This window comes from Stenotrophomonas sp. NY11291 (assembly GCF_023277365.1).
In the GTDB taxonomy this organism is placed as follows: Bacteria; Pseudomonadota; Gammaproteobacteria; order Xanthomonadales; family Xanthomonadaceae; genus Stenotrophomonas; species Stenotrophomonas geniculata.
Map to the genome: position 1 here is coordinate 4,739,676 of NZ_CP096975.1, position 56,174 is coordinate 4,795,849.

Consider the following 56,174-nt stretch of genomic DNA (forward strand, 5'->3'; position numbering starts at 1 on the left):
GCAAGCATCAGGCTGGCCAACGCTGCGGCCAACGCGAGGTGGTGTCTTTGCATCGTGCTCGTTTCCCCTGGAGGACGTTCCTGGCAACCACGACGGGCTGCCGCGGAAGATGTGACTCAACTTACACGGGCACGGCGTCGTCGGCGATGGGCAGACGCGAAATCTCCGCCGGCGTGGCGCAGGCCAGGCGATCGCGGCCGGCGGCCTTGGCCCGGTACAGCGCCGCGTCTGCCGCTGCCAGCAGCGTGGACAGGTCGCCGTGGCCGTCGTCCATGGCCAGGCCGATGCTGGCGGTGACCGTCACCGGCCCGGTGGTCAGCCGCGCCGGCTTCTGCTGCAGAGCGGTACGCATCGCCGCAGCCCCCGCCATCGCTTCACCCTGCGTGCTGCCGGCCAGCACCAGCACGAACTCCTCGCCACCGTAGCGGCCCAGCAGCGTGTCGTGGCCCTGCAAACCGTGCTGCAGCAGCGCAGCGAAGTGGCGCAGTACCTGGTCTCCGGCCAGATGACCCCAGCGGTCGTTGATCTGCTTGAAGTGATCGACGTCGACCAGCAACAGGGCCAGTGGCCGGCCCTGCCGACGCATCCGCTGCAACTGTGCCTGTCCATCGGCCAGCACCGCGCTGCGGTTGAGCAGCCCGGTCAGCCCATCGGTGCGCGCCGCACGCCGCAGATCGACCAGCATGCGCTCGACCAGCAGCAGCACCATCGCAAAGCACCGCGCCAGTTCCAGCATCACGCCGGCAAGGTAGGTGACGAACATCGGTGTACCGGTGCGCATGATGTCCTCGCCGGCATCGGGTGCCACCGGCAGGAACAGGCGCACCGCGTACAGGGCCGCCTCGGCCAGGAACACCGCCGCCCCCGTGCAGCAGCTGGTGCGCTGCTGCACGGGGGCATGCCGCAGCAGCAGCCACGCGATCCAGCCATCGACCAGCAGCGTGAACACACTGAACACCTGCAGGCGCACGCCCAGGTCCGGCCACAGCACCAGGAAGGCGAAGATGCAGGCCATGAAGGCGGCCGCCATCAACAATGGACGCCACAGCGGCAGCGGCTGTTCCAGATGCAGCGCCACGCCGCGCAGCATCAGCACCGCGCAGCCGGCCATCGCCGCATTCCCGGCCAGTATGGCCGGCGCCAACGGCAGGTAGGGTCGCAGCGCCAGCAGGGTCACACCCAGGGTCAGCAGCCACAGGCTGGCGGTCCACAGGCGCAGCACCGGTTGCCCGCGCAGCACCACCAGCAGCAATGAGAACCCCACGGCAATGCCGATGCAGAGCAGGAAGCCAAGCACGGTAATGGTCGGGAAATCCAGGGACATGCGGCGCTCATCGGCCGGGGGGCGCGCGCATCTTAGCGCCTTGTGGTGCGATCCCTCCGGCGCTTCCCGCCCCGATGGCGATGCGGGGTCTGAAAACGGCGAGCATGGCGGCCGGCGCATGCGCAGAATCCGCGGAAAACCAAGGAGACGCCCATGCATGCGTGGTACCTCGGTGGCATCGACCACCGCCCGTTCCTGCACCTGTTCGAGAAGAGCGACACCGCGTTGGCTGCGCTGGGCATCCAGCGTCGCTGGGCCGGTGAAACAGGAGGACACCCCTGCCGGATCAGCCTGAGCGATCCACCCGGTGGCAGCGAGCTGCTGCTGTTGTCCCATGTGCACCTGCCCCTGCATTCGCCCTATCACGCCTCGGGCCCGATCTTCGTGCAGCGTGGCGTGACCCGATGCGTGCTGCCGCCAGGTGAAGTACCGCCGTACGTACAGCGCCGGATGATCTCGTTGCGCGCCTATGACCAGGCTGCATGGATGCTGGCCGCAGAGATCAGCGCGGGCACGGACGTCTCCGCTCGGCTGGACGCGCTGTTTGCCGATCCTGCCGTGGCCTTCGTGCAGCTGCACAACGCGGCGCACGGCTGCTTCTCATGCCAGGCGGATCGCGTGGGTATGGCGCCGACGTAGCAGGATCTCCACGACGTGATCGTTGCCACGCCGAAGACGTGATCGTCAGCGCATCCGTTCAGTCCCGCGTGAAGCCTGCGGGAAGGGCTTCACACCCACAGTCACGGATCGGCATTTCCATGGTTCCGCACCCTGCGCTGCGACTCGATACTCGCCGTGGTGCCGCCGAAAGTCCGCCGTGCAGCGCAGCTCCTGCGGTCACCGCTCTCTTTCGACGACCACAAGGAAGCGCCATGTCATTCCGATCCATACCGTTGCTGATGGCCACCTCGTTCGCGGCTGCGGGCCTATGCCTGGCCGGGAATGCATCCGCCCACGGCACCATGACCACGCCGATCAGCCGCGTCTATGCCTGTTTCCAGGGCAATCCCGAGAATCCGACCAACCCCGCCTGTGCCGCCGCCAAGGCGGTCGGTGGATCGCAGGCGTTCTACGACTGGAACGGCATCAACCAGGCCAACGCCAACGGCAACCACCAGGCCGTGGTGCCCGACGGCAAGCTGTGCAGCGGCAACAATCCCACCTTCCGCGGCCTGGACGTGAACCGCAGCGACTGGCAGACCACGCCCATCCACGCCGATGCCAATGGCAAGTTCACCTTCGTGTTCAAGGCGACCGCGCCACATGCCACGCGTGACTGGCGCTTCTACGTCACCCGCGAAGGCTGGCAGCCGGGCAGCCCGCTGGGCTGGGCCGATCTGCAGGAGTTCTGCACCCTGGGCAATACGCCGCTGTCGGCCGATGGCACCTACAAGCTGCAGTGCACGCTGCCGCAGCGCACCGGCCAGCATGTGATCTACAACACCTGGCAGCGCTCGGATTCGACCGAAGCGTTCTACACCTGCATGGACGTGCGCTTTGAAGGCGGCGGCGGAGGTACGACGCCGGCACCGCAATGGCAGGATGCTGGCCCGGTGACCGCACGCGGTGAGTTGCCGGTGGGTACCACACTGGCACTGCGGGTGTTCAACGCCAGCGGCAACGATGTCGAACGTGTGGAAACGACCTTGGCCAGCGGCCAGACGTCTGCCTCGCAGTGGCCCTTGGCGCTGGCGCGCAAGGTCAATGGCAGTGCACAACATGCGCGCGTGGGCGTGCTTGCCAATGGCGTGATCACGCCGTCGGCGTCGGCCACCGACAATCGCGTGTACCTGAAGGACGGCAACCGCTTCCAGCTCGATACCAGGGTGCCGGACCCGGGTACGCCGTCGCCGGGCGGTGATTTCGACCACGTGTACCCGGCGGGCATCGGCAGCTATGTACCGGGCCAGACCGTGGTGAAGAGCAGCGACGGCAAGCTGTATGCCTGCCGCCCGTTCCCGGAAGGTGCGTGGTGCAACGTCAATGCCGAGGCGTACCGGCCGGGTGTGGGTGCGGCCTGGCGCGATGCCTGGATCGCGTACTGAGACCGTGTACAGGGAACGGTGGCAGAGCGCCGTTCCCTGCATAGCGTGAGACGCGCCAGCGCGTGAGTGTGAAGCCGTTCCCATACGGAACCACGCGATGCTTTTTTCAAAGTAGTCCTATGGATGCGGGCGGGTGGGATGCCGAGACTTCGCGGGGTTTCACCACCCACAGGAGATCTCCATGCATCTGTCATATCGGACTGTCATCGCGCTGTCTGTGATCGCAGGCATTGCCACCTCTGGCAGCGCTTTCGCCCACGGCACCATGTCCAAACCCTCCAGCCGCGTCTACTCCTGTTACCAGGGCAATCCCGAAAATCCGACCAACCCGGCCTGCGCTGCTGCCAAGACCATCGGTGGCGCCCAGCCGTTCTACGACTGGGCAGGCGTCAATCAGGCCAACGCCAATGGCAATCATCAAGCGGTGGTTCCAGATGGCGAGTTGTGCAGCGGCGGCAACAGCAAGTACCGCGGCCTCGATCTGAACCGCAGTGACTGGCCGACCTCACCGATCCACGCCGATTCGCGCGGGCGTTACACCTTCGAGTTCAAGGCCCCGGCCCCGCATGCCACCCGCGAGTGGAAGTTCTACGTCACCCGCGACGGCTGGCAGCCGGACAGCCCATTGCGCTGGGCCGACCTGCAGGAATTCTGCACGGTGGGCAACGTGCCGGTCTCCGGCGACGTCTACAAGCTGGATTGCCCGCTGCCCAAGCGCAGCGGCCAGCACATCATCTACAATACCTGGCAGCGCTCGGATTCCGGTGAAGCGTTCTATACCTGCGCGGACGTGCGCTTTGAGGGGGGCGGTGGTGTGACCCCGCCGCCGCAGTGGCAGGATGCCGGCCCGGTCACCGCCCGCGGTGCGCTGGACGTGGGCACCACCGTGACCCTGCGCGTGTTCAACGCTCAGGGCAACGATCTGGAGCGCCCGGAGATCACCCTGGCCGCAGGTCAGACCGCTGCGAACCAGTGGCCGCTGGCGCTGGCCCGCAAGGTCAACGCCAGTGCGCAGCAGGCGCGCGTAGGCGTGATGAAGAACGGGGTGATCACACCGGTCGCCTCGGCCACCGAGAACCGCGTCTACCTGAAGCCGGGCAACCTGTTCCAGATCGATACCCGTGTGCCGGGCCCGATCGATCCGCCGCCGGGCGACGACTACGACTTCGTGTATCCGGCCGGTATCGGCAGCTACAAGCCGGGCGAAACCGTGGTCAAGGGCACCGACGGCAGGCTCTACGCCTGCCGCCCGTTCCCGGAAGGCGCGTGGTGCAACATCAATGCCGATGCCTATCGCCCGGGCACGGGCTTTGCCTGGCGCGATGCCTGGATCGCGTACTGACGCAGGCGACCGGGGCGGCGTGATGCCGCCTCCGGTTCAGGGAATGCCGGCCAGCGGCCGGCACGCCCCGCCTACTTGCTGCTGACGTACTTCTCGCGGCGGATCTGCGGGTTGCCCAGGCCGGCGGCCTTCAGCAGCTCGGCGCAGGCATCGACCATGTCCGGGTTGCCGCACAGGTAGGCGATGTCGGTGGCCGGGTCCGGCGTGAAGCCGGCCAGCGCCTGCTGCACGTAGCCGTGCTGCACGTCCGGGTGAGGATCAGCCGGCAGTTCGCGCGACAGGCACGGAACATAACGGAAGTTCGGGTGCTTTTCGGCGAAGCTGTAGAAATCTTCGCTGTACAGCAGCTCACCCGGGCTGCGCGCGCCCTGCAGCAGCACGATCTGCACGCCCCGTTCGGCCATCGCCGTTTCCAGCAGCGGCAGCATCGAGCGGTACGGGGTGACGCCGGTGCCGGTGGCGATCAGCAGGTAACGGGCATTGTGGTCGCCAGGATTCAGGCAGAACCGGCCATAGGGGCCGGACGCACTGATCTGGCCGCCCGGCTCCAGCGCCTCGAACAGGGCCGTGGCGGCGCCACCGGGCACGAAACTGACCGCGATATCCACCGCCTCGCCCGGGCCCAGCGCATGGTCGTGGATGGTCGCCAGCGAGTAGCTGCGCTTGGTTTCAGTGCCGTCGGCGTAGCTGAAATGGACCTGGATGAACTGGCCGGGCTGGAAATCCAGCGGCTGTCCATCGTCACGCACGAACTGGTAGTGGCCGACGGTCGGGGCCAGCATGCGGCAGCCGACCAGCTTGAGGGGGAATTGAACAGGCACGACTTTTCGGGACAGTGTGTAGCCGGGGCAAGCCCTCGGGGTCTTCTATAATAGCCCCTCCCCGCCCCTCTCCAGCGCCAGCCCATGGGCGCGAAGGCTTCGAGCTTGGCATCCCAGAACGATACGGCGCCCGCCCTGCGCGTGCGCGACCTGCGCAAGACCTACGACAACGGCACCCAGGCCCTGAAAGGGGTTTCCCTGGAAGTGGCCCCGGGCGACTTCTTCGCCCTGCTCGGCCCCAACGGTGCCGGCAAGTCGACCCTGATCGGCATCATCAGTTCCCTGGTCAACCTCAGCGAGGGCCAGGTGGAAGTGTTCGGCAGCGACCTGGTGCGCAACCGCAGCGCCACCATGCGCCTGATCGGGCTGGTGCCGCAGGAAATCAACTTCAACCTGTTCGAGAAGCCCTTCGACATCCTGGTGAACTACGCCGGCTTCTATGGCGTGCCGCGCGAGGAAGCGGAACAGCGCGCCGAAGAGGAGCTGAAGCGCGCGCACCTGTGGGAAAAGGCCCAGGTGATGAGCCGCACGCTGTCCGGCGGCATGAAGCGCCGGCTGATGATCGCCCGCGCGATGATGACCCGCCCGCGCCTGCTGATCCTGGACGAGCCAACCGCCGGCGTGGACATCGAGATCCGTCGCGACATGTGGCGGGTGCTGAAGGAGATCAATGCGGCCGGCACCACGATCATCCTCACCACCCATTACCTGGAAGAAGCCGAGTACCTGTGCCGCCACCTGGCGATCATCAACCATGGGCAGATCGTCGAGCAGGGGCCGATGCGCGCCCTGCTGGCCAAGCTGGACGTGGAAGGCTTCCTGCTGGACATCGACGGTGAGCTGCCGGCGCAGCTGCCGGTGATCGAAGGCGCGACGCTGACCGCGCCGGACCCGCACACGCTGGACATCGACATGCCACGCGCAATGGACCTCAACCGCGTGTTCGCCACGCTCAACGAGGCCGGCATCCGCGTGCGTTCGATGCGTACCAAGAGCAACCGCCTGGAGGAGCTGTTCGTGCGCCTCACTGGCAACCTGGAGACTTCCGCATGAGCACCACCGAGCTGACCGACGGCCAGCGCAACCGCGTCGCGCTGCTGACCATCGTGCGCCGCGAAGTCGCCCGCATCATGCGCATCTGGGGCCAGACCCTGGTGCCGCCGGCGATCACCATGACCCTGTACTTCCTGATCTTCGGCAACCTGATCGGGTCGCGCGTGGGTGACATGGGTGGCTACACCTATATGCAGTTCATCGTGCCGGGCCTGGTGATGATGAGCGTGATCCAGAACAGCTACGGCAACATCAGCTCCTCGTTCTTCGGCGCCAAGTTCGGTCGCCACGTGGAAGAACTGCTGGTCAGCCCGATGCCGAACTGGGTGATCCTGTGGGGCTACGTGGCCGGCGCCGTGCTGCGCGGCCTGATGGTGGGCGTGATCGTGCTGATCATCGCGATGTTCTTCACCCCGGTGCGCATCCCGCACCCGCTGGTGATGCTGACCACAGTGATTCTGGGCGCGACGATCTTCTCGCTGGCCGGTTTCATCAATGCGGTGTATGCGAAGAAGTTCGACGACGTGGCGATCGTGCCGACCTTCATCTTGACCCCGCTGACCTACCTGGGTGGCGTGTTCTATTCGGTGAAGCTGCTGCCGGGCTGGGCCGAAGCAGCCACGCATGCGAACCCGATCTTCTACATGGTCAATGCGTTCCGCTATGGCCTGCTGGGCAGCAGCGATGTGCCGCTGCCGGTGGCCTACGGCCTGATGATCGGTTTCGTGGTGGTGCTGACGGCGCTGGCGCTGTGGCTGCTGCGCCGTGGCGTGGGCATGCGCAGCTGAGTTTTGCGTGCAGGGCCTGCGGCCCTGCACCCGCCGAATCAACGTCAACTTCTACGGCAACATCAAAAGCTGGCATTCCGTGGGTTGGCGGGGTGGGTCCGGTTGCGGGGGACACCGTAAACCCATCCCTGGGGGCTTGGCCGCGGCATCCATGCCGCGGACACCCCCGCAATCGGACCCACCCCGCCTTCGACAGATTGCCGCTGCTGTGGGTGGGTGTCGACCTTGGTCGACACGATGGATCCACGCCATGCGTGAATGAAGCGTTCCAAGCCGATGCTCGGCGCTTTTCGTCTGGGATTGCGGCTAGGCTGTGGCGATGAAGATCACTTCCATTCCGTTGGACAAGGCCGTGTCGGACGGCCCCATCGATGCCTTCAGCCATGTGCTGCTGGGCGATTCGCCCACATTGGATGAGGTGCTGGATTGCCTGGCGTCGCTGCACATGGCCAATCCCCGCCATCGCTATCTGTGCACGCTCGACGATGTCGGTCAGTGCCGTTACACCAGCATGCACGCGTCCGACGACGCGCGCATCGCACTGTACGAGGACGAAGACCCGGCGACCCCCGAAGATGCGTTGGCGGCACGCGAGCGGTTGCTGGCGCATGTCATCGCGCAGCTGGAGCACTCCTTACATCGGCTGGAATGGACCACCCTGCCGGGTACCTTGCTGTGCAATGACGCAGACATCGAGACGCTGGTCACGGCCAATGCCGCACCCGACCTCATCGTCGACGAAGTGGTCTGCGTACAGCAGGTGCCGGTGGACCGCGATGACCTGCTGATCGCCGCCCTGCCCAACGGCTACTTCAGCGCGGACTGGGACATCTTCCAGAACCACGCCCTGATACGGCACCTGCAGGAGCGCTACGACTACCGCCTGTTCGGACTCGGCGCATCGTGGCTGGGCTTCCAGCGCGACAGCGCGCCATCGCCAGCAGAGGCAAACGCGTTGGTTGCTGACCTGCAGCGTGTCTACGCAGCCGGAACGCACGACATCTGGTCACAACTGGCTGCAACGCTGGCCACCCGAACCACGCTTCTATTGGGATACACCGAGGACTTCAGCGAACAGCTGCCCTGAGCACCGCTCTACACGAGCGAGCGCAGCGAACGACCCGCTTCCGCTCTTGATCTGCTTCCCGTGGTGGCCGCGCCCGGCCACCCCCGATGAACAGTGCTTTCCGCGAACCACCACGGGGGCACCGCCGTTGGCCGCATTCTCCGGCACAATCGGACTCATGATTCCCCCAGAACACGGTGAACCTGCAATGCGCATCCTGATCCTTGGCGCCGGCGGTACCGGCGGATACTTCGGTGGTCGCCTGGCCCAGGCCGGCGTGGACGTGACCTTCCTCGTACGCCCCGCGCGCGCCGCACAGCTGGACCGCGATGGCCTGGTCATCCGCAGCCCGATCGGCGATGCCCGCTTCCCGGTGCAGCACGTGACCGCCGATGCGCTGCCCACATTGGCCGCGCAGAAGCCTTTCGATCTGGTCATTCTCAGCTGCAAGGCCTACGACCTGGACAGCTCGATCGACGCCATTGCTCCAGCCGTGGGCGCGAACACCACCGTGCTGCCCATCCTCAATGGCCTGCATCACTACAATGCGCTGGACCTGCGCTTCGGCCGCGAGGCGGTGCTGGGCGGCCTGTGCTTCATCAGCGCCACCAAGGCACCCGATGGCGCCGTGCTGCATCTGGGCAAGCCGGCCAAGCTCACCTTCGGCGAGCGCGATGGCGGCGCGGCGTCCGCACGCGTACGTGCCTTCGCCGCCGCCTGCGCGCAGGCCAATCTTGATCACCTGGCCAGCGAACACATCGGCCAGGAACAGTGGATCAAGTACACCTTCCTGACCGCGCTGGCCGCCGCGACCTGCCTGCTGCGTGCGGATATCGGCACCATCGTCGCCACCGATGATGGCGAGGCGATCGTGCGTGGCCTGTACGACGAGTGCCTGGCCGTGGCCGAAGCTGCCGGTGAGCCGATTCCCGATGCCGCGCAGGACACCGCGCGCGGCACCCTCACCCAGGCCGGCTCTGCATTGAAGGCATCGATGCTGCGGGACCTGGAGGCTGGCCAGCAGGTCGAGGCCGAACAGATCGTCGGCGACATGCTGGCGCGTGCACGCAAGGCCGATCAGGAAGCCCTGTTGCTGCAGGTCGCCTACAGCAGCCTGCAGGCCTACCAGGCACTGCGCGGCGCGTGAGCATCCCGTTGCCGGCCAGTGCGCTGCCTACGCGGGTGCTGATCCTCGGTATGGGCTGGAGCGGATGCGTGCTGGCCACGCAGCTGCAGGCACGGGGAGTGCACGTCGTCGGCACGGTGCGTGACCCCTCGTCGGTGCCGGACGATGGCCTGCTGCGGCATCAGCTGCGCGCCGACGCGCCACCTTCGTCAGCCCTGCTCGATGAGATTGCACAGGCGGAGTTCGTGCTGTGCAGCGTACCGCCAGATGCCGAGGGCGACCCGGCACTGCGTCTGCTGCTGCCGGCACTGCAGGACAGCCCGGCACTGCGCTGGGTGGGCTATCTGTCATCCACGTCGGTGTATGCCGACCGGGCCGGCGGCTGGGTTGACGAGCGCAGCGCAGCCGATGCCACTGAAGCAGCCGGCGTGCAGCGCCTGCGTGCCGAAGCGCAATGGCGTGCGCTTGCAGAAGAACGTGGCATTGCCTCTGCGGTGTTCCGCCTGCCTGGCCTGTACGGTCCCGGACGCAACGCACTGCTGCAATTGGCCGAAGGCCGTGCCCGCCATGTGATTCGGCCGGGCCTGGTGTTCAATCGCCTGCACGTAGAGGATCTTGCGGCAGTGATCATCGCGGCGATGCAGCGACCGACCCACCAGGGCCTGTACCTGCCCAGCGACGACGAACCGGCACCACCACAGGATGTGCTGGCCTTCGCCGCGCAGCTGGCCGGGCTTGCGATGCCGCCGGCCGTGGCCTGGGACGATCCAGCGCTGAGCCCGACGCTGCAGCGCTTCTACCAGAGCAACAAGCGCATCGACAGTCGTGGCACGCGTGTGGCGCTGGGGTGGGCACCGCGGTTTCCGACGTATCGGGAAGGACTGCAGGCGCTGGCCGCTTCGCTCGCCGGGCATGGCCCGGCGCTACCGGACAGCGCTTTGTAGAGCCGAGCCCATGCTCGGCTGCTCTTTGCGTCTTTCGCGCTGCGCGCGATAAGCCGAGCATGGGCTCGGCTCTACGGATCAACCCGCGTCGGGCAGCCGGAAGAAAGTGCGCGTGGCCGCCGTGGCATTGGCCGCCGTCACCGCAACGTCCTCGCCACGGTCGCGCGCCAGCTCTTCCACGATGTGCGAGAGGAACATCGGCTCGTTGCGGCGATCCTTCGGCATCGGCTTCAGGGTGCGCGGCAGCAGGTACGGCGCGTCGGTCTCGATCATCAGGCGGTTGGCCGGGATGTTCTTCACCAGTTCGCGCAGGTGCGCACCACGGCGCTCGTCACACAGCCAGCCGGTGATGCCGATGTACCAGTCCTGGTCCAGGTAGTCGAACAGTTCGTCGCGTTCGCCGGTGAAGCAATGCACCACCGCCGGGCCGATGCGGCCTTCGAAGTTCTTCATCTGTGCCATGAAATCGGCATGCGCATCGCGCTGGTGCAGGAACAGCGGCTTTCCATTCTCAGCGGCCAGCTGCAGCTGGCGCTCGAACGCGCGGTGCTGGGCCGGGCGCGGCGAGAAATCGCGGAAGTAGTCCAGCCCGCACTCCCCCACCGCCACTACTTCCGCGTGGGCATGCAGCGCGCGCATTTCGGCATCGCATTCCTCGGTGTATTCCACCGCGTGGTGCGGGTGCACGCCGGCGGTGGCGTACAGGAAGCCGGAATGCTGCTGGGCCAACTGCAGGGCCAACGGCGAGTGCTCGCGGCTGGCGCCGGTGATGACCATCTGCACCACGCCGGCCTGGCGCGCGCGGTCCAGCACGGCGTCACGGTCGCGGTCGAAGGAATCGTGGGTCAGGTTGGCGCCGATATCGATCAGGTGCATGGTCATCGCGGGGGAAAAGTGCCCGCGCATTGTACCTGCGCCCGCCGTGGCCCCTTATCCTTTGCCCATGAACGCCCCGCTCTTCCCCATTTCCCCGCTGCTGCCACAGATCCAGCAGCACCTGGCCGCGCAGCCGCGACTGGTGCTGGAAGCCCCGCCCGGCGCCGGCAAGACCACCCAGGTACCGCTGGCACTGCTGGATGCACCGTGGCTGCAGGGCCGGAAGATCATCCTGCTGGAACCGCGCCGGGTGGCCGCGCGCAGCGCGGCGCTGTTCATGGCGCGGCAGCTCGGTGAAGAGGTGGGCGGCACCGTCGGCTATCGCATCCGCTTCGAGAACAAGGTCTCGGCGCGCACACGCATTGAAGTCGTCACCGAAGGCATCCTCACCCGCATGCTGCAGGACGACCCGATGCTGGAAGAGGTCGGTGCGATCCTGTTCGACGAATTCCATGAGCGCCATCTCAGCGGTGATCTCGGCCTGGCACTGGCGCTGGACGTGCAGGCACAGCTGCGCGACGACCTGCGTCTGGTGGTGATGTCGGCAACACTGGATGGCGAGCGCCTGGCACGCTTCCTCGACGCGCCGCGACTGAGCAGCGAGGGCCGCAGCTACCCGGTCGCGATCAGCCATTTCCCGGCGCGCCGCGATGAGGCGCTGGAACTGCAGGTGCGCCGCGCGGTGCAGCAGGCCTTGGCCGAACACCCCGGTGACCTGCTGGTGTTCCTGCCCGGCCAGCGCGAAATCGCGCGCGTGCAGGCCGGGCTGCAGGAATCGCTGGACGGCAACGTCGAAGTGCTGGCCCTGCACGGTGAACTGCCGGTGGAGCAGCAGGCGCGCGTGCTGCAGGTGGCCAGCGATGGTCGCCGCCGAGTGGTGCTGGCCACCAATGTCGCCGAATCCTCGGTGACCCTGCCCGGCGTGCGCGTGGTGATCGACAGTGGCCAGGCACGCGAACCGCGCTACGACCCCAACAGCGGCTTCACCCGGCTGGACGTGGTGGCCATCGCGCAGGCGTCGGCCGACCAGCGCGCCGGCCGCGCCGGACGCGTGGCCGAGGGCGTGGCCTGGCGGTTGTGGCCGCAGTCGCAGCGGTTGGAGCCACAGCGTCGCGCCGAGATCGACCAGGTAGAACTGGCAGGACTGGCACTGGAACTGGCGGCCTGGGGCAGCAGCGACCTGCGCTTCCTCGACCCGCCGCCGGCCGGCCCGATGGGCGCGGCACGCGAACTGCTGCAACGGCTCGGCGCCCTGGCCAGCAGCGGTGCGATCACCGCACTTGGCCGGCGCGTGCTGGCGTTGGGCACGCATCCGCGGATGGCGGCGATGCTGCTGGCGGCGCCCGATGCACGTGCGCAGGCGCTGGCCGCTGATCTGGCCGCCCTGCTGGAGGCGCGCGACCCATTGCACCAGGGCGGTGACGCGCTGGCGGCACGCTGGCGCGCACTGGCCGCGTTCCGCAATGGCCGCGCACCGGGTGACGCCAACCGCAGCGGTCTGGCCGCCATCGATGCGGCCGCCAAGCAGTGGCGACGTCGCCTACGCTGTGATGCCGCGCCGCCCGCCAGCATCGAGGCCCACGAACTGGGTGACCTGCTCGCACATGCCTTCCCCGACCGGATCGGTTTCCAGCATCCCAGCGATCCATTGCGCTACCTGCTGGCCAATGGTCGCAGCGCGCGCCTGCACGAACTGAGCGACCTGCGTGGCGAACCGTGGCTGGTGGCCAGCGAGCTTCGCTTCGAGGCACGCGATGCGCTGCTGCTGCGTGCCGCACCGGTGGACGAAGGCCAGCTGCGCAAGGCGTGGCCGGAGCGCTTCGTCACCGAAGACGTGGTCCGCTGGGACAGCGAGCGCCGCGCCCTGGTGGCCCTGCGCGAGACCCGTTTCGACCGCATCGTGCTGGACAGCCGCTCGGCCGGCCGGGTCGATCCGCAGCACGCCGCGCAGGCGCTGACTGACGCGGTGGCCGAGCTCGGCCTGCAGGCGCTGCCATGGACCGAAGGCCTGCGCCAGTGGCAGGCACGGGTGGAATCACTGCGGCGCTGGATGCCGGAGCTGGATCTACCCGACTGCAGCGACGCGGCCCTGCTGGCCAACCGTGCGCAGTGGCTGCAGCCCGCGTTCGCCGGCAAGAGCCGTCTGGATGCGCTGGACGAGTCCAGCTTCGGCGAGGCGCTGAAGTCGCCGCTGGAGTGGTCGCAGCGGCAGCTGGTCGAGCGCCATGCGCCGACCCGCATCACCGTACCTTCAGGCTTGGAACGGCCGATCACCTACGCGTTGGACAGCGAAAGTGGCGAGCCGTTGCCGCCGGTGCTGGCGGTGAAGCTGCAGGAACTGTTCGGCCTGGCTGATACGCCGCGCATCGCCGATGGGCGCGTGCCGCTGACCCTGCACCTGCTGTCGCCCGGTGGCCGGCCGCTGCAGGTCACCCAGGACCTGCGCAACTTCTGGGAAAACACCTACGCCGAAGTGAAAAAGGAGATGAAGGGCCGCTACCCGCGCCATCCGTGGCCGGATGACCCGTGGACGGCCACGGCCACGCACCGGGCCAAGCCACGCGGGACCTGACCGGCCCTGCCGGCACCACCGGTTGCGGACCCTGCCTGATCCTGAATGGCTGCGGTAAAGTCACGCCACGTGCGGCCTCGACTGACATACCGTTTACGGGCAACACGCGACACTGGACTTCGACCCGAGGCAAAGGACCCCCGCATGAGCAAGCTGACCGTAATCACCGACCGCGCTCTGGAGCGCGCCCTGGAGCTGGCCCACACCGCCGGCGATGGCCTGAAGAGCGCCGGTGGCAGCCTGCGCAATGCGGACTGGATCAAGACCGGCGCCGCCATCGGCGCAGTGAAGACCGGCGGCAAGGCTGCGACCAAGTTCGTGCGCCGCAATCCGGCAGTGGCCGTGGCCGCAGCTGCGGTCGGTGTGGGCCTGCTCGGCTATGCGCTGTACCGCAAGCAGCAGAAGAAGAAGGCCGCCAATGGCCACGTGGTGAATGGGCAGGCGCAGCGCATCAATGCACGTGACCGCCGCAATGACACCGTGGTGGATGAGCACAGCGACATCGGCAGCGACGCCTGAGATCGTCGGCCGCTGCCAGGGCCGGGGTCCTTCCGCAGGAAGGGCTCCGGCCTTTTCATTTCAACCGATCTGGCGCCACTGGCCCGGCTGCAGGTCGTCCAGCCGGTAGGGTCCCATCGACACGCGGACCAGCCGCAGCGTCGGCAGGTTCACCGCCGCGGTCATCCGCCGCACCTGGCGGTTGCGGCCCTCGCGGATCGTGATCGCCAGCCAGGCATCGGGCACGGTCTTGCGGAAGCGTACCGGCGGATCCCGCGTCCACAGCGACGGCGCCGGATCGAGGTGCTCGATCTTCGCCGGCAGGGTCGGCCCGTCGTTCAGCTCAACGCCGTCGCGCAGCCGCTGCAGCTGCTCGTCGCTGGGGGTGCCTTCCACCTGCACCCAGTACGTCTTGTCGGCCTTGTGCTTCGGGTCGGTCAGCTTGTGCGCCAGCGCACCGTTGTCGGTCAGCAGCAGCAGGCCCTCGCTGTCATGGTCCAGGCGGCCGGCGGCATACACGCGCGGCGGCAGGCCAAACCCGGCCAGGGTCGGCCGCGGCGGCACGCTGCGGTCGGTGAACTGGCAGAGCACGTTGAAGGGCTTGTTGAAGGCAATCAGCATTGCGGGCACGGCGGGCGGCAGAAAGCGCATTGTCCCACGCCGCGCTGCTCGCTCGCCGGGCACCGCTTTGGCCGAGGCTGCGGCGGGATCAGCCGAAGACCTTCCACTCCAGCAGGAACGAACCCAACACCAGTGCGATGCCGCACGCCGCGATGACATTGGCCCGGCGCCGCAGGCGTACCGGTGGCGGATTCATGGCACGCGCACGTTCCTCCAGCAGCGCACCGGCGAACAGCACGGCAAACCCCACCGTCGCCACCAGGTCGTAGGCATGGCCACCGTAGAACACGAAATCAATCAGCCGCGCCAGCACCAGCACGGCCACGGCGATGTAGAACACTTTCTTCAACAGTCCACTCCATGGATGGTAGCGCCGGGCCATGCCCGGCGGATGCACATTGCGTCGATTGCCACGCCGCTGCGCTCGCCGGGCGTGGCCCGGCCCTGCCGATTTACGGCTTGATGAAGCGCAGGGTCATGCGATCGCTCTCGCCGATCGCCTGGTACTTCGCCTCGTCGGCCTTGTCGTGCTGGTTGGTCGGCGGCAGCGTCCACACGCCGTTCGGGTGGTCCTTGGTGTCGCGCGGGTTGGCGTTGACCTCGCTGCGCGCATCCAGCTTGAAACCAGCCGCCTCGGCCATCGCGATCACCTGCTGCTGGCCGACATAGCCGGTGTCATCGTCGTCGGCCACATCGGTCTTGGCGCGATGCTCGACCACGCCGAGCACGCCGCCCGGCTTGAGCACGTTGAAGAAGCCCTGGAACATGCCCTGCGCCTGGCCGGCCTTGCGCCAGTTGTGCACGTTGCGGAAGGTCAGCACCACGTCGGCTGAATTGGCCGGGCCGAACACCGGCTTGGCCGGATCGTAGGCGACCACGGCAGTCTTGCCGAACTGCGCCGGTGCGCCGGCGTACTTCTTTTCCAGGCTGTCGCGGCTGCGCTGCTGGTAGTCACGGCCGCGGCCTTCGGGCACGGCCATCGGGTCGACCACGGCGGCGACGTATCGGCCCTTGTCATGCAGCAGCGGCGCCAGGATCTCCGAGTACCAGCCGTTGCCGGGGGTGATCTCGATGACGGTCTTTTCCGGAGCCACCCTGAAGAACGACAGCGTCTGCGCCGGATGACGGAAGCCATCGCGCTTGACGTTGTTGGCATCGCGGGTGGGCGCCTTCACCGCCGCGTCGATGGCCGGCGAGACCTCGATCTTCGCCGGCGCTACCGTGGCCGGTGCGGCGAACGCAGGAACAGCAGCAAGCAGGGCCGAAGCAAGCAGCAGTCGGCAACCACGCAGGGACGAAGCAGGCATCATCGGGACGACTCCAGCGGAAGATGCGGCGAGACTAGCAGCCGTAGCGTCCCAGGTGTTCACAAAACGTTAGTTGCGTGCGCGCCGCGGAACACTGTTTTGTGGTCGTCGCCGCAGCACGGTCACACATCGCGTTCTATTCTGGAACACTTCCCCCAAGGAGTCCGTGCCCATGACGGCAACCCGCGAACTGGGCCGTTCCGGCCTGCATGTACGTCCGCTCGCCTTCGGTGGCAACGTGTTCGGCTGGAGCGCCGATGAAAAGGCCAGCTTCGCCCTGCTCGATGCCTTCGTCGACGCCGGTTTCAATCTGGTCGACACCGCCGATGTGTACTCGGCCTGGGTGCCCGGCAATGCCGGCGGCGAATCGGAGACGCTGATCGGCAAATGGTTCGCGCGCAGCGGCAAGCGCGACAAGGTGGTGCTGGCGACCAAGGTGGCCAAGTGGGCCGAACGCCCCGGCCTGACCCCGGACAACATCAATGTGGCGGTCGAGGATTCGTTGCGCCGCCTGCAGACCGACGTGATCGACCTGTACCAGGCGCACGAGGACGATGAGTCGACGCCACTGGAGGCGACGCTTGCGGCATTCGGCCGCCTGATCGAGGCCGGCAAGGTGCGTGCGATCGGCGCCTCCAACTACAGCGCCACGCGCCTGGCCGACGCGCTGAAGGTCTCCACCGACTACAAGCTGCCGCGTTACGAAACCCTGCAGCCGGAGTACAACCTGTACGACCGCGCCGGCTACGAGAAGGAACTGGAACCGCTGGTGCAACGCGAACAGATCGGCGTGATCGGTTACTACGCCCTGGCCAGTGGCTTCCTCAGCGGCAAGTACCGCACGCCGGCCGATGCAGCCAAGAGCCCAGCGCGTGGCGAGACGGTGGTGAAGCGCTATCTGAACCCGCGCGGCCTGCGCATCCTGCAGGCGCTGGATGACGTGGCCAGCAAGCACGGCGCCAGCGCCGCACAGATCGCACTGGCATGGCAGATCGCGCGGCCGTCGATCACCGCACCGATCGTCAGCGCCACCAGCGTCGAACAGCTGCACGATCTGCTGGCAGCGGCCAACCTGTCGTTGAGCGTGCAGGACGTCGCGCAGCTGGATGCCGCCAGCGCGGAAGCCTGAGTTGTAGTGCCGGCCGCTGGCCGGCATTGCACAACAGCGAAGAAAATAATTTAACAAAATAGTTGCACGCGACTAAATCGTGGTTTATCGTGCGCACCTCGTTTCAACAACCACTGGAAAACTCCCTTGAACGCGCATTCCGTCGCCACCGCCAAACTGCTGCCATGCCTGCGCATGGACGTGCTGGCGCGCGCGTTCGGCAAGGAAGACCAGCTGACAACGGCCTGATACCCGCCCTGCGGAGATCGGCCACCCCGATCTCCGAGGCCTGACGACGCCCTCGGAACGCACGTCCCGGGGGCGTTTTCGTTTGCGTCGGCACAAGGACCCGCGATGCCAGAACTGCACCCCGCGCGGCAACCCGCCGCTCACTGACCCAGGTTTCTTCGCCGCACCGGAGGATTTTCTCCGCGTGCATGGCAACGCCTGGACATTATCTGCATCGCACCCAAACATTATCGCTCGCGATAATGTCGGTGGCCTGCACCCTCGACTACCAACGGTCCCGTTTCAACCACGGGCTGGTGCGCGCGGCATTGCCGTGGCGTATGCCGGAGGTCGCGGACATGCCATCGCCTGGATCGCCTGCTGGAGGCAGGCGCCGGTTCGCCGGCACGCGGTTCGATTCCGCGCGGTCCCCAACTGGATAGCTCAGCTTGGTCAGAGCAACGGATCCGTAATCCGTCTGTCGTGGGTTCGATTCCCACTCCAAACCACATGACCTGTCACGTCATGACTTGAAGCAACACCCGGGGCGCAAGCCCCAGCGGCCATCGTCGCCGTCCACCGTCATTGCTTTCGGGCAGGAACGTGGAAGGCAACGGACCGCACGCCGGGCCTCGGCCTGTCACCACTACCTGCCCCACTCTGCTCCGGTGCTGTCTGCCGGCAGCGATGGCCGCAAGGGTGATGACGCACCGAAGGCTCCGCGCGCGGACCGTCGGCCGATGGCCGCCCTCTTCCGCTGCCTGCACGTGGTGTGCAGGCGGCCTCGCCACGACCTGATCGACCCGGGTCATGGTGATTCATCCGCATCGGGTCGAACCACCAGAGCCATACAAGGAGAGACTCCCATGTTCTGGACCATCAAGGTCGTGATCGGCGACGGCGAGCGCGGCCTGGTGTATCGCAACCGTCGTTTCCAGCAGATCCTGCTGCCGGGCGTGCACCGCCTGTCGCCGTTCGGCGGCCGGCCGCACGTGGACATCCACAACGCATCGAAGGGCGCGGCCTACACCGGCAGCGACCAGGACTGCCTGATCGAAGCGCTGGGCGCACAGCTGGACACGCACTTCGTACTGGCCAACGTCGGCGCCGGCGAGGTCGGCCTGTTGCTGCGCAACGGCCGCATCGACGAGGTGCTGCCGCCGGGCAGCCGCCGTCTGTACTGGCGCGGTTCGGTCGACACCCAGGTACGGGTGATGGCGCTGGGTGACGAGCCGCGCATCCCGCTGGAGGTGCAGCAGCGCCTGGGCCAGCTGGGCGTGCTGCCGCGTGTCGCGGTGATCAGCACCGTGCCGAGCGAGTCGGTCGGCCTGCTGTTCATCGATGGCACGCTGCGCCAGACGCTGGACGCCGGCCTGCACGCGTTCTGGAACTTCAACGGCAACGTGTCGGTGGAGCGCGTGGAGCTGCGTGCGCGTTCGCTGGACGTGTCCGGCCAGGAACTGCTCAGCCGCGACAAGGTGACCCTGCGGGTGAACCTGGCCGCGACCGTGCAGGTGGTCGACCCGGTGCGTGCACACCGCACGCTGAGCAATGCCGATGAGTTCATCTATCGGCAGCTGCAGTTCGGCCTGCGCCAGGCGATCGCCGCACGCAGCCTGGACGAGCTGCTGGGCGACAAGTCCGCGCTGGACGGCGAGATTGCCGCCCACGTGCAGGGCGCGATCGAGGGCCACGGTGTACGCCTGCTCGGCGTCGGCATCAAGGACGTGATCCTGCCGGGCGAGATGAAGGAGATCCTCAACGGCGTGGTGCTTGCCGAGAAGCAGGCCCAGGCCAGCGTGATCCGCCGCCGCGAGGAGGCCAACGCCACGCGTTCGCAGCTCAACACCGCAAAGCTGATCGAGGACAACCCGGTGCTGATGCGCTTGAAGGAGCTGGAGGCGCTGGAGAAGGTCACCGAGAAGATCGACAAGCTCACCGTGTTCGGCGGCCTGGAGGGCGTGCTGAAGCAGCTGGTGACGATCAGGTAGGGGGTCGCGGCGGCGCAGGGACGCGCCGCCGGCCCATCAAGGACATTCAATAAGACAATGGACACGCAACAGAACTATCAATGGCTGCACGCCGAGGGCACCACGCCGATCAAGGGCTGGGTCAACGGTGTTCCGCTGGAAGCGCAGGCCCACGAGCAGCTGCGCAACATCGCCGCGATCCCGTTCGTCGGGCCGTGGGTGGCGGTGATGCCGGACGTGCACCTGGGAAAGGGCGCGACCGTGGGCTCGGTGATCCCGACCCGTGGCGCGATCATTCCGGCCGCGGTCGGCGTCGACATCGGCTGCGGCATGGCGGCGGTGCGTACCACGCTGCGCGCCAACGACCTGCCCGATGACCTGCGGCAGCTGCGCAACAGCATCGAGCGCAGCATCCCGGTCGGCAATGGGCGCGGCGGCGAGCACCACCGCATGCCCGACAGCATCCACACCCGGCTGGTGCAGTCCGGGCTGGCCGACGGCCTGGAGAAGATCAAGGACAAGCACCGCAGGATCCGCACCGATAAGCTGGACCGCCAGCTGGGTACGCTGGGCGGCGGCAACCACTTCATCGAACTGTGCCTGGACGAGACGGATACGGTGTGGGTGATGCTGCACAGCGGCTCGCGCGGCACCGGCAACCTGATCGGCACCTACTTCATCGAGAAGGCGCGCGAGGAGCTGGCACGGCGCGTGCTGGGCTTCCACCTGCCGGACAAGGACCTGGCGTTCTTCATGGAAGGCGAGCCGCTGTTCGATGACTACGTTGAAGCGGTGTCGTGGGCGCAGGACTACGCGCGGCAGAACCGCGAGGCGATGATGTCGCGCGTGCTGGCCGAGATGCGCCACCGCTTGCCGAAGTTCCAGCTGGCGGCGATGGCGGTGAACTGCCACCACAACTACGTGCAGAAGGAAACGCATCACGGCCAGGAGCTGCTGGTGACACGCAAGGGCGCCGTCAGCGCGCGCGAGGGCGAACTGGGCATCATTCCCGGCAGCATGGGCACGCGCAGCTACATCGTGCGCGGCAAGGGCAACGCGGACAGCTTCCACAGCTGCAGCCACGGTGCCGGCCGGGTGATGAGCCGTGGCGCCGCGCGCCAGCAGATCACGCTGGCCCAGCACCGCGACGCCACCGCGCACGTGGAATGCCGCAAGGACAGCGGCGTGCTGGATGAGTCACCGGCCGCGTACAAGTCGATCGACGATGTGATGGCCGCGCAGCTGGACCTGGTCGAGGTGGTGCACACCCTGCGCCAGGTGCTGTGCGTGAAGGGGTAACCGAGCGGTGCCGGCCTAGGCCGGCACCCACCGGAACACGTTCAGCGCGCCACGCTGTCTTCAGTCACCAGCGCGTGGTGCACGCCGATGCCCGCACGCACGCCCTCGGCAGCAGCCAGGGTGATGTTGCCAACTGTGGTTGCATCGCCGGCGGCGTACACGTTCGGCAGCGAGGTCTGCTTCATCGCATCGACCTCGATCAGCACGCCCAGCGGGCTTTCCACCAGGGTGCAGCCCAGCTGCTGCACCAGCGGCGTCGCCATCGTCTGCGTGGCCGGCACGAACAGCGCGCGTTGCGCGATGCGGCGGCCATCAGCCAACTCCACTTCCAGCCAGGTCGGCTGGTCGCCCTGCACGCCCACCACCGGCGCGGTCTCGATCTGCACGCCGCGCTGCTGCATGGCGGCCCGCTCCTCCTCGGTGATCGGCAGGCCCTGGCTGAAGAAGGTGACATTTCCCCAATCGGCGAACAGCGGCGCCTTGCTGGCGGACATCGGGTGCCCACCAAGCAGACCGATTGCGCCACCACCCACTTCATAGCCATGGCAGTACGGGCAATGCAGCACGGTGCTGCCCCAGCGCTCGGCCAGGCCCGGCAACGCCGGCAACTGGTCGGCAATACCGCTGGCCAGCAGCAGCTTGCGCGCGGCCAGGACCTGGCCATCGGCGGTACGCACTTCCACGCCTTCGGCGCGGGCGGTGGCCTGCACGGCTTCGGCATGCACCCAACGCACTGTGGGGTAGTCCAGCAGCTGCTGTCGCGCGGTCTTCAGCAGCTCGGCGCCACTGGTGCCATCCAGCCCCAGCACGCCATGCGAATGGCTGGCGAAGCGGTTGCGCGGCAATCCGGCGTCGATGACCGTGACCGGGCGGCGGGCGCGGGCGAGGATCAGGCCGGCGGCAATGCCGGCATAGCTGCCGCCAACGATGAGCACATCAGGATTCATGATGACCTTCCAGGGAACGGTGATGGGCGAGATGGCGGGCGAAGTCGGCGCCGAGCTGGTCCAGCGTGGTGGCCTGCAGCCGCTGTTCGAGAAGGCGCTGTGCTTCGCGCGCCCCTTCGAGCAGGGCGCTGTTGACCAGCCGCTGGATAGGGCAGCCGCCGCCGGAATCGCGGGCGCCGACCTGCACCAGCGGTGGTGCGCCCACGGCCAGATAGATGTCATGCAGGGTGATCGTTGCGGGATCGCGTGCCAGCAGGCTGCCACCGCCGTGGCCACGGGTGCTGCGCACCAGGCCGGCCTTGTGCAGCTGTGCCAGCAGGCGACGGATCACCACCGGATGCGTCGGCAGGCACGACGCCAGCTGCTCGGACGTACGCGGGGCAGCGTGGCCCACCAGATGTGCCATCACGTGCAGGGCGTCGGAAAGCGGGCTTGCTGATTTCATGTAACAACAATAGTTACATTTAAACCATCTGTCGAGAGTCCGTATTCGTTCCATATGGACACATTTGTCCTATGAAACATCTCCTTCACATCGCTAAACGGAACGCGAATGTGATCGTTGTCGCACTTCAGACGTGCAGGGCACGGGTCGATACCGCATTGCCCCTTCCCGAGAGTCCCTTCCATGAAAGCGTCTGTCCGTGCTCCGCGCCTGCAGTCCAAGCTGCTCGGCGCGGTTTCTGTTGGTCTGGCCGTGGTCCTGCTGTGCGCACTGGCGGGCCTGGCCTCCGCTTGGTTGAAGCTGTCCACCGAAGTTCCATCCGAAGTCGCGCACAGCCGCGATGCAGAACGCCTGCAACGCGAGTTCCGCGGCCAGGTGCAGGAATGGAAGAACGTATTGCTGCGCGGCCGCGACGATGCGCTGCGCCAGCGCCATCTGGATGCCTTCGACAGCGAGGGCCGCCTGGTCGAGCAGCTGGCCAAGGGCCTGCTGGCCAGCCCGGACGCGCGCACGCGTGAACTGGCGCAGGCCTTCATCGGCCTGCACGCGCAGCTGCAGAAGGACTATCACGCCGCCCTGCAGGCATTTGCGGAGGCCGGCTACGATCCCGCTGCCGGCGACAACCTCGTGCGCGGCAAGGATCGCCCGGTGGCGAGCGCACTGGATACGTTGAGCGCGCACGCCACACAGGTGGCAGAAGCGGCGGTGGCCGCGCGTTCCCAGCAGGCGCGGCAGACGTTGTTGGTGTGCGCGGCGTTGACCGTGCTGGCCGCCGTGCTGTTGCTGATGGGCCTGGCGTGGTGGCTGCGGCGTGCCGTGGTGCAGCCGGTACTGGCGGTGGAAGCCGCTGCACGTGCAGTGGCTGCCGGCGACCTGCAACACGTGGTGCAGGTGCGCAGCCGCGACGAGATCGGCCGCCTCGCGCAGGCCATGCAGGCGGTGCAGTCCACGCTGCGCGGCGTGCTGGATGCACAGGCCACGATGGCGCAGGCGCATGAGGCCGGCACCATCAGCCACCGCATGGACGCCAGCGCCTTCCCCGGCGCGTTCGGCACCATGGTGGCCGACAGCAACACGCTGGTGGATGCGCACATCCAGGTGAAGATGCGCGCGATCGCGATCATGGGGCGTTACGCCGTCGGCGACCTCAGCCAGGACATGGAACGACTGCCTGGCGAAAAGGCCGTGATCACCAACGCGTTGGATACCGCCAAGGCCAATCTCGGCATGATCAACGGCGAGATCCGCCGCCTGGCCGAAGCCGCCGCCGCCGGCGACTTCAGCCAGCGTGGCGACAGCGCGCGCTTCGAGCATGACTTCCGCGTGATGGTCGACGGCCTGAACCGCCTGATGCAGGCCACCGAGCTGAACCTGGGCGAGGTTTCCAGCATGCTGCGCGCGATTGCCGACGGCCGCCTCGGCGCGCGCATGCACGGTGATTTCCAGGGTGTATTCGCGCGCATCGCCGGTGACGCCAACACCACCGCCGCGCAGCTGGCGACCATCGTCACCGACATCAAGCACGCCTCCGGCAACATCCACACCGCCGCCGCGGAGATCGCCGCCGGCAACAATGACCTGTCGCGCCGCACCGAGCAGCAGGCCGCCAACCTGGAGGAGACGGCGGCATCGATGGAGGAGCTGACCTCCACCGTGCGCCAGAACGCCGAACATGCGCGCCAGGCCAACCAGCTCGCGATCGGCGCGCACGCGGTCGCCTCGCAGGGTGGCAGCGTGGTCGGCCAGGTGGTGACGACGATGGGCGCGATCGAAACCTCGTCACGGCAGATCGCCGAGATCATCAGCGTGATCGATGGCATCGCCTTCCAGACCAACATCCTGGCATTGAACGCTGCGGTGGAAGCCGCGCGTGCCGGCGAGCAGGGCCGTGGCTTCGCGGTGGTTGCCAGCGAGGTCCGCACGCTGGCGCAGCGTTCGGCGGCGGCGGCGAAGGAGATCAAGTCGCTGATCGAAGCCTCGGTGGAACAGGTGGGGCACGGTGCACAGCGCGTGCGTGAGGCCGGTGACACCATGGCCGAGATCGTGGCCTCGGTGCAGCGCGTGACCGACATCATGGCCGAGATTTCCGCCGCCTCGCAGGAACAGAGCGCGGGCATCGAGCAGGTCAGCCAGACCGTGATCCAGATGGACGGCACCACCCAGCAGAACGCTGCGCTGGTGGAGGAAGCCAGCGCAGCGGCACGCAGCCTGGAACAACAGGCGAACCGGTTGATCGAGGCGGTGGATGTGTTCGATCTGTCGACCACGGCGGATGCGAAGGGCGGGTTGGCGCGCGCGGCCTGATTGGTCCGGTTGCCGGCCAGCGTCAGATGGGTAGCGCCCGACCGTTGGTCGGGCGATGGCAGGTGCAGTGCGGACCAACGGTCCGCACCCACCCGAATCCGATCAGCGCAGGTAACCGCTCTGCGCCATTGCTTCACCCAGGTAATCCAGGAACGAGCTGATCCGCGCCGACACCGCCGTGTTGCGGTAATACACCGCGTGGATCGGCTGGTACACATCCAGCGTCTGCGCCGCCAGCACCGGCACCAGGGTGCCAGCAGCGCGGTCGCTATCGGTGACGAAGTCGGACAGGCAGGTGATGCCGACACCTTCCACCGCCAGACGGCGCAGTGTCTCGCCACTGGACACGGCGATGTCCGGCCGCACCAGCAGCAGCCCATCCGACTCTCCGGGCAACGGCCAGCGGTTGAGTGACTCCGGCTCGTTGAAGCTGAGCAGCGTGTGCTGGCCCAGTGCGGCGACGCTGGCCGGTTCGCCGTGTGCAGCCAGGTAGGCCGGGCTTGCCACCAGCCGCAGCTGGCACCGCCCCAGCGGCCGCGCATGCAACGTGGAGTCGGCCAGTGGCCCGATCCGGATCGCCAGATCGGTGCGCCGCTCCAGCAGGTCGATGTAGCGGTCGGAGCTGTTCAACTCCAGCTGCACTTCCGGGTAGCGCGCACGATAGCCGCTCACCAGCGGCGCGATCACGTGCAGCACGAACGGCATCGCCGCATCCACGCGCAGGCGCCCTGCCGGGCGCTCGCGGCGTGCCGCCATCTGTTCCTCGGCCGATTCCACCGCATCGATGATCGCCCGGGCATGGCGCAGGAACGCCTCGCCCTCGGCAGTCAGGTGCAGGCGGCGGGTGGTGCGGGTCAGCAGGGTGATCCCCAGCTTGTCCTCCAGCCGCCCCAGCGCACGGCTCACGCCCGAGGGCGTCTGCCCCAGCTGCTCGGCAGCGGCACTGATCGACCCGCTGTCGATCACCGCGAGGAAGGCCTGCATTTCATCGAGAGTGGTCTTCATCCCGCCATTATTGACTGAGCGGCAATAGTGATTGGCGTGAAGACTGGTTTTTCGGCAAAGGTGCACCGCGCACACTGCGCGCCTTCCTTCCCTCCGGAGCCGGCCATGATCCGTGGCATTCCCCTCGCCCTGCTGGCGTTGACCCTCGGTGCCTTCGCCATCGGCACCACCGAGTTCGTCATCGTCGGCCTGATTCCCACCATTGCCGCCGATCTGCAGGTCAGCCTGCCCTCCGCAGGCCTGCTGGTCTCGCTGTATGCCCTCGGGGTGGCCATCGGTGCGCCGGTGCTGACCGCGCTGACCGGCCGCGTGCCGCGCAAGACCCTGCTGGTGGCGCTGATGGTGCTGTTCACGCTTGGCAACGTCATCGCCTTCCTGGCGCCGGGCTACACGTCGCTGATCGCCGCGCGCATCCTCACCGGCCTGGCCCACGGCGTGTTCTTCTCGATCGGTTCGATCATCGCCACCGCGGTGGTGCCGAAGGAGAAGGCCGCCAGTGCCATCGCCATCATGTTCACCGGCCTGACCGTGGCACTGGTGACCGGCGTGCCGCTGGGCACCTTCATCGGCCAGCACCTGGGCTGGCGCGCCACCTTCCTGGCGGTGGCCGGGCTCGGCGTGATCGCACTGCTGGGCGCGCTGCTGTTCGTGCCGCGCAGCGTACCGCAGAGCGCCCCGTCCAGCTTCCGCCAGCAGATGGCGGTGCTGGCCCAGCCGCGCCTGCTGCTCGTCTATGCGATGACCACGCTGGGTTATGGCGGCACCTTCCTGGCCTTCACCTACCTGGCGCCGATCCTGCAGGACGTCACCGGTTTCTCGGCCAACGCGGTCAGCCTGGTGCTGCTGGTGTACGGCGTGTCGGTGGCGATCGGCAACCTGTGGGGCGGCCGCATGGCCGACCGCATGGGCCCGGTGCCCGCGCTGAAGCGCATCTTCGCGCTGCTGGCCATCGTGCTGTTCGCGCTCACCTTCACCGCCTGGAACGCCTGGCTGATGCTGCTGACGGTGCTGGCGCTGGGCGCGGTGGCATTCGGCAACGTACCGGGCCTGCAGGTGTACGTGGTGAAGCAGGCGCAGCGCTATGCGCCGCAGGCCACTGACGTGGCCTCGGGGCTGAACATCGCCGCCTTCAACATCGGCATCGCGCTGGGCGCCTCGCTCGGCGGCCTGGTGGTGGAGAACATCGGCCTGATGCACACGCCGTGGCTGGGCGCGCTGGTGGTGGTGGGCGCGTATGCGCTGACCGTGCTCAGCGGCCGCCTGGACCGTCGTGATGGCATCGATGATCGCGCCGATGGCATCGCCATGGCCGCGCATTGATTCATGCAATGCAGCGTTGCCGGCATGCATACGGCACCTGTCCTACCCTCTTTCCTTTGCGACTCCCTCCCCCTTGGAGCTTCCCATGACCGTTCCCGCTTTTGGCCTTGGTACCTTCCGCCTGAAGGACCAGACCGTGATCGACTCGGTGCGCAATGCACTGGACGTCGGCTACCGCGCCGTTGATACCGCGCAGATCTATGGCAACGAAGCCGAAGTCGGCCAGGCCATCGCCGAGTCCGGCGTGCCGCGTGATGACCTGTACCTCACCACCAAGGTGTGGATCTCCGAGTTCAAGCATGATGCGCTGCTGGCCAGCCTGCGTACCAGCCTGGAAAAGCTGCGCACCGACCGCGTCGATCTGGCGCTGATCCATTGGCCCTCGCCGAACGACAAGGTCGACGTGCCGATGGAGGAGTACCTGACCGCACTGGCCGAGGCCAAGGCACAGGGCCTGACGAAGGAGATCGGCATCTCCAACTTCACCATCGCACAGACCCGCAAGGCGATCGAGATCCTCGGCGCCGATGCGATCGCCACCAACCAGATCGAGATCCATCCGTACCTGCAGAACCGCCTGCTGGTGAAGTTCCTGCAGGACAACGGCATCCACATCACCGCCTACATGAGCCTGGCCTATGGCGAGGTGATCAAGGACCCGGTGATCCAGGCCATTGCCGGCCGCCACCAGGCCACACCCGCGCAGATCGCGCTGGCCTGGGCACTGCAGCAGGGTTACTCGGTCATTCCGTCTTCGACCAAGCGCGAGAACCTGTCGGGCAACCTGGAAGCGGCAGCAATCCGCCTCACCGACGAAGACATGGCGCAGATCGCCAAGCTGGATCGTGGGCACCGCCTGGCCAACCCGGAAGGCATTGCGCCGGCCTGGGATTGAGGCCCCGTTGTTGTAGAGCCGAGCCCACGCTCGGCTGCCGTCTCCCTGGAGCCGAGCATGGCTCGGCTCTACAGACTGGATCCCCGGGGCGCCACCTCGTGCAGCATCCGCAGCACCTCGTGCACATCCAACGGTTTGCACAGGAAGCCGGCGGCGCCCATTGAACGCGCCCTCTCGATGACCTGCAGACGCGTGTCCGCGCTCATCACCAGGATGGGCGGACCGTCCGTTCTGGAGCCGACCGCTTCAAGTACGTCCCAACCGCTGCAACCCGGCATATGAAGGTCCAGCAGCACCACGTCTGGCGCAAGCGACGCCACCGCAGCCTGCGCATCGCGCCCGTCGTGCCGGCAACTCAGTCGATGACCTGCACATTCCATCAGCCGCTCGACCACCTGCCGGTTGGTTTCCACATCCTCGAACAGCAGGCAATGCAGGGATCGTACCGACGCCGCATGTGCCTTGAACACCGCCTCAAGCGAAGGTGATGCTGCCTCGCCGATCACGGCAGGAGCGGTGAAGCACCACTGGAACGAGGCGCCACCCCACGTGCTGCGGCCCACCTCGATCGTCGCGCCCATGGCATCGGAAATCAGTCGCACGATGTAGAGCCCAAGCCCAACCCCCTGCTCGCAACGGGCATCGCCCTCGCTCACCTGGACGAAGGGGGAGAAGATCGCCTCCTGGTCGCTCTCGTCGATACCGCACCCGGAGTCGGAAACGGTCACCCGCACCTGCCATTGCTCACCGATGCGGGAGGCGTGAATGGACACGCGGGTCTCGCCCCCCACCGGGCTGAACTTGATCCCGTTGCAGACAAGATTGCTGATCACCTGTTCGACCCGGCCTGCGTCAACCAGCATCCACACTGCGGGATCGCAGTCCTCCACCGTCAGCAGTACACCTTTCTCCGCAGCAGCCGGTGCGCAGCTTTCCTGCATCGCATCGAGCGCGGACGCCAATGAACAGGGTTGAGGACGAAGCCGCAGCGTTCCACCCTCGATGCTGGCCACATCGAGGACATCATCAATGCGATGCCGCAGCGCTCTTGCCTGCCGGGCCACCATCGCAAACGAACTGCGCTGCGCCGGCGTCGCGGCGTCCATGTCCAGCAACTGGATGCCATTGATGATGGCGTTCAACGGCGTCCTCAGCTCATGGCTCATCGTTCCGATGAACCGCCCCTGGGCCTCGCGCGACGCGACGGCACGGAGCGCAATATCGCGCATGGCCGCAACCATGGAGGCAACCACGGCCGGCAGCAGGATCGTCAGCGCCAGGGCATAGGCCAGGTAGGCAGGTCGCGAGATCCAATAGCCCTCCGGCGCGGCCCACAGCAGGCCCAGCGCCGTTGCGGCGATGGTCGGTGCGATCGCCCTCCGCCCGTAGGCGGCCGTCGCGGCGATCACCAGGAAGGGCAGCGTTGCATTGAGCGTCATCAGAAGAATGAAGGCTGCATCGACCTGCACCGTCACCATCACCAGGCTGAGGAGCAGGCCCACCGCGTCGCGCCATGCCACACCGCGATCCTTATGGAGGTTCACCCATGCGGCCCATGCCACGGACGCAACAAGCAGCGCAATCGACGCAGGCAGCACCTTCGCCGCCTCGTTGGCCAGCACGGGTTGTGGTCCATCCATCCAGAGCCAGCACCACAGCACGGTCAGTGCCTGCAATACCACCCTGGACAGGCTGGCACGTGGTTCCTGCAGCCAGGACAGCAACAGCGCAAGTCGTTTCATTTCCAGTGAGCGGGCCGCCTGAAGCAGTGCATCGGGGCCAGCATCGAGCAGACCAGAGGGTGCATGGGGCATGGCCGGATTCCTTCACCTGTGAGAAACGATGGAACGTTGCAGGAGGCGCTGCGCAGCTACCGCCACGGCTTGGGAGCGGCTTCGTATGTGGTCTGTCGCCGCGCCCGATCGAAGGCACTCACCCAGGTCGTCGCACGCGCTGGCGATCAGCCTGCTGCCCAGCGCCGACGTGATGCTCTTGAGCGCGTGCAGGCGCGCCAGTTCTGCATCCAGATCGCTGCTGGGCGTACTCGCAGACTCCGCCCTCCACCGTGCTATCGCTTCGTCCAACGCAGCAACAAAGGACGGCAGCTCGCATGGTGACACCGCGGCAATCACCTTCAGCATTGAATGCTCGCCAAGCTCAGGGCGATCGGCGCCTGCCGCCTGCGTTCCCGCCATGCCACGTCGATCGATTGCGTGCATCCGTCTCCGCCATATGTCGCATGCGACCTGTTCGTGCATGTCGCTCCCGGCCAAATACGATTTCGTGCAGGGCCATTCGCGACAACGCATCTTCCCGATTCGCTACTGCATCCGCTCATGAATGAGAGCGAACAAACCCGGAAACCGCTCGGAAAAAACGTATCCCAGCCCTAATCCAAGCCATACGCCGCCGAGAATGACGCCCGCTCTTGCGGAGGGTGACAGTCGCTTCAGATCCATGGCATCCAGCATCCACACAACGAAGGCCCCGCGCCATCGGAATTCATTCAAACTTTCCTGAGGTGCACTGTGCTGGCGTTTACCCTTCTTCTTCTGCTGGCATGTGCTGCACTGATCGCCACACGCCGATTCCGCACCGCGGCACTCCTGTCGGTGCTGCCCCTGATGGCCTTGTCCAGCGCAACGGGCCCGATAACGCAATGGATGCTCGACCGGGCCCAGGCCAGCGCTGCATTCACGACACCTGCAGATCGGCCGAAGACAACGATCGTGCTGCTGGGCGGTGGCATCGAGCACCATGCCGAGGGCTCCAGCCCGGGTCTGGTGGGGTACAGCCGATTGCTGGTTACGGCGCAGCGCTATCTGCTCTGCCAGCAGAAGCACGAGACCTGCAGGGTGATCGTGAGCGGAGGTGCCTCACGAAACCGTAAGACCAGCGAGGCCAACGTCTACGCGCGCGAGCTGGCCCGTCTGGGTGTGCCGATGGATCGCATCGAGCAGGAGGATGCCAGCGCCAACACCTGGGAGAACGCCCGGAACAGCAGCGCGATGCTCCGCCACGATCCATCGCGCGTGGTAATCGTGACCTCGGGTCTTCACCTCAGGCGAAGCCTGCTCTATTTCCAGCATTTCGGCGTGATTGCCGAAGGCCTGCCCAGCGACCGGCTACGCGCTACGCCCGGATGGCTTCCCTCGACCTTCAACCTGCTGCTGGCCGAGGTGATGTTGCACGAACGCATCGGCGTGCTTCGTTACCACGCCTACAACAGACTGGGGTGGAACGAACCGCCGATGCCACCGATCCCCTTCAATCCACAGACAGCCACCCACGCATCGCCGCACTGACCTCGTCCGGCTTTTCCATCGGGGCCAGGTGACCGCAATCGGGCACCACCACCAGCTGCGAATGCGGCACCAACGCATGCATTTCCTCGCTCACCGCCAGCGGCGTGATGCGGTCGTTGGCCCCGCAGACGATCAACAGCGGATCGCGGTAACCCGCCAGCACGTCATGGCCGTCGCGCCGCTCCAGCGCACTCTGGCGCAGGAATACCTCCGCCCCCAGGCGGGCGGTCATGTCGCGCACGCGCTGCACCAGCACGTAGTCGTCCAGCCGCGAGGCGTCGATGTAGCTGCGCATCAGCGCATCGCCGAAGCCGTGGAACCTGCCCGGCAGGCGCGCGCTGGCGCGCTGGCTGCGGCGTTGTTCGGCACGTTCCGGTGAATCGGCGTGGATCGAGGTATCGATCAGCGCCAGCTGCAGCACGCGCTCCGGCGCAATGCGCAGGATCTGCTGGGCAACGAAGCCGCCCAGTGAGAAACCAGCCAGCGCAAAGCGCTCCGGTGCCTGTGCGAGCACGTCCTCGGCCACCGCCTGCAGGGTCTCGCCGCGGGTCTGGTCGCCTACGGTGCAATCGGCAATGTCGGCCAGGTCGGCCAACTGCGCGCGCCACAGCTCGGCATCGTTGAGCAGGCCGGGCAGCAGCAACAGGGGGATACGGTCGGTCATGGGGATATTGTCGCGCCGGCGGGGTGACGGCACCATGCCGCAACGGGTGATTGCACTGTAGAGTCGAGCAAGCTCGACTCTACGACACGGACGCGACCATGGCAGACCCCTACAACAGCAGCCCCACGTCCCCGCCCGCGCTGCGTTTCGACGATGCGCTGGTCACCACCGCCTTCGAGCTGCCCGGCCATCGCGTGGTGCGCAACCTCGGCGTGGTACGCGGCATCACCGTGCGCTCGCGCTCGATCGTCGGCAATTTCCTCGGCGGCATCCAGACCCTGTTCGGCGGCAACATCACCATCTACACCGAACTGTGCGAACAGGCCCGCGAGGAAACCTACCGCGACATGGTCAAGCACGCGCGGCAGCTGGGCGCCAACGCGATCATCGGCATGCGCTACGACGCCACCGATGTGATGACCGGGCTGACCGAGGTGCTGTGCTATGGCACGGCAGTGGTGGTGGAGCCGGTGCTTTGATACTGTAGAGCCGAGTCCATGCTCGGCTCAGGCGCGCCCGTGCGATGCAAGGCAGCCGAGCGTGGGCTCGGCTCTACAACGGGGTTTCGGGCACCTCAACCTGCTGCACCGGCAGGGTCACCACCATCACCGTCGGGTCGTCCGGATCGAGTTTGGTCTTGAAGCCCAGGCTCTGGCACATCGCCAGCATGGTGCTGTTCTCGCGCAGCACCTGGCCTTCCACCACGTCCAGGCCCAGCCACTTGGCGTACTCGATCATGATCGCCATCAGCCGCCAGCCGATGCCGTGGCCCTTCAGGTCCGAGCGGATCAGGATGCCGTATTCGCCACGGTGGTAATCGGCATCGGCGTGCAGGCGCACCGCGCCAAGCATTTCGCCGCTGCGTGGCTCGATCGCCACCAGTGCGATCGAGCGCGCATAGTCCAGCTGGGTCAGGCGCGCGATGAACTCGTGGCTGAAATGCTTCACCGACTGGAAGAAGCGCAGGCGCAGGTCCTCGTCGCTGACACGGGCGAAGAATGCGCGGAACAGCGCATCGTCTTCCGGACGCACCGGACGCACGAAGGCGCGGCCGCCATCGGACAGTTCGATGGTGCGCTCCCACTCCTTCGGGTACGGGAACACCGAGAAGCGCGGATGACCGCGGCCCTTGTGCAGAATGCGCGACGGCGCCACCGCCACGCGTGCGTCGAGGGCAAGAATGCCCTTGCTGTCGACCAGCAGCGGGTTGATGTCCAGCGTACGCACTTCGGGAATGTCCGCGGCCAGCTGTGCCAGCTTGACCAGCGCCAGCGCCAGTGCGCGCTCGTCGGCGGCGGGCACATCGCCATAGGCCTTGAGGATGCGCGAAGCCCGGGTCTGGCCGATCAACTCATGGGCCAGGCGTAGATCCAGCGGGGGCAGCGCCAGCGCCTTGTCGTTGATCACTTCGACCGCGGTGCCGCCGCGGCCGACCACGATCACCGGGCCGAACGTCGCGTCATCGGCAATACCGACAATGATCTCGCGTGCCTTCGGGCGGACGATGGTCGGCTGTACCAGCAGGCCATCGATGCGGGCATCCGGCCGCAGCTGGCGTGCGCGCGACAGGATCGCGTTGGCCGCGCTCTGCACCGCCGGCAACGTGGACAGGTTCAGGCGCACGCCGTCCACTTCCGACTTGTGCGGGATGTCCGGTGACAGGATCTTCAGTGCGACCGTGGCACCGCGTTCCAGCAGCGGCTGCGCCAGGTCCATCGCCTCGTGCGCATCGCGCGCATGCATCACCGGTGCGGACGGAATGCCGTAGGCCTTGAGCAGTTCATGGGTGGCGAGCGGGTCCAGCCACTGCTGGCCGTTGGCCAGCGCGGCATCGACCAGCGCGCGTGCAGCCGCCGCGTCGACATTGAAGTCCTGCGGCAGGCTGGGTGGCGTTTCCATCAGGGCGTTCTGCGCTTCGCGGTAACGCACCAGATGCTGGAAGCCACGTACTGCCTCCGCCTCGGTCGGATAGGTCGGCACCCGCGCCGCGTTGAGCGTGGCAGTGGCCTGGTCATCGTTGCCCAGCCACACCGCGAACACCGGCTTGTCGCGATGATGGCGCGGACGCAGGCCGAGCGTGCGGGTGAGCGCCTGCGCAGCGTCTGCGGACGAGGTGAATGCGGTCGGCACGTTGACCACCATCACCGCGTCGTTCTCGTTGTCGGCCAGCAGCGCTTCGATGGCCGCGGCATAGCGGTCACCATCGGCGTCGACCACGATGTCGACCGGATTGCTGCGCGACCAGCCCTGCGGCAGCACGGCGTCCAGCTTTTCGACCGTGGTGTCGGACAGGTTGGCCAGGGTGCCACGCAATGCGATCAGCTGGTCCACGGCGAGGCGACCGACGCCGCCGCCGTTGCTGAGAATCGCCAGGCGACGGCCCGGGAAGGTGCCCAACCGCCCCAGCGATTCGGCAGCAGTGAACAGTTCGTCCAGCGCGCCCACGCGCAGCAGGCCGGCACGGTTGAACGCGGCGCCGTACACGTCGTCGGCGCGGGCCAGTGCCTGCACATGGGTATCGCGGCTGCCCGGCTGCACGCGCTCGGCGCGGCCGGACTTCACCACCACCACCGGCTTGGCGCGGGCGGCGGCACGCGCAGCCGACATGAACTTGCGCGCGTCCTTGATCTGCTCGACATAGAGCAGGATGGCGCGGGTGCGGTAGTCGGTGGCGAAGTAGTCGAGCAGGTCGCCGAAGTCGACGTCCATCGTGTCGCCCAGCGAGACCACCGCGGAGAAGCCGACCGAGCGCGCTACGCCCCACTCCACCAGCGCGGCGGCGATCGCCGAGGATTCGGAAATCAGGGCGAGGTCGCCTGCCTGCGGGAAATGTGCGGCGATACTGGCATTGAGTCGCGCGTGCGGCGCGATCACGCCCAGGCAGTGCGGCCCGAGGATGCGCAGGCCATGCTTGCGCGCCACCGTTTCCGCCTGTTCCGACAACGAGCCCGGGCCTTCGCCCAGGTGCGCAGTGAGGATGATCGCCGCCTGCACGCCGCGCTCGGCGGCGGTACGCACCACCTGCGGCACGATCGCCGCCGGTGCGGTGATCACCACCAGGTCGGGCACCCAGTCCAGGTCCTTCAGCCGCTTGATCGTGCGGATGCCATCGATCTCGGCATGCCGCGGGTTGATCCACGCCACCTTGCCGGGGAAGCCGGTGCCGCGCAGATTGCGCATCACCGCACGGCCGGCCGAACGCTCACGCGGGCTGCCGCCGATCACCGCGACCGACTGCGGACGGAACACAGACTGCAGGTGGTAGGTACTCATGCGCCTACGGTACCCAAAAAAGGGGACGGAGGGGATTAAGTCGTTTGTGCCACAAACGACTTAATCCCCTCCGTCCCCTTTTTTTTGTTACAACAGCGTGCCGTGCAGGATCATCGCGGCAATGCTGAAATAGATCACCAGGCCGGTGACATCCACCAGGGTGGCCACGAACGGGGCCGAGGCGCTGGCCGGGTCGAAGCCGAACCGCTTCAGGATGAAGGGCAGCATCGAGCCGGACAGCGAACCGAAGGTGACGATGCCGACCAGCGCGGCGCCGATGGTGATCGCCAGCAGGATCCAGTGCTCGCCGTAGTCATGCAGGCCGCCCAGCTGCCAGATCACGATGCGCACGATCGCCAGGCAGCCGAGGATGGCACCCAGCACCATGCCGGTCGGGATCTCGCGGATGGCCACCTTCCACCAGTCGCGCAGGCGCAGTTCACGCAGCGCCAGGCTGCGGATCAGCAGCGAGGTGGCCTGCGAGCCGGAGTTGCCGCCGGAACTCATGATCAGCGGAATGAACAGGGTCAGCACCACCGCGCGTGCCAGTTCGTCCTCGTAGTGCTGCATCGCGCTGGCGGTCAGCATCTCGCCCAGGAACAGCACGCTCAGCCAGCCGGCGCGCTTGCGCAGCATCTCGAAGAAGCCGATCTGCATGTACGGCTTGTCCAGCGCTTCCATGCCACCGAACTTATGCGCGTCTTCGGTGGATTCCTCGATCAGTGCATCGAGCACGTCGTCCACGGTGACGATGCCGAGCATCTGCAGCTGCGCATCGACCACCGGAATCGCCAGCAGGTCGTGGCGGCGGATCAGCCGCGCCACTTCTTCCTGGTCCATCAGCGCATCCACCGTCACCGGCGGATTGACCTGGGCCACGTCCAGGATCGACTCCTCCGGCAGGCCGGTGATCAGCCGGCGCATGGTCACCACCTGCTGCAGCTGCTGGCTGGCCGGGTCGAGCACGTAGATGGCGTACACGGTCTCGCGGGTGCGCTCGACCTGGCGGATGTGCTGCAGGGTCTGCGCCACGGTCCAGCTGGCGGGTACCGCCACGTACTCGGTGGTCATCAGCGCGCCGGCGGTGTTGGGCGGGTAGCTGAGCAGCTTCTGGATGGCCTGGCGGGCGTCGGTGCCCAGCAGCGGGATCAGCCGCGCGCGCTCTTCCTCGTCCAGCTCGTGGACGATGTCGGTGGCACGGTCATCGGCCATCAGCCCAAGCAGGGCGGCGGCGCGGGCCGGCGGCAGCGCGGCTACCAGTTCGCCGCTGCGGTGCAGTTCCGGTGCCTCCAGCATCTTCACCGCACGCGGCAACGGCAGCGCGGCCAGCGTTTCCGCAGCGCGCACGAGTTCCAGCGTGTTGAGGAATTCCACCGCATCGGCGGTGTTGTAGTTCGCCAATGGTGCGGCCAGTGCGGCGGCATCGGCCACCGGGCGCAGCAATTGCTTCTGGTTCATCGGGTTTGCCTTGTGGGGGTGCGACCTCGCGCAACGCCAACGCAGGCAAACCGTCCCGATGTCAGGCGGTGGCCATCGCTGGCGTCGAACGAGGTCGACTTCTACTGTCGCTGGACATGGGTTGGGGACTCCGGGATGCGTGTGCCGGCGGACGCGCCGCCAGCGGCGGGCAGTCTGGACCCGTGGGCCATGCAGGTCAACCCGGCCGCTGTGCGCAGGGCGCCTGCCCGGCAGGTTGTTCTCGTGCATACACAGGCCGGCGCGCATAATGACGCGGTGGTACTCGCCACCCCTTCCCCCACCCGAATGGACGCACAGCGGGCTCCGCCGATGACCAGGTATTCCCATGCATAGCGGTGGTCTGGAACTGGCCCTGGTGCTGCTGCTGGCGGCGGTCATCGCCGTGCCGGTGTTCAAGAAGTTCGGCTTCGGCGCGGTGCTGGGCTACCTGACCGCCGGTGTGGTGCTGGGCCCGGACGGGCTGGGCTTCGTGCAGGACGCCGACCGCATCCTCGGTGCCGCCGAGATCGGCGTGGTGATGCTGCTGTTCGTGATCGGCCTGGAGCTGTCGCCGGCACGCCTGAAGGTGATGCGGCGCTCGGTGTTCGGCGCCGGCACGGCACAGGTGGCGTTGTCCGGGCTGGTGCTGGGCGGCCTGCTGCTGCTTGACCATTTCCAATGGAAAAGCGCGCTGGTGGTGGGCGTGGCGCTGGCGTTGTCATCCACCGCGGTGGGCCTGCAGCTGCTGTCCGAGCACAAGGCGATCAACAGCGACCATGGCCGGCTCGGGTTCGCCATCCTGCTGTTCCAGGACCTGATCGCGATTCCGCTGCTGGCGGCCATCCCGCTGCTGGGCGGGGTGAAGAACGAGACCCTGCGCTGGGAAGACGCCGCCGTGGCCCTCGGTGCGCTGGCCGTGGTGATCCTGTGCGGGCGACCGGTGCTGCGCAAGGTGTTCAGCATCATCGCGCGCACCCGCAGCCCGGAAGTATTCACCGCCACGGCACTGCTGGTGGTGCTGGGCACCGCCTGGTTCATGCAGGAAGCCGGCCTCAGCCCCAGCCTGGGCGCGTTCCTGGCCGGCGTGCTGCTGTCCGATTCGGAGTTCCGGCACGAGTTGGAAGCGCAGATCGAGCCGTTCAAGGGGCTGCTGCTGGGCCTGTTCTTCATCGCGGTGGGGATGGGCATCGATCTGGACCGCATCGCGGCCGAGCCGTGGCTGATCGCTGCCGGCGTGGCGATCCTGCTGGTGGTCAAGTTCAGCCTGCTCTACGTGATCGGGCGTATCGCCAAACTCAGTTCGCGACAGTCGCTGCTGCTGGGCAGCGTGCTGTGGCTGGGCGGCGAGTTCGCCTTCGTGGTGTTCAACGAAGCGCAGCGCGCACACCTGCTGGGCAACGCCAACCATGACCGCCTGGTGGCCATCGTCGGCCTGTCGATGGCGATCACGCCACTGCTGATGATTGCGCTGCTCAAGCTGCTCGGCCAGGAGAAGGCCGCACCGCGCCAGGCCGCCGAGGCCGACAAGGTGGCGCCGGACAATCGGCCGAAGGTGCTGATCGCCGGCATGGGCCGTTTCGGCCAGGTGATCGCGCGCCTGCTGACCGCGCAGAAGGTGCCGTTCGTCGCGCTGGAAGCGAACCCGGACACCGTGGCCGACCTGCGCCGCTTCGGCAACCAGCTCTACTACGGCGACCCGACCCGGCCGGAGATGCTGCGTGCGGCGGGCGGTGAGCACATTGATGTGTTCGTGATCACTGTGGACGACCCGGAGACCAACCTGCGCGCGGTGCGCATGGTGCGTCGGCTGTACCCGGACGCGACGGTGCTGGCGCGTGCACGCAACCGCCAGCATGCGTGGCGCCTGATGGACATGTCGGCCGAGCCGTTCCGCGAAGTGTTCGGCACCAGCCTGGAGATGAGCGGCCGCGTGCTGACCGCGCTGGGCGTGGCACCGGACGTTGCCGAACGCCATGTGCAGCGCTTCCGCGAGCACGACGAACAGCTGCTGCGCGACCAGTATCTGGTGTACGACGACGAGGCGGCGGTGATCCAGACCTCGCGCGATGCACGCAACGACCTGATGCATCTGTTCGAGGCCGACGCGGAAAGCGACGGCAAGTAGGGGGCCGACCAACGGTCGGCACCCACCACAGATTGCGGTTGCCGGCCAGCGGCCGGCACGACCCTTTTCCAGGAATCAGCCGTTGTCGCGCAGGAACCGCGCCATCGACGAAACGCCCGGCACGCGCGGTTCGAACTCACCGGCCACGTCGATGAAGCCACGCATCACCGCGATCTCGCGCGGGCTGCGGTTGAGGCTGTCGCGCACTTCCGGATCGGCACCGGCACGCAGCAGGCGCTGCACCAGCAGCGGCAGGCCATGCAGCGCGGCCAGGTGCAGCGGGCCGAAACCGCGCGGATCGCGCACGTCCAGGCTGACGTCTTCATCCAGCAGGCGCTCCACCGCCGCCATCACCACCTGCTCGTCGCAGGCGGTACCCGGCTCGGCACGCGCACCCAGCAACAGCAGCAGCGGCGTCACCGAACCGGCAGCGGCCTGGTCCGGTTCGGCACCGGCCAGCAGCAGGGTGTCGAGCAGGGCCAGCAGGCGCGAGCGGTCGCGGGCACTGAAACCGTACAGTGCGGCGCAGTGCAGCGGGCCCAGCTGTTGCGCATCACCGGCATGCACGTCGGCACCGGCAGTGAGCAGGCGCGCGACGATGTCCGGCAGGCCCAGCGCCGAGGCCAGCATCAGCACGGTCACGCCACCCGGCAGGCGGTGTTCCAGCTTGGCGCCGGCGTCGAGCAGGGCCGAGACGATATCCACCTGGCGCATGCTGACCGCCGCCGACAGCGGCGTGGCACCACTGGCCGCAGCGTGCTGCGGATCGGCGCCACGCGCCAGCAGCAGGTCGGTCACCGCCAGATGGCCACCACCGGCGGCGCGCAGCAGCGCGGTGCAGCCCTGCGCATCGACCGCGTCGACGGCGAAGCCCAGATCGATCAGGCGGCGCACCGCATCCACGTCACCAGCCATCGCGGCGGCCGGAAGATCGGCCTCGCGCAGGGTGCGGCGCGGCAACGGCCATACCCGCCAGTCCAGCCAGTCGGCCAGATCGCGGCGACCAATCGACAGCGCCACGCCCAGCGGCGTCTGGCCGTCGGCGGCACGGGCTTCCGGCGAGGCACCGTGCTGCACCAGCAGCTTCAGCGCGCCTTCGCGGGCCAATGCGGTGGCCAGATGCAATGCGGTCATGCCATGGCTGTCGCGCGCTTCGCGATCGACACCGGCCTTGAGCAGGGCCTGCTGCAGGCGCAGCCAGCCCAGGCGCACCGCCAGCGACAGCGGCGGATCACCGGCCGGCGAGGCGGCGAACGGATCGGCGCCACGTTCCAGCAGTTCCAGTGCCAGCTGTTCCAGGCCACGGGCGGCCTGGTCGTGCTGCGCACACGCGGCGAGGAAGCGTGCCAGGCCACCGCGTCCGGCCGGCGACAGGCCACGCTGCAGCATGACCTGCAGCGCCGGCACCGCGTCGATGCCGCGCGACAACAGCGCGAACATCGGCGTGTCGGAACAGGCGTCACGCACGTAGGGATCGGCACCGTGGGCCAGCAGCCAATCGACCGCACGCGGCTCCAGCGCCAGTTCCGGATCGAGCAGCAGGCCACCCAGTTCTTCCGGCTGGCACAGCTTGGCCAGCGCGGCCATGCCTTCGGTGTTGCCGAAGCCCAGCGCTTCACGCAGCAGGGTCAACGGCGGACGGTCCGGCAGCAGGCCACTGGCACTGGCGGCTTCGCCGCGCTCGGCCAGGCCATCACTGACCGCGGCCGGCAACGGATAGGAGGGGTCCAGCAGAGCCACGATCGCCCAGCGGCCGGCTTCGGCAGCGTAGTCCACCGCACGGCGACCGACCGGATCGGCGGCATCGGCGGCGATGCCCAGTTCGACCAGGCGCTTGATCAGCAGCGGTGAGACATCCTCGGCCATCGCCGCCAGCTGCACCGCGTTGCGGCCTTCGCCGTCCACCGCGACCAGGTCCGGCTTGTGCGGCAGCAGATGCTCGACCACGGCGGCACGACCGGCACGGGCCGCTTCCAGCCATGGCGTACGGCCCAGCGCATCGCGCGCTTCCAGATTGGCACCGGCGCCGAGCAGCACGCCGATGATCTCCACGTGGCCGGCCAGGGCCGCCTCGTGCAATGCACTGCGGCGCTGGCGATCGCGGGCGTCGGCGCGCGCCTTGTGCTTGAGCAGCAGCTGCACCCCGGCCGGATCGTCATCTTCGGTGGCAGCGGCGGCCAGCAGCACCGGCGTGCCCTCGGCCGGTTCGCTGCGCGCACCGCGTTCGAGCAGGAAGCGGGCCAGGCGCCAGTTGCCGACCTGGCAGGCCACCGCCAGCGGCGACCAGCCCTCGTTGTTCAACGCATCGACTTCGGCGGCGGCATCGCGCAGCAGCGCGGCCACGCCCGGGTCGGAACTGCGCGCGGCATGGTGCAGCGGGGTGTTGCCATCGCTGTCGACGGCACGCGAGTCGGCGCCGTTGGCGAGCAGGGTCATCACCGCTTCGGGGCGGCCGTGCCAGCTGTCGCGGGTGGCGGCCAGCAGCGGGGTCATGCCCCGGTGCGGCGCATTCACATCGACGCCGCGGGCGATCAGTTCGCGCAGCAGGCGCAGGTCCGGCAGCACCGCCGCCAGCACCGCCAGGCTGCGCTGGTCGCGCCAGTTCGGGTCCGGCAGCGCATACGGATCGGCACCGGCCTGCAGCAGCTGCAGGCCCCGGTCGATGCGGCCATGGCGGGCGGCTTCATACAGTGCCGGGGTCAGTTCCTGCGGTGCCATCGCCTCCAGCGGCGCGGTTTCGGCCGCGGCGGCGAACATCGGTTCGTGCTCGTTGCCGGCGGTGGCCAACGGGCTCGCGCGCAGCGACACCAGCGGTGCCGGCGCGACCCGCTGCAGCAGCAGGTGCAGCACTGGAGACAACAGCATCACCGCCAGTGCGGCAGGCCAGCGTGCGCTTTCCGGCAGCAGGCCCGGCCAGGCCGGCAGCACCACCAGCGCGGCCAGCGCGATCACCAGCGCGGCCACGCCGAGGCCACGCCAGGCGGTCAGGTCGCGCCCGGCCAGCGCCTGCCAGTGCTGGGCCAGGCTGCCATCGAGGCGTTCGACATCGTTCCACAGCGGCCAGGTGCGCCAGGCCGCCAGCAGGCCGGCACTGACCAGCACGCTCAGGCCCAGCACCGCCGCAAGGCTGCCGCTGTCACGCAGTGCGGCCAACGGCCAGGCCAGCAGCAGCGCCAGCAACAACGGCGCTGCCGTCCACAACGCCAGCAGCGCCGGCAGGTCCTGGCGCGCGACCACCTTCAGCGGAAGCAGCGCGCGGCTGCGCCGCCACCACGACACACCCAGCGCGAACGCCGGCTGCGCCAGTGCAGCAAGGATGGCGCCTGGAACGCCGCCCACGGCGGCGCCCAGCGCCAGCACGGCGCCCACGGCGAAGGCGACCGACAGGGCGCGCGGACGGGACGTGTCAGTCATAGTGGCGCGGCATCAGGCTGGCCACCGACGGCGGCACCTGCAGGTAGAACCCGCGCTCGCTCATTTCGCTGCGGACCTTTTCCGGATCGGCCTGGGCCAGGCGGCGCTGGGCATCCAGGGCCACGTCCAGGACGAAGGCGAGCGTCCCCAGCGAGGTGAGCAGCGGCGCAGGCAGCGCGCTGAAATCATCGCGACGGGGAACGTAGACGTAGGTGTCCGGCTTGAGTTGGCTTTTATAGACGTAGGCGTGCATGTCCGCGGGACGATAACCCGGGAAGAGCCATGATTGTGTCGGAAAGCCGACACCGGGGAAAGCCGTCAGCCGACGATGACGGCGTGATCGACGGCGTTTCCCCGGCGGGGTTCAGCAATGTGGCGGCGGCGTTCAGCCACGGCCGGCACCACGCAGGCGCTTACTTGACCTTGGCGTAGGTACCCTTCAGCGCGACGCCGGCGAGGATCGCACCGGCGTAGCATTCGTAGTTGGTGCTGCTCTTGAACTCGTTCTTCTTGTAGTAGCTGACGATGTCGACCACGGCGTTGGCGCCGCGCGACTTGGCGCCGTCCTGCAGCGCGCGCAGCGCCGACAGTGCGACCCAGCGGCAGGCCTCGGCATCGCTCTTGTTGGCGGCGTTGGTCTTCTTGTTGGTCACGTCTTCGCCCAGGCGCTGCTGCACGCTGACCGGCTGGCCGGCCAGGTAGAAGCGGACGCTGCCGTCGATGCCGGCGTCCTTGGCAGCCTGCGAACTGACCAGTTCCTGCAGGGACTGCTCCACGCGGGTATCGCGGGCAGAAGCGGTGGAGGCCAGGGCCAGCAGTGCGGTGGCCGTGGCGATCATCAGGGTGCGGCGCATCGGAACATCTCCTTGTCGAGGGTGCGGGTAGGTTGCGGGAACAGCGGCGGTGGGGCGGTGGATCACTCGCGCCAGCGGCGGAACACCAGCGAGGTGTTGATGCCGCCGAAGGCGAAGTTGTTGCTCATCACGTACTCGGCCTGCAGTTCGCGGCCTTGGCCGGTGATGAAGTCGAGCTGGCCACAGCGCGGGTCGACCTCGGCCAGGTTCAGGGTCGGCGCGAACCAGCCAGCACGCATCATCTCGATGCTCATCCAGGCCTCGAACGCACCACAGGCGCCGAGCATGTGGCCGACATAGCTCTTCAGCGAGCTGATCGGCATGCGGCTGCCGAACACCTGCGCGGTGGCCTGGGTCTCGGCGATGTCGCCGTGATCGGTGGCGGTGCCGTGGGCGTTGACGTAGTCGATCTGCGCCGGCTCCAGGCCCGCATCCTCCAGCGCCAGGCGCATGGCCTGGGCCATGGTGTCGGCGCTGGGCTGGGTGACGTGCTGGCCGTCGCTGTTGGTGCCGTAGCCGACCACCTCGGCAAGAATGGTGGCACCGCGTGCCTGCGCGTGCTCCAGGTCTTCCAGGATCAGCGTACAGGCACCCTCGCCCAGCACCAGGCCATCACGGCCAGCATCGAACGGGCGCGGCGTGGTCTGCGGCGCATCGTTGCGCACGCTGGTGGCGAACAGGGTGTCGAATACCGCCGCAGCGGTGGCATCGAGCTGCTCGGCACCGCCGGCCACCATCACCGTCTGCTTGCCGCTGCGGATCGCTTCATAGGCCGCGCCCACGCCCTGGCTGCCCGAGGTGCAGGCGCTGGAGGTGGTGTAGACGCGCCCGGACAAACCGAAGAACACGCCGATGTTGACCGGCGCGGTGTGGCTCATCATCTTCAGGTAGGTGGTGGCACTGATGCCTTCGGTGGTGAATTCGTTGAGCATGCGCCCGAATTCGCCGGTGGCCTCATGGCTGCCCGAGGACGAGCCGTAGGCCACGCCGGTACGGCCGCTGCGCAGTACCGGATGCTCGTGCAGGCCGGCTTCGCGCAGCGCCACCTCGGTGGCGCGCACCGACATGACCGCGACCTTGCCCATCGAGCGGGTGGTCTTGCGGTTGTAGTTCGGCGGCAGCTCGAAGTCCTGCGCCGGCGCGGCCAGCTTGGTGTTCAGGCCGGCATAGACATCCCATTCGGGCATCGTGCGCACGGTATTGCGGCAGCTGCGCAGGTGCGCTTCGATGGTGGGCCAGTCGTGGCCAAGCGGACTGATGGCCGCAGCACCGGTAACCACCACGCGACGATCGGCGGCCATCAGAGCATGCCCCCGTTCACCGAGATCACCTGGCGGGTGATGTAGCCGGCCGGCTCGGACAGCAGGAACGCCACCGTCGCCGCCACTTCGTCGGGGCGGCCGACACGGCCAGCGGGAATCAGCTTGAGCGCGTGTTCGATCACTTCATCGTTGAGCATTTCGGTCTCGATCAGGCCCGGAGCCACGCAGTTGACGGTGATCTGGCGGCTGGCCAGTTCGAGCGCCAGGGCCTTGGTGGCACCGATGATGCCGGCCTTGGCGGCACTGTAGTTGACCTGGCCGCGGTTGCCGGCCAGTCCGGACACCGACGACAGGGTGACGATGCGGCCGGGCTTGCGCCGCCGCACCATCGGCATGATCAGCGGATGCAGCACGTTGTAGAAGCCATCCAGGTTGGTGTGGATGACCTGGTCCCAATCCTCGGCCGACAGTGCCGGGAAAGCACCATCACGGGCGATGCCGGCGTTGCAGACCACGCCGTAGTACGCGCCATGCGCCTCGACATCGGCCTCCAGCGCGGCGCGTGCGGCCTCGCGGTCAGCCACGTCGAACGCCAGCACGCGGGCCTGCTGGCCCAGTGCATGGATCTCGGCCACCACGGCCTGTGCCTCTTCCAGGCGGCTGCGGCAATGCACCACCACGTCGAAGCCATCACGCGCGATGCGCAGCGCGATGGCCCGGCCGATGCCCCGGCTGGCGCCGGTCACCAGCACGCTTCGATTCCCTGTCATGCCTGTCCACTCTCCAGATAGGCCATCGCGTCGGCCGGTTCGAACACCGACACGTTGGCTGTCGCCCATTCGTCCTCACCTGCCAGGATGCGGCAGGCGAACATCCCCAATCCATTGTCACCCAACAGCTCGCAGCGCGCCTGTACGCGCAGCCGCGAACCGGCGGGGAAGCTGCTGCGCGCGCTGCTGTAGCGGCGGCTGCCGAGCAGGAAGCCCAGCTGCGGCGGCTTGCCGCCCGCACGCGCGCGGCAGCCGGCCCAGGCCGCGATGGCCTGCGCCATGTATTCGATGCCGACCCACGCCGGCACTTCGCCGTTCTCCACGAACAGGCCGGCCTCGGGCACCACCAGTTCGGCCTCGAGGGTGTCCTGGTCCCACCGGATGATGCGCTCCAGCAGGCACATGTCCTGGCGGTGCGGCACCACGTCTTCGATCGCGTACAGCGTGTTCATCGGCGCTCCAGTGCCAGCACGGCGTTGCTGCCGCCGAAAGCGAACGAATTACTCAGCACCCGTCGCGGCGGCTGCGCCAGGCGGGTGGCCGGTGCGACCAGCGGCAACACCGGCAGCGCGGGGTCGGCCACGCCGTCCCACCAGTGCGGCGGCAGCTGCTGCTGCGGGTTCTCGGCCAGCAGGATCCAGCACAGCGCGGCCTCGATCGCGCCCGAGGCACCCAGCGTGTGGCCGGTCAGCGGCTTGGTCGAACTGGCTGGCACGCTGTTGCCCAGCACCTGCGAGACCGCCAGGCTTTCCATCGCATCGTTGTGCCCGGTGGCGGTGCCATGCAGGTTCACGTAATCCACTTCGTCGGCGCCCCAGCCTGCGCGCAGCAGCGCCTGCTGCAGCGCGTCGATGGCACCCAGCCCCTGCGGGTCGGGAGCGGACATGTGGTGCGCGTCGGCCGATTCGCCCCACCCCGCCAGGCACACCGGGCCGGGCTCGCGGGTGAGCAGGAACAGCGCGGCGCCTTCGCCGATGTTGATGCCGGCGCGGTGCTGCGAGAACGGGTTGCAGCGTGCCGCCGACACCGATTCCAGCGCGCTGAAGCCAGCCACGGTGAAGCGGCACAGCGAATCGGCACCACCGGCGATCACCGCATCGACGATGCCGGCGCGCAGCATGCGCGCGGCTGACATCAGTGCCTTGGCACTGGACGAACACGCCGTGGACAGGGTCCACGCCGGTCCCTGTGCGCCGCTGCGCTGGCGCACGAACTGCGCAGCGGTGCCCATTTCCTGCTGGGCGTAATCGAAGCCCTGCGGCCACTGGCCCTGTTCGGCGTGGCTGCGCAGGGCCTGCTCGGATTCACCGATGCCCGAGGTGCTGGTGCCCAGCACCACCGCCACGCGCTCGGCACCATGGCGGGCAATCGCCGCGGCCACCGCCGGTGCGATCTGCGCCAGCGCCACGTCCAGCAGGGCGTTGTTGCGCCCGCGCAGGGCCACCGGCAGGTCTTCCAGCGCCGGCAGAGGCGTGCGGACCTCTCCCAGCGCCAGGGTGCGCCCCGGCAGCAGGCTGTCGTTGTCGCTGAGCCCGCCCGGCACATCGGCGAACATCGCCGACGCGACCGCAGTGCGGCCATCGCCGAGCGCGCAGACCACGCCCAGGTCGTTCAGGTAGATCGGTGCACTCATCGGTCCTGTCCGGCCATATCGATCGATTCGATGCGCAGCGCATAGCCTTCGGCACGGTTGTCCAGCTGCACGCTGCCATCGTCCAGGCGCTGCAGCAGCAGCCACACCGTGCCGTCGCGCGACAGGCTGCGCTGCAGGCCGTCGTCGCTGACCTGCCAGTCGGCCGGCAGCGCGGCGGCGATGGCCGCGGTCGGCCACAGCGCGAACTGCAGGTCATCCAGCACACGCTCGGCACGTACCTGCGGCGGCAGCCACGGCGCGCGCTGCTGGGTCAGCTGCTGGCCGTCCCACTGCAGGCGCACGCCGGTCTGGCCCATCGCCTGCACCGCCAGCTGCACCCGCTGCGCGTCGGCCTCCAGCAGCGCGTCGAGGTCGCGCTCATGGCTGCCGAAGCGGAAATGCAGCTGCTGCTGCAGGGCCAGCGGCGCCGGCAGGCTGGCCGGCGACAGGCGCAGCGGCGGCAGTTCCACCTGTGGCTTGGGCATGCGCCCGGCACAGGCGGCCAGCAGCAGGCACAGCAGCAGGGCCGCAGTACGGAAGATCAGGCGCTGCACAATTCCTCCAGCACGCGCATGCGACGGCCGCTTTCGTCGGCCACATACGGGTTGTTGGTGTCCCAGGCGTAGCCGGCCAGGATGGAGCTGATCATGTCGCGCACTTCGGGCTGCTGCTGCGGGTGGTAGATGATCTTCTGGAAGCCGCCTTCGTACCAGCTTTCGACGAAGCGGCGGAAGGTCTTCACGCCGGCGCGCAGCGGGATCGAGAATTCAGCTTCCCAGTCGACGGTTTCACCGGCATAGCGGCGCGCCAGGCATTCGCTGGCCAGCTGCGCGGACTTGAAGGCAATGGTCACACCGGACGAGAACACCGGGTCGAGGAACTCGCCGGCGTTGCCCAGCAGGGCATAGCCGGGCCCCCACAGCGAACGGACGTTGGCCGAGTAGCCGGTGATGCGGCGCACCGGCAGCACCGCCCATTCGGCGTTGGCCAGCAGGCGGGTCAGGTTGGGGTCCTCGCCGACGATGGCCTGCAGCTTCTGCAGGTCGTCACCCTCGTAGCGCTCGAAGAACGACGGCTCGGCGACCACGCCCAGCGAGCAGCAGCCGTTGGAGAACGGGATCGTCCAGTACCAGACGTCGACGTGCTCGGGGTGGGTGGTGATCAGGATCTTGTTGCGATCGAAGTCCGCTTCGGCCGGAATGTTGTCGCGCACGTGGCAGAAGATCGCACCGCGCACCGGGAAGTTGGATGGCGATTCCAGCTGCAGCAGGCGCGGCAGCAGGCGTGCGAAGCCGGAGGCATCGAGGATGAAGTCGGCTTCGATGCGGTATTCGCTGCCATCCGGGCGGCGCACGTTCACCGTGGGCTGTTCACCGGGTTCGACCGACAGCACTTCATCACCAAAACGCAGCGTGGTGCCCATGCGCTCGGCACCGCGTGCCAGCACATTGTCGAAGTCGGCGCGCTGCACCTGGTAGGTGGTGCCCCAGCCTGGCGAGAACTTCTTCCGGAAGTCGAAGGCGGTACGCGCTTCGCCGTGCACGAAAGCGGCGCCGTTCTTGTACTGGAAGCCGGCCTCGACCACATCCTGCAGCAGCCCGGCGGCTTCAATGTATTCCATGCTCTGGGGCAGCAGGCTTTCGCCGATGGAGAAGCGCGGGAACTGCTGACGCTCCAGCATCAGCACCTGGCGGCCCTGCTGGCGCAGCATCGCCGCAGCCACGGAGCCGGCCGGGCCGGCACCGATGATCAGGATCTCAGTACGTTCGACAGCATCCACAGCAGTATTCATCGGTGCGTCCTTGTTGCTCGATCAGGTGGAAAGAAGGAAGTCGGAAGACAGGTTCAGGCTGGCGGCAGCTCATGCGGCGGCGGCCGGAACAACGGCGAGATCAACCAGACCAGGCCGATGCCGAACAGCAGGGTCAGGCCGAACGCGCGCAGCGCCGGGGTCTGCGACAGGCCCAGCAGACCGAACGACAGCCAGGTACTGGCCGCACCCACGCACACCGCCAGCCAGGCGCTGGCATCGCCACGGTGCTCGATCAGGAAGATGCCGTAGTCGATGCCCATGCCCAGCAGCAGCATCAACGCCAGCACATTGAACAGCTGCAGCGGCTGGCCGAACAGGCCCAGCAGGCCCAGGGTCAGCGCGCCGGCGATCAGGGTCGGGGCGAACACGCGCCAGGCCTGGCGGCGGTAGCGCAGCCACAGCGCACCGAACACCAGTGCAATGCCGACCAGCAGCAGCCCACCCATCAGCTTGCGATAGTGGCCGAGCAGCTGCGAGAAATCGGCGGTGCGGTCGACCCAGCGCACGCCCGGCAGGCCCTCGGCCGCGCCACGCAGGGTCGTCAGTGCATCGGCGCGTGACAGGTCATCGACCATCACCACGCTGATCATCTGCCCACCCACCGCACCCACCCAAAGATGGCGGAACGGCTGCGACGCCGGCGAAGCGAGGAAGGCCTCGGCGGTAAGCGGTGCAGCCGCGAACTGCGGTCGCTGCAGCGGTTCACCCACGGCCTCGGACACGGCCGACAGCACGCCGGGTTCCACCTTCGCGGTCAGCGCGGCATCGGCTTGCTGGCGCGCCGGCGACGGCAGCCAATCGCTGATCGCGCGATAGCCACCAATGCGCTTGTCGTTGGCCAGTACACGCAGGCGCTCGGTCAGTGCTTCCTCGCGCTGCAGCAGCTGCGCGGCATCCGCGCCCTGCACCAGGTAGAACTGCGCCGGGCTGGGCATGCCCAGCAGCTGGCTCAGGCGGATCTGCTGCGCCATCAACGCTGGCGGTGATGACTGCAGGCTGCGCAGGTCGTCGTTGCTCTGCAGGCGTGCGATGCCGATTGCAGACAGTGCCAGCGTGATCACCACGAACATCGTCACCGCGCGACGGCCATGCAGGCGCGGGAAGCGCTCCAGCGTGTTGCCCAGCCACTGCGAGAACCGGGTCTGGCGGATCTCGCCACCATCCAGCCACGGGAACCAGAAGATCACCGTGAGGAACGCAGCGGCCAGGCCCACCACCGAGAACAGCGCCATCTGGCGCAGGCCGGGGAACGGGGCCAGGCCCAACGCGAGGTAGGCCAGCGCACTGGTCAGCAGGGCCAGCCACAGGCCCGGCAGCAGATGCCGCAGCAGCTTCCAGCGGCGATCGGCCGGTTCGGCCTGGCGCGAGGCGAACCAGTGAATGCCGTAATCCTCGGCCACACCCACCAGCGACGCACCAAATACCAGGGTCAGCACGTGTACCTTGCCGAACACCAGCACGGTCACCGCCAGCGCCACACCACAACCGATCAGCAGCGAGGCGGCGACCAGCAGGATCGGCCGCAGCGAGCGGAATGCCAGCCACACCAGCAGCAGCACCGCCGCCAGCGAACCCCAACCGATGGTGTTGATTTCCTGATTGGCCTGCACCGCGGCGGCCTCGGCATGCAGCGGCACGCCGGCATGCAGGATTTCCAGCTCCGGCGCTGCGGTCTTGGCCGCCTTTCCGGCCCGCTCCAGCAGGCCATCAAGATGGCGCTCGCCATCGAGCTGGAACGCCGAACCCGGCGTATCGAACTGCAGCGCCGCCCAATGCTTGCCTTCTGCTTCCAGCAGGCCATCATCGCCCAACCGCAGGCCCGAACCCTGCGCCTGCTGCTGCCACCACTGCGGCCACAGCGACAGCGGGTCCTGTCGCCAGTCGGTCAGGCGCGGCGCGCCCATCGGGCCGTACAGTGCAGCCAGCGCCTGCTCGGCCAGTACCCCGGTTTCGCTGTTCTGCAGCTGGTTGCGCTGGCTGGGAGTCAGCAGGCGATCGCGGTACGGCGCGTAGAACGCGCGCGCCTCATCGAACCAGCCTTCGATCGAACCACTGGGCACCAACAAGGCGTGGTCGGCGTCCTTGGCCATGGCCGCCGCAAAGGCCGCCTGCGCGCGCTTGGCGGCCGCGCTGTCCTTGCTGCCGAGCAGCACCACCACCTGCCGCGAACTGCCATCGGCGATGCGCCGGGTGACGTCGCTCAACAGGCGGTCATGCGCATCCTGCGGCAGCAACGCGAGGATGTCGGTGTCGATCCGCGATTGCTGGCTCCACAAATGCCACTGCTGTGCGCCCAGCGCCAGCAGCAGCACCAGCCAGGCGATGCCCAGCCAGTGCCACCAGCGCCGCAGGCGGTCCGGTGCGTTGGATGCCACGGCCTCACTCAAAACGGCGGGCCTCGTCGGCGTTGAGCGTGGCCGGCGTCTCGCTCAACGCGCTGAACTGGATCTGCGTGCGGTCCTTGTTGGCCTCGACGATCTCGACCTGGCGCACGTAGCGATCGCCCTGCAGGGTCAGCGATTCGAAAGCCTTGGCCAGCATCGCCGACTTCGGCGTCAGGCGCAGCCGCCAGCCCTGTCCTTCACGGCTGGCCGCCACGTTGAACTGGCTGGACAGCGCCTGCACGTCGCCACTCATCAGCGCGAACATGATGGCGTTGACCGAACGCATCGCTGGCTGCTGCCGCGCATCGAGCTCAACGCGGGTGCTGCCATCGCGCTGGCGGCTGAGGATGCGGTCGGCGGTGACCACCACCTCGGAGGGGAACGGCTTGAGCGTGGTCCAGATCACGCCGTGCTGGCGTGCGACCACGAACCGGCCCTGCGAACGCAGCGGGTTCTTGAAGCCGCTGACCTGCTTTTCCTGGCTGAACTGGCCACGCAGCACCTCCGGCCGCGCCACCGCCTGGGTAATCGCATCGACAGCGGGGTCGGCAGCCTGCACCCGCGGTACGGCCACCAGCAGCAGCGTGCACAGCAGCACGCTCGAAAGACGGGCAAGCATGGTCACGGCGCAGGCACTCCCAGGCGTTCCCACAGTACCGGCGGGCACTGGTACAGCATTTCCTTGCTGGTCGCGTCCACCGCGACCTGGATGGTCATCGCGCGGGTCAGCACCTGGCCGCTTTCCGCATCGAGGATCTCGTACTCGATCTTCAGCCGGTTCTCCCATTCCACGATGCGCGCGATCACGCGCAGGGCCTGGTTGAACAGCAGCGGGCGCACATATTTCACCCGTGCATCGACCACCGGCCACAGGTAGCCCGATTCGAGCATCTGCGGGTAGTCGTAGTCGTAGCGCCCGAGCAACGCGCAGCGCGCGATCTCGAAGTACTTGAAGTAGTTGCCATGCCAGACCACGTTCATCGGGTCGCAGTCATGGAAGGCGGGGGTCAACGCAATCTCGCCAACCCGTTCAATGGCCTCATTCACCGGCATACAGCTCCCAACGTTGCGCGCGGATCTCCACCAGCAGTTCCCGCAGTTCGCGATCCAGCGCGCGGTCTTCTTCAACCAGGGCGATGCGCTGCCCCAGGTCGGCGTACATGTCGGCCAGACTGCCATGCAGCTGCGCGTTCAGGCCAACCCGTTCGCGCAGCGCCAGGCCCTGGCGGGCGGCGATCAGCATCGCCGCCACCACCTGTTCGGTCAGTTCGATCACCCGCAGGCAGTCGCGCGCGGCGATGGTGCCCATGCTGACCTTGTCCTGGTTGTGGCATTCGGTGGAACGCGAGAACACGCTGGCCGGCATGGTCTGCTTCAGCGCTTCGGCGGTCCACGCCGAAACGCTGATCTGCAGCGCCTTCAGGCCATGGTTGATGGCCGCGCGCGGGCCGGTGGCCGCCGACAGGTTGGCCGGCAGGCCATGGTTGTAGCGGGCATCGACCACCAGTGCCAGCTGCCGGTCGAGCAGATCGGCAACATTGGCCACGGTGTTCTTCAGGGTGTCCATCGCCAGCGCGATGTGGCCGCCGTAGAAGTGGCCGCCATGCAGGATGCGCTCGCCGTCGGCGTCGATCAGCGGGTTGTCGTTGGCACTGTTCAGTTCGGTTTCGATCAGCTGGCGCAGGAACGGCAGGCTGTCTTCCAGCACGCCGATCACATGCGGCGCGCAGCGCAGCGAATAGCGGTCCTGCAGGCGCTGTTCATTGCGCGGCGGGCGCTCGCTGTGCAGGTCGCTGCGCAAGCGCGCGGCGATGCGGCCCTGGCCCGGGTGCGGCTTGGCCGCGAACAGGGTCTCGTCGAAGTGGTGCGCGTTGCCGTCGCTGGCCAGCACGTTGAACGCGGTCAGGCGCGTGGCCATGCGGGCCAGGTAATCGGCGCGCTGCCAGGCCAGGCAGGCCAGGCCGGTCATCACCGCGGTGCCGTTCATGATCGCCAGGCCTTCCTTCGGCCGCAGCTTCAGCGGGGTCATGCCGATCTTCGCCAGCACCTCGGCCGCCGGCTGCACGCGGCCGTCGAACAGCACCTCGCGTTCGCCGCACAGCACTGCCGCCACGTACGACAGCGGGGTCAGGTCGCCACTGGCACCGACCGAGCCTTCGGCCGGAATCATCGGCAGCACGTCGTGCTGCAGCAGCGTGGCCAGGCCTTCCAGCAGCGGCACGCTGACACCGGACATGCCGCGCACCAGCGACGCCAGGCGCGCAGCCAACACCGCACGGGTCTCGACCGGGTCCAGGTAACGACCCAGGCCACAACCATGGTAGGTGTAGAGGTGGTGCGGTAGTTCAGCCACCAGCGCCGGCGGGATGTTCACCGTGCATGAGTCGCCATAGCCGGTGGTCACACCGTAGATCACGCCGTCCTCGCGCAGCAGGCGGTCGAGGAAGTCGGCACCACGCTGGATGTGCGCACGGAATGCCGGCGCGTCGCTCAGTGCGGCCTCGCACTGGCGCTGGGCCAGGGCAACCACGTCTTCGATGGTCAACGGTGCATCGCCAAAGCGGCACACGGGTACGGCGTCAGTCGTCATGCGGAGCCTGATCCCAGAAGGGGAAGAAATTGAACCAGTCCAACGGGGACTGGATGAGCTGGAGTTCCAGCCAGCGCGCGAAGCGCTGTGCCTGTTCGGCCAGTGCCGCATCGCGTGAGCCACGCGGCAGCACGATGCGTTCGGCGAACTGTTCAAACGCCACGCGATAGCCTTCGCCCTGGTGCAGGCAGGCCATGGTGTAGACCGGGCAGCCCAGCGCGGCGGCGAGCACGTAGGCGCCGATCGGGAACGGCGCCCGGTGGCCGAGAAAATCGGCGGTGACGCTGCGACCGCCCTGCACCGGCGTGCGGTCGCCGACGATGGCGACAAAGCCACCGGCGGCCACGCGCTCGGCCAGCATCACCGCCGTGGCCGGGCCCATCTCGGTGACCTGCACCAGTTCCACCGCCGCCAGCGGGTCCAAGCGCTGCAGCAGGCGGTTGAAGCGCTGCGCATGCGCGGTGTGCACCAGCACGGTGATGCGGAACCCCGGCACCTGTTCGGCCAGCACCTGGCACAGTTCCAGGCAGCCGATGTGCGCGGTAAGGATCAGCCCACCTTCGCGGCGCGCGATCTTCTCCAGCACCAGGTCACGATGCAGGTGGATGCGTTCGGCCGGATAGCGCCCGCCCAGGCCGAGGATCTTGTCCAGCATCGTGTCGGCGAAGGCGAAGAAATGGCGCAGGCTGTCACGCCGCGTTGGCGTGCGGCCGAGCACGCCGCTGTGCGCCTGCAGCCGCTGCAGGTACTGCATCGAGGCCTGGCGCCCTACACGGTTGCCCAGCCAGTGGCAGGCCACCACTGGCCACACGCACAGGCGGAACGGCCAGCGCCCGAACCAGCGGTGCACCCAGCACAGGAACAGCACGCCGGCCACCGACGTCGATTCGCCGATGTCGGCCCAGTGCGGGGCACCCTGCGCGGTCGCCATCTCAGTGCTGCCCCCGCAGGCGGCGCCACAGCAGGCGTGGTGCGCGCCAGAGCATGCCGAAGAACAGGCGGGTATGCATGCGGCTGATGCGCACGTTGTCGCGCCACACATCGAAGTGCGACACGCCATCGGCGGGATAGGTCACGCGCGTGGCCAGGTGCTCGACCGGCAGCTGCCGCCAGTACAGGCGCACCATCACCTCGGTATCGAAATCCATGCGGCGGCCGATGGTCTCTTCATCGATCAGGCGCAGCACCGCCGGCAGCGGATACACGCGGAAGCCGCACATGGTGTCGCGCAGGTGCAGCGAAAGCGTGTTGATCCAGACCCAGATGTGGGTCGCGTAGCGCCCGTACAGGCGCGCCTTCGGAACACTGGCGTCGTAGGCCGGAATGCCGCAGATCACCGCCTCGGGATGGGCGCGCGCCGCTTCGATGAAGCGTGGCAGGTCAGCGGTGTCGTGCTGGCCATCGGCATCGATCTGCAGCACGTGGCTGTAGCCACGCGCACCGGCTTCGGCGAAACCGGCCAGCATTGCCCCGCCCTTGCCCTGGTTGATGTCCAGGCGCAGCAGGTCGACGCCCTGGCGCTGTGCCAGCGAGCGCAGTGCATTCGCGCACGCCTCATGCGAGCCATCATCGACCAGCAGGCACGGCAGGCCGGCGGCCTGCACGCCGTCGACCACCGCCGCGATGGCGTGCTCGTGGTCGTAGACGGGGATCACCACCAGTGGCGCGAACGCGGCACTGGCAACGGCCGGATCAGTCCGCATCGGCGAAGACCACCTTGCCGCTGGCATGCACACCGTGGCTGGAGGTGTAGCGGAAGGCCAGCACGTTGCGTGCGGCGTCCCAGTCCAGCTGCAGGGTCAGCTCATCGCCCGGGCGGGCCACATGCTGGAACTTCACCGCATCCATGCGCAGGAACGCTGCCGGCATCGCGAACATCTGGCGGCCAAAACGCACTGCCCAGTCCAGCTGCGCCACGCCGGGCAGGATCGCCGCCTGCGGGAAGTGGCCCTGGAACGGCCGCAGCGCCGGGTCGAGGGTCATGCGCAGGGTGGCGCTGGCGGCGTCGCGGCGGTCCCAGACCGGCACCGGCATCAGTGGCTGGAACAGCGCTGCCAGCGCCGCCTGGGTGACCTTGCCCTGTGCGTTGATCGGCAGCGTCGGCACCAGCCGCCAGCGGCGCGGCCGGGTGACCGCGTCATGTGCCAGCGCCAGGCGCGCGCCCAGGCGCTGGCCCAGCGCGCGGCGCGCGGCGTCACCGCCCTCCAGCAGCGCCAGGTCGGCCGGCACCACCACGGCCGCCAGCTGCTCGCGCTGGCCGGGCAGGACCAGCACGCGCACGTCGTCCACTTCGGCGTCTTCGCGCAGCGCGCGTTCGAGCGCATCCAGCGAAACGCGGCGCTCTTCGATCTTGACGATGCGGTCGGCACGGCCCAGCAGGCGGAAGCGGCCGTCGGCCAAGGCTTCCACGCGGTCCTGGGTGCGCCACCAGTCGAGGGTTTCCAGATGCGCCGAGGCGACGGCCAGGCAGCCATCCTCGATGCGCCACTGCACGCCCGGCAGCGGCTGCCACGGCGGCAGGTCGGCGTCCCAGCGGCGCCAGGCGATACCACCGGTCTCGCTGCTGCCATAGACCTCGGTCGGCGCCACGCCCAGCCACTGCCGCACCTGCCGCGCCGCGTCTTCCGGCAGCGGGCCACCGGAGGAGAACACTGCACGCAGGCGGCCATGCAGGCTGGCCCAGTCGAGTTGCTCGGGCAGGCGCTTGAGGTGAGCCGGGGTCGCC

Annotated in this window: 50 protein-coding genes and 1 tRNA gene (2 of these 51 cut by a window edge); 20 read left to right on the forward strand and 31 right to left on the reverse strand. The window is 67.8% G+C overall.

The window, feature by feature from the left end; all coding sequences use genetic code 11:
• Together M1L61_RS22145 and M1L61_RS22150 are read right to left on the reverse strand one after the other, a co-directional pair.
• Positions 1–53 carry the start of an alpha/beta hydrolase gene (locus tag M1L61_RS22145; protein WP_248854129.1) on the reverse strand. Its footprint begins 1,474 nt before the window's first position, so the window shows 53 of its 1,527 coding nt (coding positions 1–53); its start codon is at positions 51–53; the stop codon falls past the left edge of the window.
• Between the two features lie 68 nt (positions 54–121).
• Entirely contained in the window at positions 122–1,324 is a 1,203-nt protein-coding gene (locus M1L61_RS22150) for a GGDEF domain-containing protein (protein ID WP_248854130.1), read from the reverse strand.
• A 153-nt stretch (positions 1,325–1,477) separates the two neighbouring features.
• Here M1L61_RS22150 and M1L61_RS22155 point away from each other — a divergent pair, with 153 nt between their 5' ends.
• From M1L61_RS22155 to M1L61_RS22165, 3 genes are all read left to right on the forward strand, one after another.
• The gene (locus tag M1L61_RS22155) at positions 1,478–1,963 is read left to right on the forward strand and encodes a DUF1203 domain-containing protein (RefSeq protein ID WP_100447029.1); all 486 of its coding nucleotides are present in this window, start codon (positions 1,478–1,480) and stop codon (positions 1,961–1,963) included.
• A 233-nt stretch (positions 1,964–2,196) separates the two neighbouring features.
• A complete protein-coding gene (locus M1L61_RS22160) occupies positions 2,197–3,369 on the forward strand; it encodes a lytic polysaccharide monooxygenase (protein ID WP_164191666.1) in 1,173 nt (390 codons plus the stop codon).
• A 181-nt stretch (positions 3,370–3,550) separates the two neighbouring features.
• Positions 3,551–4,711 (forward strand): lytic polysaccharide monooxygenase, encoded by a 1,161-nt coding sequence (locus tag M1L61_RS22165; RefSeq protein WP_197656330.1) that lies wholly within the window; start codon positions 3,551–3,553, stop codon positions 4,709–4,711.
• Positions 4,712–4,782: 71 nt separating this feature from the next.
• Here the strand turns inward: M1L61_RS22165 and M1L61_RS22170 are convergent, their stop codons facing one another.
• Entirely contained in the window at positions 4,783–5,532 is a 750-nt protein-coding gene (locus tag M1L61_RS22170) for a ferredoxin--NADP reductase (protein ID WP_100051388.1), read from the reverse strand.
• Positions 5,533–5,616: 84 nt separating this feature from the next.
• Here M1L61_RS22170 and M1L61_RS22175 point away from each other — a divergent pair, with 84 nt between their 5' ends.
• The 5 genes from M1L61_RS22175 (at position 5,617) to M1L61_RS22195 (ending at position 10,509) form a co-directional block, all read left to right on the forward strand.
• Positions 5,617–6,585 carry an ABC transporter ATP-binding protein gene (locus M1L61_RS22175; RefSeq protein WP_181389982.1) on the forward strand — a complete coding sequence of 323 codons (969 nt, stop codon included), beginning with the start codon at positions 5,617–5,619 and terminating at the stop codon, positions 6,583–6,585.
• A complete protein-coding gene (locus tag M1L61_RS22180; RefSeq protein ID WP_019336752.1) occupies positions 6,582–7,373 on the forward strand; it encodes an ABC transporter permease in 792 nt (263 codons plus the stop codon). Before M1L61_RS22175 ends, M1L61_RS22180 begins: the two co-directional genes overlap by 4 nt.
• A 319-nt stretch (positions 7,374–7,692) precedes the next feature.
• Positions 7,693–8,460, forward strand: coding sequence for a hypothetical protein (locus M1L61_RS22185; protein ID WP_109813761.1), 768 nt, complete (start codon positions 7,693–7,695; stop codon positions 8,458–8,460).
• Positions 8,461–8,647: 187 nt separating this feature from the next.
• Entirely contained in the window at positions 8,648–9,586 is a 939-nt protein-coding gene (gene panE, locus M1L61_RS22190; RefSeq protein ID WP_071305567.1) for a 2-dehydropantoate 2-reductase, read from the forward strand.
• A complete protein-coding gene (locus tag M1L61_RS22195; RefSeq protein ID WP_248854131.1) occupies positions 9,583–10,509 on the forward strand; it encodes an epimerase in 927 nt (308 codons plus the stop codon). Before panE ends, M1L61_RS22195 begins: the two co-directional genes overlap by 4 nt.
• Before the next feature lie 78 nt (positions 10,510–10,587).
• Here M1L61_RS22195 and M1L61_RS22200 read toward each other — a convergent pair whose 3' ends face one another.
• Positions 10,588–11,385: a TatD family hydrolase gene (locus M1L61_RS22200; RefSeq protein ID WP_248854132.1), complete on the reverse strand. Its 798-nt coding sequence runs from the start codon at positions 11,383–11,385 to the stop codon at positions 10,588–10,590.
• 67 nt (positions 11,386–11,452) lie between these two features.
• Between M1L61_RS22200 and hrpB the strand changes: the two genes are divergently transcribed.
• Entirely contained in the window at positions 11,453–13,957 is a 2,505-nt protein-coding gene (hrpB, locus tag M1L61_RS22205; RefSeq protein ID WP_248854133.1) for an ATP-dependent helicase HrpB, read from the forward strand.
• A 144-nt stretch (positions 13,958–14,101) separates the two neighbouring features.
• The gene (locus M1L61_RS22210) at positions 14,102–14,476 is read left to right on the forward strand and encodes a hypothetical protein (protein ID WP_019336760.1); all 375 of its coding nucleotides are present in this window, start codon (positions 14,102–14,104) and stop codon (positions 14,474–14,476) included.
• A 60-nt stretch (positions 14,477–14,536) separates the two neighbouring features.
• Here the strand turns inward: M1L61_RS22210 and M1L61_RS22215 are convergent, their stop codons facing one another.
• The 3 genes from M1L61_RS22215 to M1L61_RS22225 all read right to left on the reverse strand — a co-directional run bounded on the left by M1L61_RS22215 (position 14,537) and on the right by M1L61_RS22225 (position 16,386).
• On the reverse strand, positions 14,537–15,076 hold the full coding sequence (locus M1L61_RS22215; RefSeq protein ID WP_049480098.1) for a pseudouridine synthase: 540 nt from the start codon (positions 15,074–15,076) through the stop codon (positions 14,537–14,539).
• Between the two features lie 88 nt (positions 15,077–15,164).
• On the reverse strand, positions 15,165–15,416 hold the full coding sequence (locus M1L61_RS22220; protein WP_224329425.1) for a hypothetical protein: 252 nt from the start codon (positions 15,414–15,416) through the stop codon (positions 15,165–15,167).
• Positions 15,417–15,528: 112 nt separating this feature from the next.
• Positions 15,529–16,386 carry a methyltransferase gene (locus M1L61_RS22225; RefSeq protein WP_248854134.1) on the reverse strand — a complete coding sequence of 286 codons (858 nt, stop codon included), beginning with the start codon at positions 16,384–16,386 and terminating at the stop codon, positions 15,529–15,531.
• A gap of 169 nt (positions 16,387–16,555) precedes the next feature.
• On the opposite strand from M1L61_RS22225, the gene M1L61_RS22230 reads away from it, so the two are divergent.
• The 4 genes from M1L61_RS22230 (at position 16,556) to M1L61_RS22245 (ending at position 20,988) form a co-directional block, all read left to right on the forward strand.
• Positions 16,556–17,512 (forward strand): aldo/keto reductase, encoded by a 957-nt coding sequence (locus M1L61_RS22230; protein WP_248854135.1) that lies wholly within the window; start codon positions 16,556–16,558, stop codon positions 17,510–17,512.
• Between the two features lie 642 nt (positions 17,513–18,154).
• Positions 18,155–18,228: transfer RNA gene (locus tag M1L61_RS22235), tRNA-Thr, on the forward strand.
• Between the two features lie 357 nt (positions 18,229–18,585).
• Entirely contained in the window at positions 18,586–19,710 is a 1,125-nt protein-coding gene (locus M1L61_RS22240; RefSeq protein ID WP_248854136.1) for a slipin family protein, read from the forward strand.
• A gap of 57 nt (positions 19,711–19,767) precedes the next feature.
• Entirely contained in the window at positions 19,768–20,988 is a 1,221-nt protein-coding gene (locus M1L61_RS22245; protein WP_248854137.1) for an RtcB family protein, read from the forward strand.
• A gap of 41 nt (positions 20,989–21,029) precedes the next feature.
• On the opposite strand, the gene M1L61_RS22250 is transcribed toward M1L61_RS22245, so the two are convergent.
• Positions 21,030–21,935: an NAD(P)/FAD-dependent oxidoreductase gene (locus tag M1L61_RS22250; protein ID WP_143994909.1), complete on the reverse strand. Its 906-nt coding sequence runs from the start codon at positions 21,933–21,935 to the stop codon at positions 21,030–21,032.
• Entirely contained in the window at positions 21,925–22,380 is a 456-nt protein-coding gene (locus M1L61_RS22255; protein ID WP_197602020.1) for an Rrf2 family transcriptional regulator, read from the reverse strand. The genes M1L61_RS22250 and M1L61_RS22255 overlap by 11 nt, the downstream gene beginning before the upstream one ends.
• Before the next feature lie 183 nt (positions 22,381–22,563).
• Here M1L61_RS22255 and M1L61_RS22260 point away from each other — a divergent pair, with 183 nt between their 5' ends.
• Positions 22,564–24,684: a methyl-accepting chemotaxis protein gene (locus M1L61_RS22260; protein WP_248854138.1), complete on the forward strand. Its 2,121-nt coding sequence runs from the start codon at positions 22,564–22,566 to the stop codon at positions 24,682–24,684.
• A gap of 102 nt (positions 24,685–24,786) precedes the next feature.
• Here the strand turns inward: M1L61_RS22260 and M1L61_RS22265 are convergent, their stop codons facing one another.
• The gene (locus M1L61_RS22265; protein ID WP_049454144.1) at positions 24,787–25,689 is read right to left on the reverse strand and encodes a LysR family transcriptional regulator; all 903 of its coding nucleotides are present in this window, start codon (positions 25,687–25,689) and stop codon (positions 24,787–24,789) included.
• A gap of 105 nt (positions 25,690–25,794) precedes the next feature.
• Here M1L61_RS22265 and M1L61_RS22270 point away from each other — a divergent pair, with 105 nt between their 5' ends.
• Both M1L61_RS22270 and dkgB read left to right on the forward strand, forming a co-directional pair.
• Entirely contained in the window at positions 25,795–27,009 is a 1,215-nt protein-coding gene (locus tag M1L61_RS22270; RefSeq protein ID WP_248854139.1) for an MFS transporter, read from the forward strand.
• A gap of 85 nt (positions 27,010–27,094) precedes the next feature.
• Complete coding sequence (dkgB, locus tag M1L61_RS22275) at positions 27,095–27,904, forward strand: 2,5-didehydrogluconate reductase DkgB (protein ID WP_053443707.1); 810 nt, start codon at positions 27,095–27,097, stop codon at positions 27,902–27,904.
• Between the two features lie 68 nt (positions 27,905–27,972).
• Here the strand turns inward: dkgB and M1L61_RS22280 are convergent, their stop codons facing one another.
• Both M1L61_RS22280 and M1L61_RS22285 read right to left on the reverse strand, forming a co-directional pair.
• Entirely contained in the window at positions 27,973–29,718 is a 1,746-nt protein-coding gene (locus M1L61_RS22280; RefSeq protein ID WP_100447057.1) for an ATP-binding protein, read from the reverse strand.
• Between the two features lie 12 nt (positions 29,719–29,730).
• Positions 29,731–30,162, reverse strand: coding sequence for a hypothetical protein (locus tag M1L61_RS22285; protein WP_238582425.1), 432 nt, complete (start codon positions 30,160–30,162; stop codon positions 29,731–29,733).
• A gap of 270 nt (positions 30,163–30,432) precedes the next feature.
• On the opposite strand from M1L61_RS22285, the gene M1L61_RS22290 reads away from it, so the two are divergent.
• Positions 30,433–31,209 (forward strand): YdcF family protein, encoded by a 777-nt coding sequence (locus M1L61_RS22290; protein ID WP_100447059.1) that lies wholly within the window; start codon positions 30,433–30,435, stop codon positions 31,207–31,209.
• Here M1L61_RS22290 and M1L61_RS22295 read toward each other — a convergent pair.
• Positions 31,172–31,873, reverse strand: a complete 702-nt coding sequence (locus tag M1L61_RS22295; RefSeq protein ID WP_248854140.1) for an alpha/beta hydrolase — start codon at positions 31,871–31,873, stop codon at positions 31,172–31,174. The two genes, M1L61_RS22290 and M1L61_RS22295, sit on opposite strands and share 38 nt — an antisense overlap.
• A 98-nt stretch (positions 31,874–31,971) precedes the next feature.
• Here M1L61_RS22295 and M1L61_RS22300 point away from each other — a divergent pair, with 98 nt between their 5' ends.
• Positions 31,972–32,352, forward strand: a complete 381-nt coding sequence (locus M1L61_RS22300; RefSeq protein WP_053443712.1) for a YbjQ family protein — start codon at positions 31,972–31,974, stop codon at positions 32,350–32,352.
• Positions 32,353–32,425: 73 nt separating this feature from the next.
• Here M1L61_RS22300 and M1L61_RS22305 read toward each other — a convergent pair whose 3' ends face one another.
• Positions 32,426–35,146, reverse strand: coding sequence for a bifunctional acetate--CoA ligase family protein/GNAT family N-acetyltransferase (locus tag M1L61_RS22305; protein WP_100447061.1), 2,721 nt, complete (start codon positions 35,144–35,146; stop codon positions 32,426–32,428).
• Positions 35,147–35,233: 87 nt separating this feature from the next.
• The gene (mgtE, locus tag M1L61_RS22310; RefSeq protein ID WP_043399545.1) at positions 35,234–36,604 is read right to left on the reverse strand and encodes a magnesium transporter; all 1,371 of its coding nucleotides are present in this window, start codon (positions 36,602–36,604) and stop codon (positions 35,234–35,236) included.
• A 346-nt stretch (positions 36,605–36,950) separates the two neighbouring features.
• Here mgtE and M1L61_RS22315 point away from each other — a divergent pair, with 346 nt between their 5' ends.
• The gene (locus M1L61_RS22315; RefSeq protein WP_248854141.1) at positions 36,951–38,729 is read left to right on the forward strand and encodes a monovalent cation:proton antiporter-2 (CPA2) family protein; all 1,779 of its coding nucleotides are present in this window, start codon (positions 36,951–36,953) and stop codon (positions 38,727–38,729) included.
• Positions 38,730–38,804: 75 nt separating this feature from the next.
• On the opposite strand, the gene M1L61_RS22320 is transcribed toward M1L61_RS22315, so the two are convergent.
• The 16 genes from M1L61_RS22320 to M1L61_RS22395 form a co-directional block, all read right to left on the reverse strand.
• On the reverse strand, positions 38,805–42,143 hold the full coding sequence (locus tag M1L61_RS22320) for an ankyrin repeat domain-containing protein (RefSeq protein ID WP_197601857.1): 3,339 nt from the start codon (positions 42,141–42,143) through the stop codon (positions 38,805–38,807).
• Complete coding sequence (locus tag M1L61_RS22325) at positions 42,136–42,396, reverse strand: YcgL domain-containing protein (protein ID WP_010482302.1); 261 nt, start codon at positions 42,394–42,396, stop codon at positions 42,136–42,138. Before M1L61_RS22325 ends, M1L61_RS22320 begins: the two co-directional genes overlap by 8 nt.
• A gap of 160 nt (positions 42,397–42,556) precedes the next feature.
• Positions 42,557–42,997, reverse strand: a complete 441-nt coding sequence (locus M1L61_RS22330) for a hypothetical protein (protein WP_010482305.1) — start codon at positions 42,995–42,997, stop codon at positions 42,557–42,559.
• Positions 42,998–43,059: 62 nt separating this feature from the next.
• Positions 43,060–44,298 (reverse strand): beta-ketoacyl-ACP synthase, encoded by a 1,239-nt coding sequence (locus M1L61_RS22335; RefSeq protein ID WP_248854142.1) that lies wholly within the window; start codon positions 44,296–44,298, stop codon positions 43,060–43,062.
• A complete protein-coding gene (locus M1L61_RS22340) occupies positions 44,298–45,029 on the reverse strand; it encodes a 3-ketoacyl-ACP reductase FabG2 (protein ID WP_006401885.1) in 732 nt (243 codons plus the stop codon). The genes M1L61_RS22335 and M1L61_RS22340 overlap by 1 nt, the downstream gene beginning before the upstream one ends.
• Positions 45,026–45,481: a hypothetical protein gene (locus M1L61_RS22345; RefSeq protein WP_248854143.1), complete on the reverse strand. Its 456-nt coding sequence runs from the start codon at positions 45,479–45,481 to the stop codon at positions 45,026–45,028. The genes M1L61_RS22340 and M1L61_RS22345 overlap by 4 nt, the downstream gene beginning before the upstream one ends.
• Positions 45,478–46,662 carry a beta-ketoacyl-[acyl-carrier-protein] synthase family protein gene (locus M1L61_RS22350; protein WP_019336778.1) on the reverse strand — a complete coding sequence of 395 codons (1,185 nt, stop codon included), beginning with the start codon at positions 46,660–46,662 and terminating at the stop codon, positions 45,478–45,480. Before M1L61_RS22350 ends, M1L61_RS22345 begins: the two co-directional genes overlap by 4 nt.
• Positions 46,659–47,216 (reverse strand): DUF3261 domain-containing protein, encoded by a 558-nt coding sequence (locus M1L61_RS22355; RefSeq protein WP_191862644.1) that lies wholly within the window; start codon positions 47,214–47,216, stop codon positions 46,659–46,661. Before M1L61_RS22355 ends, M1L61_RS22350 begins: the two co-directional genes overlap by 4 nt.
• Positions 47,204–48,454 (reverse strand): NAD(P)/FAD-dependent oxidoreductase, encoded by a 1,251-nt coding sequence (locus M1L61_RS22360; RefSeq protein WP_049413136.1) that lies wholly within the window; start codon positions 48,452–48,454, stop codon positions 47,204–47,206. The genes M1L61_RS22355 and M1L61_RS22360 overlap by 13 nt, the downstream gene beginning before the upstream one ends.
• Positions 48,455–48,507: 53 nt before the next feature.
• The gene (locus M1L61_RS22365) at positions 48,508–50,862 is read right to left on the reverse strand and encodes a hypothetical protein (RefSeq protein WP_197597602.1); all 2,355 of its coding nucleotides are present in this window, start codon (positions 50,860–50,862) and stop codon (positions 48,508–48,510) included.
• The gene (locus M1L61_RS22370; protein WP_185744933.1) at positions 50,855–51,478 is read right to left on the reverse strand and encodes an outer membrane lipoprotein carrier protein LolA; all 624 of its coding nucleotides are present in this window, start codon (positions 51,476–51,478) and stop codon (positions 50,855–50,857) included. The genes M1L61_RS22365 and M1L61_RS22370 overlap by 8 nt, the downstream gene beginning before the upstream one ends.
• A 2-nt stretch (positions 51,479–51,480) precedes the next feature.
• Positions 51,481–51,912 carry an acyl-CoA thioesterase gene (locus tag M1L61_RS22375; RefSeq protein WP_019336783.1) on the reverse strand — a complete coding sequence of 144 codons (432 nt, stop codon included), beginning with the start codon at positions 51,910–51,912 and terminating at the stop codon, positions 51,481–51,483.
• Positions 51,899–53,449 (reverse strand): aromatic amino acid ammonia-lyase, encoded by a 1,551-nt coding sequence (locus M1L61_RS22380; protein WP_010482319.1) that lies wholly within the window; start codon positions 53,447–53,449, stop codon positions 51,899–51,901. The genes M1L61_RS22375 and M1L61_RS22380 overlap by 14 nt, the downstream gene beginning before the upstream one ends.
• Positions 53,439–54,380 carry an acyltransferase gene (locus tag M1L61_RS22385; protein WP_010482320.1) on the reverse strand — a complete coding sequence of 314 codons (942 nt, stop codon included), beginning with the start codon at positions 54,378–54,380 and terminating at the stop codon, positions 53,439–53,441. Before M1L61_RS22385 ends, M1L61_RS22380 begins: the two co-directional genes overlap by 11 nt.
• Before the next feature lies 1 nt (position 54,381).
• A complete protein-coding gene (locus M1L61_RS22390) occupies positions 54,382–55,152 on the reverse strand; it encodes a glycosyltransferase family 2 protein (protein WP_043399560.1) in 771 nt (256 codons plus the stop codon).
• Positions 55,142–56,174, reverse strand: the 3' portion of a protein-coding gene (locus M1L61_RS22395; protein WP_248854144.1) for an AMP-binding protein. It continues 653 nt past the right edge of the window; the window shows 1,033 of its 1,686 coding nt (coding positions 654–1,686); the start codon falls outside the window, past its right edge; the stop codon is at positions 55,142–55,144. Before M1L61_RS22395 ends, M1L61_RS22390 begins: the two co-directional genes overlap by 11 nt.

Excerpts from the sequence above, each read along its gene's own strand:
- M1L61_RS22150 (WP_248854130.1), bottom strand. The coding sequence starts at position 1,324 with ATGTCCCTGGATTTCCCGACCATTACCGTGCTTGGCTTCCTGCTCTGC.
- M1L61_RS22155 (WP_100447029.1), top strand. The coding sequence starts at position 1,478 with ATGCATGCGTGGTACCTCGGTGGCATCGACCACCGCCCGTTCCTGCAC.
- M1L61_RS22160 (WP_164191666.1), top strand. The coding sequence starts at position 2,197 with ATGTCATTCCGATCCATACCGTTGCTGATGGCCACCTCGTTCGCGGCT.
- M1L61_RS22165 (WP_197656330.1), top strand. The coding sequence starts at position 3,551 with ATGCATCTGTCATATCGGACTGTCATCGCGCTGTCTGTGATCGCAGGC.
- M1L61_RS22175 (WP_181389982.1), top strand. The coding sequence starts at position 5,617 with ATGGGCGCGAAGGCTTCGAGCTTGGCATCCCAGAACGATACGGCGCCC.
- M1L61_RS22180 (WP_019336752.1), top strand. The coding sequence starts at position 6,582 with ATGAGCACCACCGAGCTGACCGACGGCCAGCGCAACCGCGTCGCGCTG.
- M1L61_RS22185 (WP_109813761.1), top strand. The coding sequence starts at position 7,693 with ATGAAGATCACTTCCATTCCGTTGGACAAGGCCGTGTCGGACGGCCCC.
- panE (WP_071305567.1), top strand. The coding sequence starts at position 8,648 with ATGCGCATCCTGATCCTTGGCGCCGGCGGTACCGGCGGATACTTCGGT.
- M1L61_RS22200 (WP_248854132.1), bottom strand. The coding sequence starts at position 11,385 with ATGCACCTGATCGATATCGGCGCCAACCTGACCCACGATTCCTTCGAC.
- hrpB (WP_248854133.1), top strand. The coding sequence starts at position 11,453 with ATGAACGCCCCGCTCTTCCCCATTTCCCCGCTGCTGCCACAGATCCAG.
- M1L61_RS22210 (WP_019336760.1), top strand. The coding sequence starts at position 14,102 with ATGAGCAAGCTGACCGTAATCACCGACCGCGCTCTGGAGCGCGCCCTG.
- M1L61_RS22215 (WP_049480098.1), bottom strand. The coding sequence starts at position 15,076 with ATGCTGATTGCCTTCAACAAGCCCTTCAACGTGCTCTGCCAGTTCACC.
- M1L61_RS22225 (WP_248854134.1), bottom strand. The coding sequence starts at position 16,386 with ATGATGCCTGCTTCGTCCCTGCGTGGTTGCCGACTGCTGCTTGCTTCG.
- M1L61_RS22230 (WP_248854135.1), top strand. The coding sequence starts at position 16,556 with ATGACGGCAACCCGCGAACTGGGCCGTTCCGGCCTGCATGTACGTCCG.
- M1L61_RS22240 (WP_248854136.1), top strand. The coding sequence starts at position 18,586 with ATGTTCTGGACCATCAAGGTCGTGATCGGCGACGGCGAGCGCGGCCTG.
- M1L61_RS22245 (WP_248854137.1), top strand. The coding sequence starts at position 19,768 with ATGGACACGCAACAGAACTATCAATGGCTGCACGCCGAGGGCACCACG.
- M1L61_RS22250 (WP_143994909.1), bottom strand. The coding sequence starts at position 21,935 with ATGAATCCTGATGTGCTCATCGTTGGCGGCAGCTATGCCGGCATTGCC.
- M1L61_RS22255 (WP_197602020.1), bottom strand. The coding sequence starts at position 22,380 with ATGAAATCAGCAAGCCCGCTTTCCGACGCCCTGCACGTGATGGCACAT.
- M1L61_RS22260 (WP_248854138.1), top strand. The coding sequence starts at position 22,564 with ATGAAAGCGTCTGTCCGTGCTCCGCGCCTGCAGTCCAAGCTGCTCGGC.
- M1L61_RS22265 (WP_049454144.1), bottom strand. The coding sequence starts at position 25,689 with ATGAAGACCACTCTCGATGAAATGCAGGCCTTCCTCGCGGTGATCGAC.
- M1L61_RS22270 (WP_248854139.1), top strand. The coding sequence starts at position 25,795 with ATGATCCGTGGCATTCCCCTCGCCCTGCTGGCGTTGACCCTCGGTGCC.
- dkgB (WP_053443707.1), top strand. The coding sequence starts at position 27,095 with ATGACCGTTCCCGCTTTTGGCCTTGGTACCTTCCGCCTGAAGGACCAG.
- M1L61_RS22280 (WP_100447057.1), bottom strand. The coding sequence starts at position 29,718 with ATGCCCCATGCACCCTCTGGTCTGCTCGATGCTGGCCCCGATGCACTG.
- M1L61_RS22285 (WP_238582425.1), bottom strand. The coding sequence starts at position 30,162 with ATGCACGAACAGGTCGCATGCGACATATGGCGGAGACGGATGCACGCA.
- M1L61_RS22295 (WP_248854140.1), bottom strand. The coding sequence starts at position 31,873 with ATGACCGACCGTATCCCCCTGTTGCTGCTGCCCGGCCTGCTCAACGAT.
- M1L61_RS22300 (WP_053443712.1), top strand. The coding sequence starts at position 31,972 with ATGGCAGACCCCTACAACAGCAGCCCCACGTCCCCGCCCGCGCTGCGT.
- M1L61_RS22305 (WP_100447061.1), bottom strand. The coding sequence starts at position 35,146 with ATGAGTACCTACCACCTGCAGTCTGTGTTCCGTCCGCAGTCGGTCGCG.
- mgtE (WP_043399545.1), bottom strand. The coding sequence starts at position 36,604 with ATGAACCAGAAGCAATTGCTGCGCCCGGTGGCCGATGCCGCCGCACTG.
- M1L61_RS22315 (WP_248854141.1), top strand. The coding sequence starts at position 36,951 with ATGCATAGCGGTGGTCTGGAACTGGCCCTGGTGCTGCTGCTGGCGGCG.
- M1L61_RS22320 (WP_197601857.1), bottom strand. The coding sequence starts at position 42,143 with ATGACTGACACGTCCCGTCCGCGCGCCCTGTCGGTCGCCTTCGCCGTG.
- M1L61_RS22325 (WP_010482302.1), bottom strand. The coding sequence starts at position 42,396 with ATGCACGCCTACGTCTATAAAAGCCAACTCAAGCCGGACACCTACGTC.
- M1L61_RS22330 (WP_010482305.1), bottom strand. The coding sequence starts at position 42,997 with ATGCGCCGCACCCTGATGATCGCCACGGCCACCGCACTGCTGGCCCTG.
- M1L61_RS22335 (WP_248854142.1), bottom strand. The coding sequence starts at position 44,298 with ATGGCCGCCGATCGTCGCGTGGTGGTTACCGGTGCTGCGGCCATCAGT.
- M1L61_RS22340 (WP_006401885.1), bottom strand. The coding sequence starts at position 45,029 with ATGACAGGGAATCGAAGCGTGCTGGTGACCGGCGCCAGCCGGGGCATC.
- M1L61_RS22345 (WP_248854143.1), bottom strand. The coding sequence starts at position 45,481 with ATGAACACGCTGTACGCGATCGAAGACGTGGTGCCGCACCGCCAGGAC.
- M1L61_RS22350 (WP_019336778.1), bottom strand. The coding sequence starts at position 46,662 with ATGAGTGCACCGATCTACCTGAACGACCTGGGCGTGGTCTGCGCGCTC.
- M1L61_RS22360 (WP_049413136.1), bottom strand. The coding sequence starts at position 48,454 with ATGAATACTGCTGTGGATGCTGTCGAACGTACTGAGATCCTGATCATC.
- M1L61_RS22370 (WP_185744933.1), bottom strand. The coding sequence starts at position 51,478 with ATGCTTGCCCGTCTTTCGAGCGTGCTGCTGTGCACGCTGCTGCTGGTG.
- M1L61_RS22375 (WP_019336783.1), bottom strand. The coding sequence starts at position 51,912 with ATGCCGGTGAATGAGGCCATTGAACGGGTTGGCGAGATTGCGTTGACC.
- M1L61_RS22380 (WP_010482319.1), bottom strand. The coding sequence starts at position 53,449 with ATGACGACTGACGCCGTACCCGTGTGCCGCTTTGGCGATGCACCGTTG.
- M1L61_RS22385 (WP_010482320.1), bottom strand. The coding sequence starts at position 54,380 with ATGGCGACCGCGCAGGGTGCCCCGCACTGGGCCGACATCGGCGAATCG.
- M1L61_RS22390 (WP_043399560.1), bottom strand. The coding sequence starts at position 55,152 with ATGCGGACTGATCCGGCCGTTGCCAGTGCCGCGTTCGCGCCACTGGTG.